This is a genomic window from Brenneria izadpanahii (assembly GCF_017569925.1).
GTDB classification, from domain to species: Bacteria; Pseudomonadota; Gammaproteobacteria; order Enterobacterales; family Enterobacteriaceae; genus Brenneria; species Brenneria izadpanahii.
Genome location: NZ_CP050854.1, coordinates 1 through 57,671 on the forward strand (window position 1 = coordinate 1; position 57,671 = coordinate 57,671).

Annotated in this window: 48 protein-coding genes and 1 pseudogene (1 of these 49 running past the window's edge); 36 read left to right on the forward strand and 13 right to left on the reverse strand. The window is 52.6% G+C overall.

Going from position 1 to position 57,671, the window contains the following annotated elements; all coding sequences use genetic code 11:
* The 4 genes from dnaA to gyrB all read left to right on the forward strand — a co-directional run bounded on the left by dnaA (position 1) and on the right by gyrB (position 6,223).
* Positions 1–1,395 carry a chromosomal replication initiator protein DnaA gene (gene dnaA / locus HC231_RS00005; RefSeq protein WP_208229157.1) on the forward strand — a complete coding sequence of 465 codons (1,395 nt, stop codon included), beginning with the start codon at positions 1–3 and terminating at the stop codon, positions 1,393–1,395.
* A gap of 4 nt (positions 1,396–1,399) precedes the next feature.
* On the forward strand, positions 1,400–2,500 hold the full coding sequence (dnaN, locus tag HC231_RS00010) for a DNA polymerase III subunit beta (protein ID WP_208229158.1): 1,101 nt from the start codon (positions 1,400–1,402) through the stop codon (positions 2,498–2,500).
* 201 nt (positions 2,501–2,701) lie between these two features.
* Positions 2,702–3,787 (forward strand): DNA replication/repair protein RecF, encoded by a 1,086-nt coding sequence (gene recF / locus HC231_RS00015; protein WP_208229159.1) that lies wholly within the window; start codon positions 2,702–2,704, stop codon positions 3,785–3,787.
* A gap of 18 nt (positions 3,788–3,805) precedes the next feature.
* Entirely contained in the window at positions 3,806–6,223 is a 2,418-nt protein-coding gene (gene gyrB / locus HC231_RS00020) for a DNA topoisomerase (ATP-hydrolyzing) subunit B (RefSeq protein WP_208229160.1), read from the forward strand.
* Positions 6,224–6,447: 224 nt separating this feature from the next.
* On the opposite strand, the gene HC231_RS00025 is transcribed toward gyrB, so the two are convergent.
* Positions 6,448–7,644 (reverse strand): MFS transporter, encoded by a 1,197-nt coding sequence (locus tag HC231_RS00025; RefSeq protein ID WP_208229161.1) that lies wholly within the window; start codon positions 7,642–7,644, stop codon positions 6,448–6,450.
* Between the two features lie 241 nt (positions 7,645–7,885).
* Here HC231_RS00025 and HC231_RS00030 point away from each other — a divergent pair, with 241 nt between their 5' ends.
* Positions 7,886–8,251, forward strand: coding sequence for a GFA family protein (locus tag HC231_RS00030; protein ID WP_208229162.1), 366 nt, complete (start codon positions 7,886–7,888; stop codon positions 8,249–8,251).
* A 72-nt stretch (positions 8,252–8,323) separates the two neighbouring features.
* Here HC231_RS00030 and HC231_RS00035 read toward each other — a convergent pair whose 3' ends face one another.
* Together HC231_RS00035 and HC231_RS00040 are read right to left on the reverse strand one after the other, a co-directional pair.
* Positions 8,324–10,309, reverse strand: coding sequence for a methyl-accepting chemotaxis protein (locus tag HC231_RS00035; protein WP_208229163.1), 1,986 nt, complete (start codon positions 10,307–10,309; stop codon positions 8,324–8,326).
* 396 nt (positions 10,310–10,705) lie between these two features.
* Positions 10,706–11,728, reverse strand: coding sequence for a LacI family DNA-binding transcriptional regulator (locus HC231_RS00040; protein WP_208229164.1), 1,023 nt, complete (start codon positions 11,726–11,728; stop codon positions 10,706–10,708).
* Between the two features lie 301 nt (positions 11,729–12,029).
* Between HC231_RS00040 and HC231_RS00045 the strand changes: the two genes are divergently transcribed.
* The 5 genes from HC231_RS00045 (at position 12,030) to yidA (ending at position 16,586) form a co-directional block, all read left to right on the forward strand.
* On the forward strand, positions 12,030–12,335 hold the full coding sequence (locus tag HC231_RS00045) for a PTS sugar transporter subunit IIB (protein WP_208231169.1): 306 nt from the start codon (positions 12,030–12,032) through the stop codon (positions 12,333–12,335).
* Between the two features lie 15 nt (positions 12,336–12,350).
* Positions 12,351–13,667 (forward strand): PTS sugar transporter subunit IIC, encoded by a 1,317-nt coding sequence (locus HC231_RS00050; protein WP_208229165.1) that lies wholly within the window; start codon positions 12,351–12,353, stop codon positions 13,665–13,667.
* Positions 13,657–13,977 (forward strand): PTS lactose/cellobiose transporter subunit IIA, encoded by a 321-nt coding sequence (locus tag HC231_RS00055; protein WP_208229166.1) that lies wholly within the window; start codon positions 13,657–13,659, stop codon positions 13,975–13,977. The genes HC231_RS00050 and HC231_RS00055 overlap by 11 nt, the downstream gene beginning before the upstream one ends.
* 81 nt (positions 13,978–14,058) lie before the next feature.
* Positions 14,059–15,504, forward strand: a complete 1,446-nt coding sequence (locus HC231_RS00060) for a 6-phospho-beta-glucosidase (RefSeq protein ID WP_208229167.1) — start codon at positions 14,059–14,061, stop codon at positions 15,502–15,504.
* A 266-nt stretch (positions 15,505–15,770) separates the two neighbouring features.
* Positions 15,771–16,586: a sugar-phosphatase gene (gene yidA / locus HC231_RS00065; RefSeq protein WP_208229168.1), complete on the forward strand. Its 816-nt coding sequence runs from the start codon at positions 15,771–15,773 to the stop codon at positions 16,584–16,586.
* A gap of 50 nt (positions 16,587–16,636) precedes the next feature.
* Here yidA and HC231_RS24260 read toward each other — a convergent pair whose 3' ends face one another.
* The 3 genes and pseudogenes from HC231_RS24260 to HC231_RS00075 all read right to left on the reverse strand — a co-directional run bounded on the left by HC231_RS24260 (position 16,637) and on the right by HC231_RS00075 (position 18,138).
* Complete coding sequence (locus HC231_RS24260; protein WP_425490569.1) at positions 16,637–16,834, reverse strand: putative T6SS immunity periplasmic lipoprotein; 198 nt, start codon at positions 16,832–16,834, stop codon at positions 16,637–16,639.
* A pseudogene (locus HC231_RS24265) lies at positions 16,823–16,959 on the reverse strand (type IV secretion protein Rhs); the annotation flags it as partial. The gene HC231_RS24260 and the pseudogene HC231_RS24265, both read right to left, overlap by 12 nt.
* Positions 16,960–17,241: 282 nt before the next feature.
* Entirely contained in the window at positions 17,242–18,138 is an 897-nt protein-coding gene (locus tag HC231_RS00075) for a LysR family transcriptional regulator (protein ID WP_208229169.1), read from the reverse strand.
* Between the two features lie 141 nt (positions 18,139–18,279).
* Between HC231_RS00075 and HC231_RS00080 the strand changes: the two genes are divergently transcribed.
* The 7 genes from HC231_RS00080 to HC231_RS00110 are packed head-to-tail and all read left to right on the forward strand — an operon-like array spanning position 18,280 to position 26,381.
* Positions 18,280–19,830, forward strand: a complete 1,551-nt coding sequence (locus tag HC231_RS00080; protein WP_208229170.1) for an ABC transporter substrate-binding protein — start codon at positions 18,280–18,282, stop codon at positions 19,828–19,830.
* A 25-nt stretch (positions 19,831–19,855) separates the two neighbouring features.
* Entirely contained in the window at positions 19,856–20,740 is an 885-nt protein-coding gene (locus HC231_RS00085; protein ID WP_208229171.1) for a dihydrodipicolinate synthase family protein, read from the forward strand.
* 37 nt (positions 20,741–20,777) lie between these two features.
* Positions 20,778–21,731 carry a nucleoside hydrolase gene (locus HC231_RS00090; RefSeq protein WP_208229172.1) on the forward strand — a complete coding sequence of 318 codons (954 nt, stop codon included), beginning with the start codon at positions 20,778–20,780 and terminating at the stop codon, positions 21,729–21,731.
* Position 21,732: 1 nt separating this feature from the next.
* On the forward strand, positions 21,733–22,686 hold the full coding sequence (locus tag HC231_RS00095; RefSeq protein ID WP_208229173.1) for a nucleoside hydrolase: 954 nt from the start codon (positions 21,733–21,735) through the stop codon (positions 22,684–22,686).
* Complete coding sequence (locus tag HC231_RS00100) at positions 22,686–23,660, forward strand: ABC transporter permease (protein ID WP_208229174.1); 975 nt, start codon at positions 22,686–22,688, stop codon at positions 23,658–23,660. The genes HC231_RS00095 and HC231_RS00100 overlap by 1 nt, the downstream gene beginning before the upstream one ends.
* Positions 23,660–24,571 carry an ABC transporter permease gene (locus HC231_RS00105; RefSeq protein WP_208229175.1) on the forward strand — a complete coding sequence of 304 codons (912 nt, stop codon included), beginning with the start codon at positions 23,660–23,662 and terminating at the stop codon, positions 24,569–24,571. Before HC231_RS00100 ends, HC231_RS00105 begins: the two co-directional genes overlap by 1 nt.
* A 10-nt stretch (positions 24,572–24,581) precedes the next feature.
* On the forward strand, positions 24,582–26,381 hold the full coding sequence (locus HC231_RS00110; RefSeq protein WP_208229176.1) for an ABC transporter ATP-binding protein: 1,800 nt from the start codon (positions 24,582–24,584) through the stop codon (positions 26,379–26,381).
* Positions 26,382–26,518: 137 nt separating this feature from the next.
* Here HC231_RS00110 and ssuD read toward each other — a convergent pair whose 3' ends face one another.
* Positions 26,519–27,658 (reverse strand): FMNH2-dependent alkanesulfonate monooxygenase, encoded by a 1,140-nt coding sequence (ssuD, locus tag HC231_RS00115; RefSeq protein WP_208229177.1) that lies wholly within the window; start codon positions 27,656–27,658, stop codon positions 26,519–26,521.
* 47 nt (positions 27,659–27,705) lie between these two features.
* Positions 27,706–28,680, reverse strand: a complete 975-nt coding sequence (locus tag HC231_RS00120; protein ID WP_208231170.1) for a sulfonate ABC transporter substrate-binding protein — start codon at positions 28,678–28,680, stop codon at positions 27,706–27,708.
* 654 nt (positions 28,681–29,334) lie between these two features.
* Here HC231_RS00120 and HC231_RS00125 point away from each other — a divergent pair.
* The 6 genes from HC231_RS00125 to HC231_RS00150 all read left to right on the forward strand — a co-directional run bounded on the left by HC231_RS00125 (position 29,335) and on the right by HC231_RS00150 (position 35,432).
* A complete protein-coding gene (locus tag HC231_RS00125) occupies positions 29,335–30,126 on the forward strand; it encodes a class I fructose-bisphosphate aldolase (protein WP_208229178.1) in 792 nt (263 codons plus the stop codon).
* A gap of 18 nt (positions 30,127–30,144) precedes the next feature.
* On the forward strand, positions 30,145–30,696 hold the full coding sequence (locus HC231_RS00130; RefSeq protein ID WP_208229179.1) for a glycerol-3-phosphate responsive antiterminator: 552 nt from the start codon (positions 30,145–30,147) through the stop codon (positions 30,694–30,696).
* 28 nt (positions 30,697–30,724) lie between these two features.
* Positions 30,725–32,263 (forward strand): FGGY-family carbohydrate kinase, encoded by a 1,539-nt coding sequence (locus HC231_RS00135; protein WP_208229180.1) that lies wholly within the window; start codon positions 30,725–30,727, stop codon positions 32,261–32,263.
* A gap of 15 nt (positions 32,264–32,278) precedes the next feature.
* Positions 32,279–33,040 (forward strand): SDR family NAD(P)-dependent oxidoreductase, encoded by a 762-nt coding sequence (locus tag HC231_RS00140; RefSeq protein ID WP_208229181.1) that lies wholly within the window; start codon positions 32,279–32,281, stop codon positions 33,038–33,040.
* Between the two features lie 17 nt (positions 33,041–33,057).
* Positions 33,058–34,065, forward strand: a complete 1,008-nt coding sequence (locus HC231_RS00145; protein WP_208229182.1) for a 2-hydroxyacid dehydrogenase — start codon at positions 33,058–33,060, stop codon at positions 34,063–34,065.
* A gap of 104 nt (positions 34,066–34,169) precedes the next feature.
* Positions 34,170–35,432 carry a PTS galactitol transporter subunit IIC gene (locus tag HC231_RS00150; protein WP_208229183.1) on the forward strand — a complete coding sequence of 421 codons (1,263 nt, stop codon included), beginning with the start codon at positions 34,170–34,172 and terminating at the stop codon, positions 35,430–35,432.
* 133 nt (positions 35,433–35,565) lie between these two features.
* Here the strand turns inward: HC231_RS00150 and bhsA are convergent, their stop codons facing one another.
* A complete protein-coding gene (bhsA, locus tag HC231_RS00155) occupies positions 35,566–35,823 on the reverse strand; it encodes a multiple stress resistance protein BhsA (RefSeq protein ID WP_208229184.1) in 258 nt (85 codons plus the stop codon).
* Between the two features lie 235 nt (positions 35,824–36,058).
* Here bhsA and HC231_RS00160 point away from each other — a divergent pair, with 235 nt between their 5' ends.
* Positions 36,059–37,345, forward strand: coding sequence for a YidR family protein (locus tag HC231_RS00160; protein ID WP_208229185.1), 1,287 nt, complete (start codon positions 36,059–36,061; stop codon positions 37,343–37,345).
* Positions 37,346–37,392: 47 nt separating this feature from the next.
* Here the strand turns inward: HC231_RS00160 and HC231_RS00165 are convergent, their stop codons facing one another.
* Complete coding sequence (locus HC231_RS00165; RefSeq protein ID WP_208229186.1) at positions 37,393–37,743, reverse strand: YceK/YidQ family lipoprotein; 351 nt, start codon at positions 37,741–37,743, stop codon at positions 37,393–37,395.
* A 554-nt stretch (positions 37,744–38,297) separates the two neighbouring features.
* Here HC231_RS00165 and ibpA point away from each other — a divergent pair.
* The 6 genes from ibpA (at position 38,298) to dcuR (ending at position 46,101) form a co-directional block, all read left to right on the forward strand.
* Positions 38,298–38,711: a small heat shock chaperone IbpA gene (ibpA, locus tag HC231_RS00170; RefSeq protein ID WP_208229187.1), complete on the forward strand. Its 414-nt coding sequence runs from the start codon at positions 38,298–38,300 to the stop codon at positions 38,709–38,711.
* Between the two features lie 130 nt (positions 38,712–38,841).
* Positions 38,842–39,330 carry a small heat shock chaperone IbpB gene (gene ibpB, locus HC231_RS00175; RefSeq protein ID WP_208229188.1) on the forward strand — a complete coding sequence of 163 codons (489 nt, stop codon included), beginning with the start codon at positions 38,842–38,844 and terminating at the stop codon, positions 39,328–39,330.
* A 353-nt stretch (positions 39,331–39,683) separates the two neighbouring features.
* Complete coding sequence (locus HC231_RS00180) at positions 39,684–41,342, forward strand: putative transporter (protein ID WP_208229189.1); 1,659 nt, start codon at positions 39,684–39,686, stop codon at positions 41,340–41,342.
* 700 nt (positions 41,343–42,042) lie between these two features.
* A complete protein-coding gene (locus HC231_RS00185) occupies positions 42,043–43,455 on the forward strand; it encodes an anion permease (RefSeq protein ID WP_208229190.1) in 1,413 nt (470 codons plus the stop codon).
* 314 nt (positions 43,456–43,769) lie between these two features.
* On the forward strand, positions 43,770–45,386 hold the full coding sequence (locus HC231_RS00190) for a sensor histidine kinase (RefSeq protein WP_208229191.1): 1,617 nt from the start codon (positions 43,770–43,772) through the stop codon (positions 45,384–45,386).
* A complete protein-coding gene (gene dcuR / locus HC231_RS00195; RefSeq protein ID WP_208229192.1) occupies positions 45,379–46,101 on the forward strand; it encodes a two-component system response regulator DcuR in 723 nt (240 codons plus the stop codon). Before HC231_RS00190 ends, dcuR begins: the two co-directional genes overlap by 8 nt.
* Positions 46,102–46,160: 59 nt before the next feature.
* Here the strand turns inward: dcuR and glk are convergent, their stop codons facing one another.
* Both glk and HC231_RS00205 read right to left on the reverse strand, forming a co-directional pair.
* Complete coding sequence (gene glk, locus HC231_RS00200) at positions 46,161–47,129, reverse strand: glucokinase (RefSeq protein ID WP_208229193.1); 969 nt, start codon at positions 47,127–47,129, stop codon at positions 46,161–46,163.
* 231 nt (positions 47,130–47,360) lie between these two features.
* Positions 47,361–48,710 carry a 2-hydroxycarboxylate transporter family protein gene (locus HC231_RS00205; protein ID WP_208229194.1) on the reverse strand — a complete coding sequence of 450 codons (1,350 nt, stop codon included), beginning with the start codon at positions 48,708–48,710 and terminating at the stop codon, positions 47,361–47,363.
* A gap of 1,118 nt (positions 48,711–49,828) precedes the next feature.
* Here HC231_RS00205 and dppA point away from each other — a divergent pair.
* The 5 genes from dppA (at position 49,829) to dppF (ending at position 55,537) form a co-directional block, all read left to right on the forward strand.
* The gene (gene dppA, locus HC231_RS00210) at positions 49,829–51,436 is read left to right on the forward strand and encodes a dipeptide ABC transporter periplasmic-binding protein DppA (RefSeq protein WP_208229195.1); all 1,608 of its coding nucleotides are present in this window, start codon (positions 49,829–49,831) and stop codon (positions 51,434–51,436) included.
* A 156-nt stretch (positions 51,437–51,592) separates the two neighbouring features.
* On the forward strand, positions 51,593–52,612 hold the full coding sequence (dppB, locus tag HC231_RS00215) for a dipeptide ABC transporter permease DppB (protein ID WP_208229196.1): 1,020 nt from the start codon (positions 51,593–51,595) through the stop codon (positions 52,610–52,612).
* 12 nt (positions 52,613–52,624) lie between these two features.
* Positions 52,625–53,527 carry a dipeptide ABC transporter permease DppC gene (gene dppC, locus HC231_RS00220; protein WP_208229197.1) on the forward strand — a complete coding sequence of 301 codons (903 nt, stop codon included), beginning with the start codon at positions 52,625–52,627 and terminating at the stop codon, positions 53,525–53,527.
* 13 nt (positions 53,528–53,540) lie between these two features.
* Complete coding sequence (gene dppD / locus HC231_RS00225) at positions 53,541–54,521, forward strand: dipeptide ABC transporter ATP-binding protein (RefSeq protein WP_208229198.1); 981 nt, start codon at positions 53,541–53,543, stop codon at positions 54,519–54,521.
* Positions 54,518–55,537, forward strand: coding sequence for a dipeptide ABC transporter ATP-binding subunit DppF (dppF, locus tag HC231_RS00230; protein ID WP_208229199.1), 1,020 nt, complete (start codon positions 54,518–54,520; stop codon positions 55,535–55,537). The genes dppD and dppF overlap by 4 nt, the downstream gene beginning before the upstream one ends.
* A 10-nt stretch (positions 55,538–55,547) precedes the next feature.
* On the opposite strand, the gene HC231_RS00235 is transcribed toward dppF, so the two are convergent.
* Positions 55,548–56,600, reverse strand: a complete 1,053-nt coding sequence (locus tag HC231_RS00235) for a virulence RhuM family protein/type II toxin-antitoxin system death-on-curing family toxin (protein WP_208229200.1) — start codon at positions 56,598–56,600, stop codon at positions 55,548–55,550.
* 384 nt (positions 56,601–56,984) lie between these two features.
* On the opposite strand from HC231_RS00235, the gene HC231_RS00240 reads away from it, so the two are divergent.
* A protein-coding gene (locus tag HC231_RS00240) for a 5'-nucleotidase, lipoprotein e(P4) family (protein ID WP_208229201.1) crosses the window boundary here: on the forward strand, positions 56,985–57,671 show its 5' portion. It continues 144 nt past the right edge of the window; the window shows 687 of its 831 coding nt (coding positions 1–687); its start codon is at positions 56,985–56,987; its stop codon lies beyond the right edge, outside the window.

The window sequence follows — 57,671 nt, forward strand, 5'->3', positions numbered from 1 at the left end:
GTGTCACTTTCGCTTTGGCAGCAGTGTCTTGCCCGTTTGCAGGATGAGTTACCTGCCACAGAATTCAGTATGTGGATACGCCCATTGCAGGCAGAACTGAGTGATAACACTCTGGCGCTCTACGCCCCTAATCGTTTCGTACTGGATTGGGTTCGTGATAAATATTTAAATAATATCAATGGGTTGCTAAACGATTTTTGCGGAATGGATGCCCCGTTGCTGCGTTTTGAGGTGGGCAGCAAACCATTGGTTCAGACGATAAGCCAGCCGGTTAACCATCATAGCAATGGCAACGTTGCGTCCGCGGTGCAGGTACGTTCAGCGCCGGTGCGCCCAAGCTGGGATAACTCGCCGGCGCAGGCGGAGCACACTTATCGCTCCAACGTAAATCCGAAACACACCTTTGATAACTTCGTTGAAGGTAAATCGAACCAACTGGCGCGCGCCGCCGCCCGTCAGGTGGCCGACAATCCGGGCGGCGCCTATAATCCCCTGTTCCTGTACGGCGGAACCGGACTGGGGAAAACGCACTTATTACACGCGGTCGGCAACGGCATCATTGCCCGTAAAGCCAATGCGAAAGTGGTTTACATGCATTCTGAGCGTTTTGTTCAGGATATGGTAAAAGCGTTGCAAAATAATGCGATTGAAGAATTCAAGCGCTATTACCGTTCAGTTGATGCATTACTGATTGACGATATTCAGTTTTTTGCCAATAAAGAGCGCTCCCAGGAAGAGTTTTTCCACACTTTCAATGCGCTGTTGGAAGGCAATCAGCAGATCATTCTGACGTCGGATCGCTATCCGAAAGAGATCAACGGCGTGGAAGATCGTTTGAAATCGCGTTTCGGCTGGGGGCTGACGGTCGCCATTGAGCCGCCGGAGCTGGAAACGCGTGTGGCTATCCTGATGAAAAAGGCCGACGAGAATGATATCCGTCTGCCGGGGGAAGTGGCTTTCTTTATCGCCAAGCGCCTGCGTTCCAACGTGCGTGAGCTGGAAGGCGCATTAAACCGGGTGATCGCCAATGCCAATTTTACCGGCCGTTCCATCACCATTGATTTTGTACGTGAGGCGCTGCGCGATCTGCTGGCATTGCAGGAAAAACTGGTTACTATCGATAATATCCAGAAGACGGTGGCGGAATACTATAAAATCAAAGTCGCCGATCTATTATCCAAACGTCGTTCCCGCTCGGTGGCTCGTCCGCGCCAGATGGCGATGGCGCTGGCCAAAGAGTTGACTAACCACAGTTTGCCGGAAATCGGCGATGCGTTTGGTGGGCGGGACCATACCACGGTGTTGCATGCCTGTCGTAAAATCGAACAGCTGCGTGAAGAAAGTCACGACATCAAAGAAGATTTTTCCAATTTAATCAGAACATTATCTTCATAATATTATGAAATTCATTGTCGAACGCGAACATCTGTTAAAACCACTGCAACAGGTCAGTAGCCCGTTGGGCGGCCGACCTACATTACCTATTCTGGGCAACCTGCTATTGCAGGTTACCGAAGGGGCGCTATCACTCACCGGCACCGATCTTGAAATGGAGATGGTCGCCAAGGTTGCGTTAACGCAGCCGCATGAACCTGGAGCCACAACGGTCCCGGCCCGTAAACTGTTCGATATCTGCCGTGGTTTGCCGGATGGCGCGGAAATCACCATCATGCTGGATGGCGATCGTATGCTGGTGCGCTCCGGCCGCAGCCGTTTTTCGCTGTCGACCTTGCCCGCCGCTGATTTTCCCAATCTGGATGACTGGCAGAGCGACGTTGAATTCTCGCTGCCTCAGGCAACGCTGAAGCGTTTGATTGAAGCCACGCAGTTTTCGATGGCGCATCAGGACGTTCGTTATTACCTCAACGGCATGCTGTTTGAAACCGAGGGCGAAGAGCTGCGTACGGTGGCGACCGACGGCCACCGCCTGGCGGTATGCGCTATGCCGGTGGGGCAGACGCTGCCGTCGCATTCGGTGATTGTGCCGCGTAAAGGCGTGATGGAACTGGTGCGTTTGCTGGATGGCGGCGATACGCCGCTGCAGCTGCAAATCGGCAGTAACAATATCCGCGCTCACGTCGGCGATTTCATCTTTACCTCCAAGCTGGTTGACGGCCGTTTCCCGGATTATCGCCGCGTATTGCCGAAGAACCCGGACAAAACGCTGGAAGCCAGCTGTGATTTGCTTAAGCAGGCGTTTTCCCGCGCGGCCATTCTGTCGAATGAAAAATTCCGCGGCGTACGTTTACACCTCATTCAGAACCAGTTGAAAATCACCGCCAATAACCCGGAACAGGAAGAGGCGGAAGAAATTCTGGATGTGCAGTACGACGGCACCGAGATGGAGATCGGCTTCAACGTCAGTTATGTGCTGGACGTTCTGAATGCGCTAAAATGCGAGGATGTCCGCTTACTGCTGACTGACTCGGTTTCCAGCGTGCAGATCGAGGATAGCGTTAGCCGGGCCGCCGCCTATGTCGTTATGCCGATGCGTCTCTAGTCTATGTCGGGCGATTTTTTTTGCCGGTCGGGGATGGGGGCGCGTTCACCCACTCCGCCTATGTCGAGAGCGCTTCGGGCGTCCGTTGGCAACGCTCGTTGGGCCTGCCGTCCGTCCAAAATACGTTGTATTTGGGCGGCGCGCTGTCCGCATTCAGTCAGTCTGCGACAATAACGTCTTTAAATTACAAGAAATAGTCGCATGGCTCTGACTCGTCTTCTGATTAAAGATTTCCGCAATATTGAAGCGGCCGATTTGGCGCTGGCGCCCGGCTTTAATTTTTTGGTCGGCGCGAACGGCAGCGGTAAAACCAGCGTACTGGAAGCGATTTACACGCTGGGGCATGGGCGGGCGTTTCGCAGCGTGCAGGCGGCGCGCGTTATCCGTCACGAACAGCCGGAATTTGTTCTGCATGGCCGTATCGATGGTCTTGAACGCGAACGTTCGATCGGGCTGAGTAAGAACCGTCAGGGCGACGGTAAAGTGCGTATCGACGGCAGCGACGGCCATAAAGTGGCCGAATTGGCGCAGCTATTGCCGATTCAGTTGATCACTCCCGAAGGTTTCACTCTGCTGAACGGCGGGCCGAAATACCGTCGCGCCTTTCTCGACTGGGGCTGTTTTCACAACGAACCTGGTTTTTTCTCCGCCTGGAGCAATATGAAACGCCTGCTGCGCCAGCGTAATGCGGCGCTGCGGCAGGTGAGCCAGTATGGGCAGCTTCGGGCCTGGGATCAGGAGTTGGCGCCGCTGGCCGAACGTATCAGTGAATGGCGGGCGCAATACAGCACGGCGATTGTTGAAGATATTTCAATCACCTGTAGCCAATTTTTACCGGAATTTTCCCTCAGCTTCGCTTTCCAGCGCGGCTGGGATAAAGAAAGTGACTATGCCGAACTACTGGAACGGCAGTTTGAACGCGACCGTATGTTGGGTTATACGGCGCTTGGGCCGCATAAAGCCGATTTCCGCATCCGCGCCAGCGGTGTGGCCGTCGAGGATATGCTGTCTCGTGGTCAGCTAAAGCTGCTTATGTGCGCCTTAAGGCTGGCCCAGGGTGAGTTTCTCACCCGTCAGAACGGACTGCGCTGTCTGTATCTGATAGATGATTTTGCTTCCGAACTGGATAGTACCCGCCGCCGTTTGCTGGCTGAACGGTTAAAAGCCACCCATGCGCAGGTTTTTGTCAGCGCTATCGGCGCTGAGCAGATAGCCGACATGATGGGTGAAAATGGCAAGATGTTCCGCGTAGAACAGGGTAAAATAACGGTTCAATCACAGGACTAAAATGAGCGAGAAACGTTGATGTCGAATTCTTATGACTCCTCAAGTATCAAGGTATTGAAAGGGCTGGATGCGGTACGTAAACGCCCAGGTATGTACATCGGTGATACGGATGATGGTACTGGTCTGCATCACATGGTATTCGAGGTTGTGGACAACGCTATCGACGAGGCACTCGCTGGCTATTGTAAAGACATTGTCATCACTATCCACGCTGATAATTCAGTCTCGGTGCAGGATGATGGTCGTGGTATTCCCACCGGTATTCATGAGGAAGAGGGGATATCCGCGGCGGAAGTGATCATGACGGTGCTGCATGCCGGCGGCAAATTTGATGATAACTCGTATAAAGTTTCCGGCGGTCTGCATGGCGTGGGGGTTTCCGTGGTTAACGCCCTGTCGGAAAAACTGGAGTTGGTCATTCGCCGCGAAGGTAAGGTTCATCAGCAAACCTATCGCCACGGCGTGGCGCAGGCGCCGCTGAAAGTCGTGGGGGATACCGATAAGACCGGCACCACCGTGCGCTTCTGGCCGAGCTTAGAGACTTTTACCAACGTGGTGGAATTCGAATATGAGATTCTGGCCAAACGTCTGCGCGAGCTCTCCTTCCTGAACTCGGGCGTTTCTATCCGCCTGATCGACGAGCGCGTAAAAGATAAAGCAGACCATTTTCACTATGAAGGCGGCATCAAGGCGTTCGTTGATTACCTCAACAGAAACAAGACGCCGATTCACCCGACGGTATTCTATTTCTCTACGGTGAAAGACGATATCGGCGTTGAAGTCGCTTTGCAGTGGAACGATGGTTTCCAGGAAAACATTTACTGCTTTACCAACAACATTCCGCAGCGTGACGGCGGTACTCACCTGGCCGGCTTCCGCGCCGCCATGACCCGTACCCTGAACACCTATATGGATAAAGAAGGCTACAGCAAAAAAGCCAAGATCAGCGCCACCGGCGACGATGCGCGTGAAGGTTTGATCGCCGTAGTTTCGGTGAAAGTTCCCGATCCGAAGTTCTCCTCTCAGACCAAAGATAAGCTGGTGTCCTCGGAAGTGAAAACGGCCGTCGAGTCGCTGATGAACGAGAAACTGGTGGATTATCTGATGGAAAATCCGTCGGACGCCAAAATCGTGGTGGGCAAAATCATTGATGCCGCCCGCGCCCGCGAAGCCGCGCGTAAGGCGCGCGATATGACCCGCCGTAAAGGCGCGCTCGATTTGGCCGGCCTGCCGGGCAAGCTGGCGGACTGTCAGGAACGAGATCCGGCATTGTCCGAACTGTACCTGGTGGAAGGGGACTCGGCGGGCGGTTCCGCCAAGCAGGGGCGTAATCGTAAGAATCAGGCGATTCTGCCGCTGAAGGGTAAGATCCTGAACGTCGAGAAAGCGCGCTTCGATAAAATGCTCTCCTCGCAGGAAGTGGCGACGCTGATCACCGCGCTGGGCTGCGGCATCGGCCGCGACGAGTACAACCCGGATAAACTGCGTTATCACAACATCATCATCATGACCGATGCCGATGTCGATGGTTCTCACATCCGTACGCTGTTGTTGACGTTCTTCTACCGTCAGATGCCGGAAATTGTCGAGCGCGGGCACGTGTATATCGCGCAGCCGCCGCTGTACAAAGTGAAGAAAGGCAAACAGGAACAGTACATCAAAGATGATGACGCGATGGATCAGTACCAGATTATGCTGGCTCTGGATGGGGCGACGCTGCACACCAACGCCGCCGCGCCGGCGATGGCGGGCGAGCCGCTGGAGAAACTGGTTGCCGAGCATTATGCGGTACAGAAAACCATCGGCCGTATGGAGCGCCGTTTCCCGCGGGCATTCCTCAACAGCTTAATCTATCAGCCGACGCTGGCTGAAACGGATTTAAGCGACCGGGAGCATGTTCAGCAGTGGATCGAAATGCTGGTTACGCGCCTGAATGAACAGGAACAGCACGGCAGCGCTTACACCTTCGCTATCAACGATAACCAGGAACGGCAGATTTTTGAACCGATTCTGCGTGTGCGGACCCACGGCGTCGATACCGATTATCCGTTGGATTACGGCTTCGTCACCGGCGGCGAATATCGTAAGATCAATCAATTAGGCGAAAAGTTACGTGGTCTGATTGAAGAAGATGCTTACATTGAACGCGGGGAGCGTCGTCAGCCCGTCGCCAGCTTTGAACAAGCGCTGGACTGGTTGGTGAAAGAGTCCCGCCGTGGTCTGGCTATTCAGCGTTACAAAGGTCTGGGCGAAATGAACCCGGAACAGCTGTGGGAAACGACGATGGACCCGACCAGCCGCCGCATGCTGCGCGTGACGGTCAAGGACGCCATCGCCGCCGATGAGCTGTTTACCACGCTGATGGGCGATGCGGTTGAGCCGCGCCGCGCGTTTATCGAAGAGAATGCGTTGAAAGCCGCGAATATCGATATCTAATCGGGTAAATCGTCCGTTTTACCCCACCCTAACCCTCCCCTCGCAGCGGAGGGAATCAGGCCGGCTCGCTTCTGAGCCGGCTTTTTTATGGCAGCCGTCCTGCGTCACTGCGTGGCGTTGAAAACGCTCCCTGCGTTTTTTATGGTCCGCCTGCATGGCGGCAATTCTACCGATCGTCGCAAGCGGCGTTTAAATCGCTGCCGGTATCGCGGCGTGAAGCCCTGCTATGCCGCTACCGCCCGTTGTCTGGCGCTGCGCAATTCCTGGCGCAGCGTGATCAGCGCGGTGATCAGCATAAAAATAACCGCTGACCAGAAGATGGCCTGCGGATAGTTGTGATCCAGCAACCAGCCGAACAGCACCGGGCCAACGGCGCCGCCGATGTTGAAACCGGTGGAGACGATGCCGAAAACCCGCCCTTCGGCGCCGGCGGGCGAGGCCGCGCGCACCAGCATATCGCGCGAAGGCGCAATCATACCGGATAGAAAGCCGGCGGCGGCCAGCAGAGGAACCAAAATGGCGACCGGCAGCGGATAGATGGCGACCAGCGTGATTAATCCCGCGGTTATTGCCAGCGCCGCCGTCGCCACCAGCCCGTGACGCCGGGTTTTATCCGCCAGCGCGCCGCCCGCCAATACGCCGAAGGCGCTGGAAAACAGGAAGGAGGTCAGCACGATATTCGCCTGCGATAACGGCAGCTCATAGCCGGTGACAAACGCGGTAACCGAAAAGTTCTGAATCGACGCCGTGCTCAGGTTTAACAGCAGGAATAACACTAACAGCGCCATGATGGGCAGCGTAAAAAGCGGGACGCGGCGGCGTTTGCCTGACGGCGCGTTCTCCTGCGAGGCCGTCTGAATCCGGGCCGGCTGGTCCCGGCCGGTTAATAGCAGCGGAACCGTCAGCAGTCCTATTGCTCCCGCCACGACAAATGCGCTGTTGGTGCCGGCGAAGGCGGCTACCGCCAGTAAGATCCCCGGCGCGATAGCGGTGCCGAAGAAGCCGGAGAACGTATGAATTGAAAAAGCCCGCCCCATGCGTTTTTCGTCGATTCCGCGCGACAATAACGCGTAATCCGCGGGATGATAGACCGCGTTCGCCACGCCCGCCAGCGCCATCGCCGCCACCAGCCAGAAGTAGCTGTCTGAAAAACTCAGGGAGAGAAAACACAGGCTGCCGAGCGTCAGGCCGGCGGTCAGGGTGCGCCGCGCGCCGATGCGATCGACGACGAAGCCTATCGGCGTTTGCACGCAGGCGGAGACGATGTTGAACACGCTGAGCGCGAAGCCCAGTTCGACGAAGCTGATATTACGCTGTTCAGAGAGCAATGGGATCAGCGCAGGCAGCACCATCATGTGGAAATGGCTCACCAGGTGAGCGGATGAAATCTGGGCCAGCAGGGGCAGCTTTATTCGTTTCATTTTTTGTCGTCAGCAGGCGATAGTGGATTTATGCGTGAAAGACGATGCGGCACGCCGGCGTCGTTTCCTGAGGCAGTAAAGGCATAACATTACCATATTGCTCATATTATTAGCGTCCAATCTTTTATCGGCGGTGGAGATATTCTCTTCAGGCGACGCCGATCACCCGCGAGATGCCTTTTGGCTTAGCGAGATACCTGCTAGGGTGGAGATATTCATCGATGGATAATGGAGGCGCGACATGGCGGGCAAAGACTATCTGGGCGGCTGTCTGTGTGGACATATCCGCTTTAAGGCCGTAGGTAAGCCGGGCAATCCTCATGCCTGCTCTTGCACCTACTGTCAGCAGCATTCGGGGGCGCCTACGCTGTATTGGGTCGAGTTCCCGCAGGCATCCGTTGCGTGGATTGGCGAAGGCGGAGAACCCGCGCGTTATCGCTCGTCCGATTATTCCAGCCGTTCTTTCTGTCCGCGCTGCGGCAGTACGCTGGGCGCTATTGACGACGAGCCGACCGTTGCGTTGGTGATTGGCAGCTTCGATGAAAAAAATGCACCGGAACTGCGTCCGGTTTCCCACTCGTTTGCAGATAAATGCCCACGTTGGTGATGATGCCGCAGGATTTTTCCCGAGCGCTGGAGACAACAAACCGGCGATGCCGGTCTGTTGTCTTATCGGCGATTAGGAAAGTCTGAACACCTGCACCACCTGGGAGAGCCGTTTGGCCTGATCTTCCAGCGAAGCCGCGGCGGCGGACGCTTCCTGTACCAACGCGGCGTTCTGTTGCGTGACGCCATCCATTTCGTGCACCGCCTGCGTAACCTGACTGATGCCGCGCGATTGTTCGTCCGACGCCGAGACGATTTCATCCATAATATCTTTTACCGACGTCACCGCCGTCAGCATATCCTGCATGGTGGCGCCCGCGCTTTGCACCAGCTTGACGCCGTTGTCGACGCGGCCGGCTGATTCGGCGATCAGCGCGGTGATCTCTTTCACCGCATTGCCGCTGCGCTGGGCGAGATTGCGCACTTCATTGGCCACCACCGCAAAACCTCGCCCTTGTTCGCCCGCTCTGGCGGCTTCCACCGCCGCGTTCAGCGCCAGAATATTGGTCTGGAAGGCGATGCTGTTAATAATGCTGGTAATCTCGGCGATCTTCTTAGAACTATCATCAATTTCCCCCATAATACCGACGACCTGACCAACAATCGCATCGCCTTGTTTGGCGATTTGCGCGGCGTTCTGCGCCAGGCGCGTGGCGTTATGGGCATTGTCCGCGTTCTGTTTCACGGTCGCGGTGATTTGTTCCATGCTGGCCGCGGTTTCTTCCAGCGCGGAGGCCTGCTGTTCGGTTCGGGAAGCCAGGTCCGTATTGCCTGCGGAAATTTCGCTGGCGCCGTGGCTGACTGATTCGCTGGTGGTGAGCAACTGCTCCGCGATATCCCTCAACTGCGTCTGCATGGTGCGCATCGCGTAAAAGATACTGCGCTTATCTTTGGCCTGCAGCGGAATGTCTTTGGTTAAATCGCCCTGCGCGACTGCCAGCGCGATATCGGCCGCCTCCGCAGGCTCCCCGCCAACGGTACGCAGTACCTTTCGGGTGAAAATGACGCCCACCACGCCGGAAACCACGATGATGCTCAGTATGGTCAGCAGTATGGCGATGTTGCGCTGTTTCATGCTTTCCGCCATCACGGCGTTGACGGGGATCGCCAGACCCAGCACCCAGGGCGTGCCGGTATTGCCGATGGCGATAGGGGCGTTAATGCTGAATACTTCGGTATTCAGGGTGTCGCTAAAGCGCTCCTGTATACTGATTTTGCCATTCGCAACGCTTTCCAGCAGCGCCTGACTATTCTCGGATCTCTGGCCGATGCGTTTCTGATCCGGATGCGCGATAAAGACGCCGGTATGAGAAAACATCTGCGCGTAAGCGCCTGGATAAGGACTGATGCTATTAACGAACTGTTGCAGGCTGGCTAGCGAGAAATCAGCGGTGACGGATCCATAAAACTTGCCGTTGACCATGATGGGAACGGCGAGCGAGGTAAGTAACGTATCCACGCCGTTATAGCTATAGCTGTAGGGATCCAGAATGACCTCTTTTTGCAGTTGACGCGGCAGAAGATAGTAGTCGCCGCTGCCGGGCGTTTCATAATCGGTCAGGTGGTGCAGCGCAATGTTGCCGGCGGGATCGCGATCGACGTAGCGGACAAAACGCCCGTTGGGATCTTGATCGGGCAGTTCGGCATATTGTTGATCTTTCCCGTCGAAAGCGTTGGGTTCCCAGGCCAGCGACATGGAAAGCAGGTCGGGATGATTTTTCAGCGTGTTTTTCAACATCGCTTCCGCGGTAAGGCGATCGGGATTACCCACTTCCTGTAATGTTTGTACGCTCTGAACCAGATCGCGCGCGGCAGATAATGCATTATTGAATTTATTCTGCACCAAAGAGACATTTGAATACGTCATTTGGGCCAGAAATTTCTGGGCGATATACTTTTGCTGCTGGCTGGATTGCCAGAGCAGTAAACCGACGGTAATAATAAATCCTAATGCGATTGCTGTGATGGTGCTAATTAATACCAGAGCCCGGGTGGAAAGTTTCTTTTTTTTAGAAGAAATTGACTGGGGTGAAGAATAGGAAACCAATTCATTTGACATTGGATCGTCCTCTTTTAATAACCAAAGTGTCTATGTAAGCGCAGCCGGCTATACTTATTTCACTGTCGGATTGCATGAAATATACCCAATAGATTTCGAGGCTTAGAAGACGGCGAATAATAATGCAGCCGACGCCCCTGCCGCTGGAAAGATGAAGGGTATTAATGTGATAAGGATCACTTTGAGTTTATCGACTCAATTATTGTTTCTTTAGTGATTTTCAGTGATCTATTTATTTCGTTACTGCTACAGTTGGTTTTACGCGCCGCGCGTAAGACGTTTTATCGAAATAAAAAAGAGAAGAATAATTAATATATTTCGCGGTTCGGATAATATCGTCGTACTTTAAAACATATTCGAAATGTCATTTTAAAAAAGAATGAGACGGGCCGAAATTCAATCGGAGAACGCGGCCGGGCCTTTTCCTACCGATTCACGGATAATCAATTGGCCTTTAAATTCGGGTAACGACGCGACGGTTTCCCCCTCCAATTTACACAACAGCCTTTCAAGAGCGCATTTTATCATTTCGGCGACCGGAACGTGCACGGTGGTCAAGGCCGGATGAAACCAGGAGGCCATAGGCAGGTCGTCGAAGCCCAGTAAAGAAACATCCTGCGGTATGGATATGCCCCGTTCGCGAAACGCCTTCGCCGCGCCAATAGCCATGTCATCGTTGCTGGCGACCAACGCGCTGAAGGCAACGCCGCGCCGGAGCAGTATCTTCACGGCGTTATAACCGCTTTCGGACGTCCAGTTTCCAGGCGCCGCCAGCGCGGGGTTGAATTCGATCCCCTGGGCCGCCAGAGCCTGACGATAACCCGCGAGACGGCTTTCTCCGGTCGGCGATTCCGCAGAGCCGCTGATAAAGGCGATATTCCGGTGCCCTTGCTCAATCAGGTAATTTACCGCGCTAAAACAGTGTTGTTGATGGTTGGCGCAGACGCTGTTTTCCTCATGATGTTTCAGCTTGCGGTTTACCACCATGATGGGCTGTTCATAACGATCGATAATGGTTTCCAGCGCGGCGATGGAGAGGAAGCGAGGGTAGATGACGATCGCGTCGCAGCGTAAATCCAGCAGGAACCGAATCGCCTGTTCCTCCTCCTCCGCGCCGTGTTTGCCATCGGCCATGATCAACTGCCGCCCGTATTTCTCCGTCAAGGTGGCGGTTTGAAACAGCAGCTCGCTAAAGTAGGGGCCGTTATACAAGGTGTTGGTGACCACCAGACCAATGCTTTGGGATTTGCTGGTGGCAAGGTTGCGCGCCAGCAGGTTCGGCCGGTAGCCCGTTTCCTCTATCGCTTTGAACACCCGGTCTTTAGTGGTTTTGCTGACATAGCTGTTTCCCGTTAGTACGCGTGAGACCGTGGCTTTCGATACGCCCGCTTTTTTCGCCACATCGAGCATGGTTATCATTCTGTTTTCTCAACTTTCCCGTTATTACCCGACATCATTCACGTTGCTGGCGCGCTGGTTTCCGTTACCCGGTCTTATCCGGCGCGCTGCGAATTCGCCGCCGCCGTATGGCGCGCTATTCTGATTATTATAAGGAAATTAGACCATTTTTATCAGCTTTAAACCAGATGCCGCTAATTTTTATTCATGGGAAATTCTATTTATGATCGCGTTCAAAAAATGAGAAAAACAATATGAAACCGGTTGCATATTATTTTTTATGTTGCTTGAATAATAAAAAATACGGACGGTGAGGTGCATGATGAATAAAATTCTACTCTGTTGCGCAGCGGGTATGTCCACCAGCATGCTGGTCCAACGCATGGAAAAAGTGGCGAAGGAGAAAGGCATCGATGTTGAAATAAAAGCCGTTGGTTTTGAAGAGTTTAATGAGGTTGTTTCGCAATATGACTGCTGTCTGCTCGGGCCGCAGATTAAGTATAAGCTGGCGGAGTTTAAAGAAATAGCTGATGAAAAAAACAAGCCTATCGCCGTTATAAATACCATTGATTATGGAATGATGAATGGCGAGAAGGTTCTTAAGGACGCGTTGGCGATGATCCACTAATTATGGGAAATAATAATGGGTACGTTCAGTGAGTCATTATTTAGCGTGATTGAAAACCGCATCAGCCCGGTTGCGGCAAAACTTTCCAATCAGCGTCACGTTGTAGCAATTAAAGATGGTTTTATTGCCACCATGCCATTTTTGATTGTCGGCTCCTTTATGTTGCTATTTGCTCATCCCCCTTTCAGCGCGGACAGCCAGTGGGCGTTCGCCCAGTGGTGGCTAGGGATAGTCGAGCGTCATACCGAGCAGATCATGATGCCCTACAATATGACCATGGGCATCATGGCGCTGTATATCTGTAGCGCGATTGCCTATAACCTGGCACAAAGCTACAAAATGAACGGCTTTATGGCGGCCTGCCTGGCGCTGATGTCGTTCCTGGTGACGGCGGCGCCGCAAAGCGACGGCAGCTTGCCGGTGGGATCGCTGGGGGGCGAGGGGATCTTTACCGCCATTCTGGTTGCGCTCTATGCCACGGAACTGATGCATTTCCTGCAGAAGCATAACATCGGTATCCGGCTGCCGGAGCAGGTGCCGCCGAAGATCCGCCAGTCTTTTGATCTGTTGATTCCGATCCTGGCCATTTTCCTGACGCTGTTTCCGCTCAGCCTGTTTATTCAAAGCCAGTTCGGCATGCTGTTGCCGCAGGCGATTATGGCGATCTTCGCGCCGATTATCTCCGCTTCGGATTCGCTGCCCGCCATTTTGATCGCCGTGCTGTTATGCCATTTGCTGTGGTTTGCCGGGATCCACGGCGCGGTGATCGTCGGGGGGATCTTGCAGGCTTTCTGGCTGACCAATCTGGGTCTTAACCAGCAGGCGCTAAATGCGGGCGCGCCTATCACTCAAATCTTTATCGAACCATTCTGGCAGTTCTTTATCGTGGTGGGGGGCTCCGGTTCGACCATGGGCCTGGTGTTCCTTTATCTGCGCAGCCGTTCGGCTCATCTGCGCTCCATTGGCAAACTGGCCGTCGTTCCCAGTATGTTCAATATCAACGAACCGGTGATTTTTGGCTCTCCGGTGGTCATGAACCCGCTGTTGTTTATTCCGTTCATTACCGCGCCATTGGTCAACGCCGTTATCGCTTACGTCGCCACCAGAACCTCGCTGGTCAACCATGTGGTGTCGCTCGCTCCCTGGACAACGCCGGCGCCGATCGGCGCGGCCTGGTCCACCGGTTGGGATTGGCGGGCCATTGTGCTGGTCGGCGTACTGATTGTGGTGTCGGCGGTGATTTACTATCCGTTCTTCAAGATGTACGAACGCCAGCTTTTAGCGCAGGAAAAAGAGACGATGCAAACCGAGGGGGTTACTGATGGAGCTTGATGAAAACACGGTAATGGCGCTGATTATTCATGCCGGAGAAGCCCGTTCCAGCGCAATGGAAGCCCTGAGAGCCGCAAGAAAATATGACTGGGACCAGGCGGATGCGCTGCTGGCCGACGCCTCTGCCGCCGCGCGTAAGGCGCATCAGATTCAGACCGAACTGATCGGCGCGGATGAAGGGAGCGGAAAAATTCCGGTCAACCTGATTCTGGTCCATGCGCAGGATCATCTGATGAATGCGATGCTGTGCCGCGAACTGGTTGAGGAACTTATTTATCTGCATAAGCGGATTGCCGCGCTTGCGCCTTAAGCCGCTCGCGTATCGCGTTAACGCCAACCGTTTTTACCGGCGAATGCCGGTTTCTTTATCAAAAGCTAAAAAGGGTACGAGATGTCAGTTCAGCAATTACCGAAAGATTTTCTGTGGGGCGGCGCGGTAGCGGCGCATCAGGTTGAAGGTGGTTGGGATCAAGGGGGAAAAGGCGTCAGCATTTGTGACGTGCTTTCCGGCGGCGCGCACGGCGTGGATCGCGTGATAACCGATGGCGTACAGCCGGGCGTCAGCTATCCCAATCATCAGGCGGTGGAGTTTTATTCCCGCTACAAACAGGATATCGCGCTGTTCGCCGAGATGGGGTTTAAATGTTTCCGTACTTCCATCGCCTGGACGCGCATCTTCCCCAATGGCGATGAGCAGGAGCCGAATGAAGCGGGCCTGCAATTTTATGACGACCTGTTCGACGAGCTGCTGAAATACAATATTGAGCCGGTGATTACGCTTTCCCACTTTGAGATGCCCTACCATCTGGTCAAGCAATATGGCGGATGGCTTAACCGCCGGGTGATTGATTTTTTTGTGCGTTACAGCGAAGTGGTAATGAAACGCTATAAGTCCAAGGTGAAATACTGGATGACGTTCAACGAGATCAATAACCAGCGTAACTGGCGGTATCCGCTGTTTGGCTATTGCTGTTCCGGGGTGATTTTCACCAAACACCCGAACCCCGAACAGGCGATGTATCAGACGCTGCACCATCAGTTCGTGGCCAGCGCCAAAGTCGTGAAGCTGGGGCATGCGATCAACCCTGAGTTTAAAATCGGCTGCATGCTGGCGTTGGTGCCGCTTTATCCCTGGTCCTGCAATCCTGATGATGTGATGTTCGCCCAGGAAGCGATGCGCGAACGTCACCTGTTCGGCGATGTGCAGCTGCGCGGCTATTACCCGTCCTATATCCTGAAAGAGTGGGAAAGCAAGGGCTACCAGATTGACAGGCTGCCGGGCGACGAGCACATCCTGAGGGAAGGCTGCGCGGATTATCTCGGCTTCAGCTATTACATGAGCAACGCCGTACAATACGCCGCCAAAGACCAGCCGGGAGGCGATGCTATCGCGGGCTTTAACGGCAGCGTGAAAAACCCGTACATCGGCGCGTCCGAGTGGGGGTGGCAGATTGATCCGGTGGGGCTGCGTTATACGCTGAACAGCTTCTATGAGCGTTATCAAAAGCCGATGTTTATCGTTGAAAACGGTTTCGGCGCGGTCGATACCGTGGAAAGCGACGGACAGATCCATGACGATTACCGTATCGATTATCTGCGTGCGCACATTGAGCAGATGAAAAAAGCCGTATTGGAAGATGGTGTTGAATTAATGGGTTACACCCCCTGGGGCTGCATCGACTGCGTTTCCTTTACCACCGGGCAGTACAGCAAACGCTATGGCTTTATCTATGTCGATAAACATGATGACGGCACCGGCACGCTGCAACGTTCGAAGAAGAAGAGCTTTAACTGGTATCAGCGGGTTATCGCCAGTCAAGGCGCTGATTTGGCGTGAGACGGCTTACTTATCAGCCCGGTGTCGGTTTCCCTGAATGACGCGGCCCTGCCCTTGGGGGCCGCATCCCCGCCGACTGAAATCTCTTGCGTATAAATATGGCCGGATTTTCGGTTTGTTCGCATATGAGCGCGCTCAATAGACGTCAAAATTAGGAAATATCGCTTTCTTATCATTGATGACGAATATTAGCGTGCTTTATTTTGCTGGCTCTTCGTCGCTGAATCGCGTTAGCATAAAAACAGTCATATGCCGCTGGAAAAACTATGTCTATTAAACTGATCGCTATTGATATGGATGGGACGCTGTTGACGCCCCAGAACCAGATTTCGCCTGCCGTGAAAGCCGCTATTGCCGCCGCCAGAGAAAAAGGCGTGCAGGTGGTATTGGCTACCGGCCGCCCGTTTATCGGCGTGGCGCGTTACCTGGCGGAGTTGGATTTACGGCAGGAAGGTTGCTATTGCATCACCAACAACGGCGCGCTGGTGCAACGCGCCAGCGATGGCGAGTGCGTGGCGCAAACCACGCTCAGCTTTGACGATTATCTCTACTTCGAAGCGCTGGCGCGCAAGCTCAATGTGCATTTCCACGCATTGGACTTCAACTTTGTCTACACCGCGAATAAAGATATCAGCGCCTATACCGTTCATGAGTCGAATCTGACCGGCATGCCGTTGAAGTATCGTGCGGTGGAAGAGATGGATCGCAGCCTGACGTTCCCGAAACTGATGATGATTGATGAGCCGCCGGTGCTGGATCGGGCCATCAGCCAGATCCCGCGGGAAGCGCATGAGCATTACACCCTGATGAAGAGCGCCGAGTATTATCTGGAAATTCTGAATAAGCGGGTCAATAAGGGCGAAGGCGTGAAGATGCTGGCCGAACACCTGAAGATTCCCCGTGAAAGCGTAATGGCGATGGGCGATCAGGAAAACGATCTGGCGATGATTAATTACGCCGGGATTGGCGTAGCGATGGGCAATGCCATCGATGAGGTGAAGAAAGCCAGCCAGTTCGTCACCAAAACCAATGCGGAAGACGGCGTGGCTTACGCCATTGAGAAATTTGTTCTCAATGCCTGATGGCGGTTGTTTATAGTAGCCATCAATGATGGCTACTTTTATATATGCCATTAACGATCTTTCTGGATGACATCTACATGTAAGTGGTTATTAATCTTTTTCAACGAGAATTCAGTGATAAATTCACGACTAAAGGGGAAATCTCCAGCCGCAGATTTTTTCTTTGACGTCAGCTTCGCGGAGAAGTGATATTGCTGGCCTTCCGTAAAAACATATCCCTGCGCGGGGACGCACTGATTGGGCGACATGCCAACGTGTTTACCTTGCAAACCAAATGGCAGATAGCTGTCACAATGGATCCATACTTGGCTGTATTGTATACAATAGCGTTTCCAACTATCTGACGGGCCATTGATATCTCGCCTAACGTCATCAAACGTAGTGCGCCTTCTTCTATCTGTTGGTTTTTCTGTTCTTGCGTTAGCATGCGTCAAAATCCTTTTAACCATACCGGGAAATATCACTGGCGAGATTAACTCAATTCAAAAACTTTTTGTAAAGAGAAGGTTAATAATAATTATCATGCTTCAACGCGTGATAATTATTTTAAATTATTCACCTGCTATTTATTAGCGCGAAAACTAATTCCTAAGAAACGCTTTAATGAAAAGCGTAAAAACAAATAACACGCAAAAAAACCGATGGAACGAGTCGATTATTCTAATGACAGGCAGTCGGTTATTTTTTCTTTTATCATCCGGGTGACGTGATTAACTAGCTGGCTTCTGGGAATTTGCGGCGGGTAAACCGCGCAGTACGCCATTTTTATATTGGGAGTAAAAGGCTTAACGATAACCGGGGACGGACTATTTAACGCCGTGATGAAATCCACGACGCCGATACCCACATTTTTTGCCGCCAGCGCGCAGCTGTTAGCCATCGAGGTTTCAATCGGATTGTGCAAATATCCCAGCTCTTTTCTGAGCGATATATCGATTTGCGCCCGTAACGGCGTGGTTCTGCCTGGTAGAATGGCGCGGTAATGGGTTAGGTCGTCAATGGTGATCTGATCCGCTTTCGCCAAAGGATGCGTCATCGACAATACGGCAACAGCGCTAGCGTCGGCCAGCGGTTCGGCTTCCAGACCTTTGTTGCCTACCTGACCAAAAATAAAGCCGACGTCGTACTGGTTCGCCGTGATGGCCTCGGTGATATGGCTGGTGCTTTCGATGTCTAAAAACAATGAGATATCAGGATATTCGGTGATTAAGGCGGGAAGCATTTGCTCCGAACAGAGCAGCGACAGCGCCTGAACCGAGGCAATGCGCAGTACGCTGCCTTTGGCATGACGAATTTCATCGGCAATCAGGGCGATGTGATCCAGCCCCAGATAGAGGCGATCCACCTCCCGGTAAAGCTTCATCGCTTCGGCGCGGGGAATAAGGCCGCGCCCGTCCCGATCGAACAATTTCAGGTTCAGGGCGTATTCAAAATCCCGGATAAGTCGGCTTACCGCTGGTTGGGTAATGTGCATCATGTTGGCCGCCGCCGTGATCCCGCCGGTAAGGATGACTTTGTGAAAAGCTTCAACCTGGCGGGGATTGATTCGCATACTGTTCACTCCGAAACATAATATTTAGTTATCAATTTAACACAAAATGTAATTTTTATTTATCTAATCTAGCGCATAGACTCCAGCAATATAATATTTTATGCACTACATAAATCTGCCATGGAATAGAGGGATTGATGAATGAAACAATCAACGATGGCATTATTTTTCACTTTTTTATTTTCATCTTCGCCTTTGGTTTTTAGTGCTGATCTGAATATTGGTTTGGCTACATCCACAACGTCAATGGATCCTCAGTTTTATGTGGGGGGACAAAATAGCGCAATGGCGCGTAATATTTTTGACAGTTTGGTTTCTCAGGATGAAAAGCAACAAATTTCTCCTGCCTTGGCCGTATCGTGGAAAGTTATTGACGATAAAACCTGGGAATTCTCATTACGGCCAGGCGTAAAGTTTCATGACGGCGGTGATTTTACCGCCAAAGATGTGATTGCCAGCATCAAACGCGTCGCGCTGGCATCAAAAAACAGCCCGAGTTCTTATGCGCCTTACGTCAACGATATTGCTGATATTAAAGAGATCGATCCGTTAACGCTGCGCATCACCACCAAAGAACCGTCGCCTTTGCTGTTGAATAATTTAAGCCGAGTTTCAATTTTACCGGCCCGTCTCGAAACGGTGCCGACGGAAACGCTGAATGCCGGGAAAGACGTAATTGGAACCGGGCCTTTCAAGTTTGTTTCCTGGGTGCCCGACGATCGGGTCGTTCTTGAACGTAATGATAACTACTGGGGGGGAAAAGCCGAGTGGGACAAGGTTACCGTTCGTGTATTTAAAAACAGCAGCGCCCGTGTAGCCGCCATTTTATCCGGTGATGTGGACATGATCGAAAGCGTTCCAACAGCCGACAGCCGTAATATTTTAAAAAATAATCAGTTACACACGATTTCAACACCAGGGAATCGTATTATTTATCTGCATATGGACCAGCAGCGCGACGTATCTCCGTTCGCTAAAGGTCCTGATGGCAAAAATCCATTACTAAAAAAAGAAGTCCGCCAGGCGATGTCTTTAGCGCTTAATCGTCAGGCAATCGTCGATCGTATTATGGACGGGCAGGCCGTACCGGCCTCCCAGCTTGTGCCTAAAGGGTATTTCGGCTATTCCGCCTCCATTCCCGCGCCGGTTTACAACCCGGAGAAAGCCAAACAGGAACTGGCGGCGGCGGGATACCCCGACGGCTTTACGTTGACGTTTCATGCTTCAAACGATCGATATCCCAATGACGCGAAAATCGCGCAGGCTATCGGTCAGATGTTTACCCGCGTCGGGATAAAAACCGACGTTGTAACGATGCCGGGCAGCGTCTATTTCTCGCGTGCGGCCCGTCTCGAATTCAGTTTGATCATGGGCGGCGCGGCCATCGAAACCGGAGAAGCGTCCGGCGTTCTGGGGCCGTTGCTGGAGACCTTCGGTCCCAATGGCGGGCAGGGCAACCGTGGCCGCTATTCCAATCCCGCTTTTGATAAAGCGTTGAACGACGCACGTTCAACCATGGATAGCGCGCGGCGGGAAGCGTTACTGGCCGAAGCGATGAACATCGGTATGAACGATCAGGGCGTGATTCCGGTGATGTTCCTGTCCAACACCTGGGCGATGAAGAAGCAGTACACCTATGTGGGGCGCTCGGATGCCTACACGCTGCCTTACTTCGTCCGTTCGGCGCAGTAGCCCCGCATCACGATAGGAGAACGGTATGAGCGTATTCAGCGGCGTGTTTCCCTACCTGGTTTCGCCCGTTAAACCGGATGGCCAGGTTGATCGCGCGGTATTGGCTCAGCTAACCGAACACCTTATCAATTGCGGCGTACATGGGTTGGTGCCTCTCGGCAGTACGGGGGAATTCGCTTATCTCTCCGCCGCCCAGCGGGAAGATGTGGTCAGAACGGTTATCGACGCCGCCCGCGGCCGCGTGCCCGTTATCGCCGGCGTGGCCTCCACGACGATTCGCGATGCGGTAGAACAGACGCGGCGCTATATCGAACTGGGCGCTGACGGTATCCTTGCCGTGCTGGAAGCCTATTTCCCGCTTAAGGACGACGGCGTCGAGCGCTATTTCCGCGCGATTGCCGAGGCCGCCGGGCAAAAGCCGGTGGTGTTGTATACCAACCCGCAATTCCAGCGTTCCGATCTCAGCCTGCCGGTTATTGAACGGCTGAGCTATGTCGATAACATCCGCTATATCAAAGATGCTTCCACCAATACCGGGCGTTTACTGTCCATTATTGAACGAACCCGCGGGCGAATGGAGGTGTTCTCCGCCTCTGCCCATATTCCCGCCTGCGTGATGCTGATCGGCGGCGTCGGCTGGATGGCCGGCCCGGCCTGTATTGTCCCCAAACAGAGTATTGCCCTGTACGAAGCCGCCCGCTCGGGCGACTGGGTAACGGCAATGGCTCTTCAGCGCCCGCTGTGGCGCATCAATGAAATTTTCGCCCGTTATTCCATTGCCGGCTGTATTAAAGCGGCGCTGCAATTGCAGGGATTCGACGTGGGAGATCCGCTGCCGCCGCAGCCGTCGCTGGATGAACGGGCGCGCCAAGAGATCGCCGAGGTTCTGACGTCCGTCGGCGCTTTATAATATGTAACAACATCTTGAAGAAGGGAACGGTCGCCGGATGAGTGCTGTACCGATTATTATTGATTGCGATCCGGGGATTGATGACGCCATCGCGCTGTTGAGCGCATTTGTCTCGCCTGAGCTGGATATTCTCGGCATTTGTGCGGTTTGCGGCAATCAACCGCTGGAGCGCACGGTTCATAACGCTTTGCAAATCACCGAACTGGGGAGACGTACGGATATTCCCGTCTATGCCGGGTGTCATCGTCCCCTTTTCCGCGATGCGATTCATGGCCAGTTTCATGGGAAAAGCGGATTGGGGAACACGGTCTTACCCGAACCACGGAAACGGGCCGAATCCCAGCATGCGGTGAGCTTTATCATTGAGCAATGCGAACAGGCCGCGGCGGCCGGTAAACCCATCACGCTGTGTACGCTGGGGCCGCTAACCAATCTGGCGACCGCGTTGATTATGAAACCCGCCATCGCCGGCGGCATTGAACGCGTCGTTATGATGGGGGGCGCTTACCGGGAGGCCGGAAACCGCAGTCTGACGTCGGAATTCAATATGCTGGCCGACCCTCATGCGGCGCATGTGGTGTTCTCTTCCTCCATCGCCATTGTCGCGCTGCCGTTGGATGCCACGCACCAGGTGATCCTGACGCCGGAACAGGTTGCGCGCTTTATTGCGCTTTCCGGCCGGATTTCCGCGCCGCTGGGGGAAATGATGGCGTTCTGGGATCGTAACGATATCCGCCGTTACGGTTCGCGCGGCGGGCCGCTGCACGATCCGCTGGTCATCGCCTGGCTACTGGCGCCGCACTGTTTTAACAGCGAAAAAGCGCGGGTCTACATTGAACATGAAAGCGAGCTTTGCATGGGGCAGACCGTGGCTGACTGGTATGGTAAGACCGGTGGGCGGCCTAATGTGGATGTGGTGACGAAAGTTGATGCTGAACGGGTTTTTGCGCTGTTTGCCGAACGCCTGAACCGCTATGAAGTGAAAGCCTGATATGGTTAAAGAACGCATTATTATTGATACCGATCCCGGTGTGGATGACGCCATCGCCATTTGGCTGGCGATGGCGGCGCCGGAATTGGACATTCTGGGCATCACGGTGGTGGCGGGCAATGTGCCGCTTGAGGATACGCTGGCCAACGCCTGCAAGGTGGTCGGGTTGACCGGCAGAACGGATGTGCCGGTTTACGCCGGCGCGACAGGGCCGCTGGTGCGCGAGCAGGTCTATGGTAAGTACGCGCATATCGGGGCGTTTTCTCATGATCTGGTGCCGGATTCGTCTTTCCGCGCGGAGCAGGAGCATGCGGTTGATTTTCTGGTGCGCGTGGCGCGCCAGGCCGCGGCGGACAACAATCCGATAACCCTGTGCGCGCTGGGGCCGTTGACCAACCTGGCGTTGGCGCTGCGTCATCATCCTGATGTCGCCCGCGGCATCAAACGGATTGTCACCATGAGCTGCGCTTTTAGCGCGTTGGGCAATCGTGTTCCCTGGGCGGATTTTAACGTTTACGCCGATCCCCATGCGGCGGCGATCGTTTTTTCTTCCGGCGTTCCTGTCGTGATCATGCCGCTGGATATGACGTTTCAGGTGCTTATTCAGAAACAACAGATTGATGACCTGGAACGCCGCGCCGGCGCGCCTGGTGCGGCGCTGGCGGCGTTATTACGCCGCTTCGACCGTAACGAAGTCGCCCGTTTCGGCCGCGAAGGCGGGCCGATTCATGACGCCACCGTGGTAGCATGGTTACTCAACCCCGCGTTGTTCAGCGGCGTATCGGCCAGAGTAGAGGTGGAAGTCGTTGGCCGCACGGCCGGCTATGCGTTTGCCGATTTTTATAACAAGCTCGGCCGGCCCGCCAATGCGCTGGTGATGCGGGATACGGATGAGCAGGGCGTTCTGGCCCTGCTTGCGGACTATCTGAACCGCTATGGTTCTGAGGACAGTTGATGATTGCCTACCTGCTAAGCCGTATCGGACAGACGCTGTTGACGTTGGTCGTCATGTCGGTACTGGTATTTGTGGGGGTGTATCTGGTTGGCAATCCGGTGGACATGCTGCTGGGGGCGACGGCGACGCCGGCGGAAAGACTGGCGGTAATTCAGTCGTTCGGTTTGGATAAACCGGTCTGGGAACAGTATGGATTATTCGTACTGAACGCCTTGCAGGGCGATATGGGAAACTCCTTTATTTTTAACCAGCCGGCGCTGACGCTGATTTTTCAGCGCATGCCCGCCACGTTGGAGTTGGCGATGACGGCGTTCGTTATCGCTTTGATTCTCGGCATACCGCTCGGCATTTACGCCGGCCTGCGGCCGGACAGCGCCGTATCGAAATCGATTATGACGTTTTCCATCTTCGGCTTTAGTTTGCCGACCTTCTGGATTGGCCTGGTCATGATCATGCTGTTCAGCGTCAAGCTGGGGCTACTGCCCGCATCGGGGCGCGGACAAACCAGCGATTTATTCGGCATTCCCTTTAGCTTCTTAACCAAAGACGGCCTTGAACACCTGCTCTTGCCCGCGTTCAACCTGGCGCTGTTTAAAACCTCATTGATTATTCGCTTGATGCGGGCGGGCGTGATCGAATGTCTGCAACAGGACTATGTGCAGTTTGCCCGCGCCAAAGGGCTATCGGAAACCCGTATTGTGCTGGTGCACGTGCTGCGCAACACCCTGATCCCGCTGATTACCGTCATCGGTCTGGAGTTGGGCTCGCTTATCGCGTTTGCGGTGGTCACGGAAACCATTTACGCCTGGCCCGGCATGGGTAAGCTGATTATCGATTCGATAGCCGTGCTGGATAGGCCGGTGATCTTGTCTTATCTGATGATTACCGTGGTGATGTTCAGCGTCATTAATCTGCTTGTCGACCTGCTGTATGTGCTGGTCGATCCGCGCGTCCGGCTGGGAGGAAATAACTGATGCCCGCCAATACGGTACATCAGCGCGCGGCGGGGCGGGAGCAAAGCCGTTCGGCCTTTACGCTGGTTCTGCTTGCGCTGTTCAAAAACCGGCTGGCGTTGTGCGGACTGATTACGCTGGCGCTTTTTATTGTGCTGGCGCCCCTTGCTCCGCTGGTTTCGCCGCAAAACCCCTACGATCTGATGCAGCTCGATATCATGGACGGACGCCTGCCGCCGGGATCCGATAGCCTCAGCGGCATAACCTATTGGCTGGGCACCGACGATCAGGGGCGCGACCTGTTCAGCGCCATTCTCTACGGCACGCGAATCAGTTTGGCGGTCGGGTTTTCCAGCGCGGTATTGGCGCTGCTGATCGGCGCCTCGTTGGGACTGATTAGCGCCTATGCCGGCGGCAAAACGGACGCGGTGATCATGCGTATCGTCGATATTCAGCTCAGTTTCCCGCCGATCCTGATTGCGCTGATTTTGCTGGCGGTGCTGGGGCAGGGCGTCGATAAAATTATTCTGGCGCTGGTGGTGACCCAGTGGGCTTACTATGCGCGCACCATTCGGGGCTCGGCGCTGGTCGAACGACGCCGAAGCTACGTGGATGCCGCGCGCAGCATGGCCTTATCCAATCGGCGCATCCTGTTTCGACATATTTTGCCGAACTGTCTGGCGCCCCTGATTGTGGTGGCGACGATGCGCATCGCCTACGCCATCATGCTGGAGGCGACGCTCTCTTTTCTCGGAATCGGACTGCCGGTGACCGAGCCGTCGCTGGGTTTATTGATTGCAAACGGTTTTGAATACCTGATGTCGGGCGACTACTGGATCAGTTTCTTCCCAGGGCTGACGCTGCTGCTGCTCATTGTGGCGATCAATCTGGTTGGGGATGCGCTGCGCGATATCCTCAATCCAAGGCATTAAGGGGGAAAACATGACGTCGCCGGTTATGTCGGTATCGCATCTCACCACGGCTTTTCAGGTGAACGGCGAGTGGATGAATGTCGTGCGCGATCTGTCTTTCGCCATCGGTGAAAAAGAAACCGTCGCGGTAGTGGGCGAATCCGGTTCGGGCAAGAGCGTGATGGCGAAATCCATCATGCGGCTATTGCCCGCCGGGCAAAGCCAGGTCAGCGGGGAGATTCATTTCGGCGGCGTCGAACTGCTCTCCCTATCGCCCAGAGAGATGCGGGATGTGCGCGGCAACCGCATCGGGATGATTTTTCAGGAACCGATGACCAGCCTCAATCCGGTATTGCCGATCGGCTATCAGATTACCGAGGTGCTGCGTCAACACCGGGGAATGGATAAGGCGCAGGCGCGGGCGGAGGCGGTGCGCCTGCTGGAAAGAGTGCGCATTCCCGGCGCCAAATCGCGCTTGCATGAGTATCCGCAAAGTTTTTCCGGCGGGATGCGCCAGCGGGTGGTGATCGCCATCGCGCTGGCGTGCAATCCACGGCTATTGATTGCCGATGAACCGACCACGGCGCTGGATGTCACCATTCAGGCGCAGATATTGGCGTTGATTAAAACCCTTCAGGAAGAGGAAGGGATGTCGGTATTGTTTATTACCCATGATATGGGCGTGGTGGCCGAAGTCTCTGACCGCACGTTAGTCATGCATCAGGGCGAAATGGTTGAAAACGCCGCCACCAGAGAAATTTTTCATCATCCCCAACATCCTTACACCCGCATGTTGCTGTCCGCCGTACCCAAATTGGGCTCTATGGCGGGAACCGATTGGCCGCAGCGTTTTCCGCTGGTGGATCGTCAGACGGGCGAAAGCCTGCCGATACCGGAAACGGTCAGTACGGTTCGCGGCGACCAACCGGTACTGGCGGTGAAAAATCTGGTGACCCGCTTTGATATCCGATCCGGTTTTTTCCGGCGGCTGTCCGGGCGGGTGCATGCGGTGGAAAACGTCTCTTTCGATCTGTGGCCCGGCGAAACCTTGTCTTTGGTGGGCGAGTCGGGCTGCGGAAAATCCACCACCGGGCGCTCAATCATCCGTCTGACCGAAGCGAACAGCGGAGAGATTCTGGTTCAGGGGCGGGATATCCTCACGGCGGATAAAAATGACCTGTCCGAGCGCCGGCGGTTAATTCAGATGGTGTTTCAAGACCCTTACGAAAGCCTGAATCCGAGAATACGGGTGGGCGACGCCATTGCCGAACCGATGCTGGCTCATGGTCTGGCCGGCGCCAAACAGGTTCATGCCCGCGTCAGGGAACTGCTGGAACAGGTCGGTTTACCGGGCTGGATGGCCGAACGTTTCCCCCATCAGTTTTCCGGCGGACAACGGCAGCGCGTATGCATCGCCAGAGCGCTGGCGCTGGAACCGAAAATCATCATCGCCGACGAGTCGGTTTCGGCGCTGGATGTATCCGTCAAGGCGCAGGTCATCAATCTGATGATGGATTTACAACAGAAATTGGGGCTTTCTTTCCTGTTTATTTCCCATGACATGGCGGTCGTTGAGCGCATCAGCCACCGGGTCGCGGTGATGTATCTGGGGGAGATCGTCGAGATTGGGCCGCGTTCCGCCATCTTTGATAATCCGCAGCATGATTATACCCGCCGCCTGATTGCGGCGGTGCCGGTGCCCGATCCGGATACCAGACCGGTTCGCGCCCTCTATAGCGATGAACTGCAAAGCCCGGTGAGGCCGCCGGACTATATCTGTCCTGAACGCAGTTATCGGGAAGTCTCTCTCGGCCATTTCGTGCAGATCTAGGCGCGCGGCGTCTGATGCGGGGATCGGCGGCCGCACGTCATCCTATGGTGCGGCCGCCGTAGCGTTTGGCAATAGAATCCGCGGCTACCGGCGATCAGTAATATTATCGCCAAGTGCGAAAAGGACGTCGAACCGCCTCAGCTTTGCGACGCTTTCTGCGGGATATAAGTGTTGGCGACCACCTCGCCCTGGGAGCCGACCGCGCGCAGCGGCGCGGGGTGCGCCAGATCGAGATGCGGAAACAGCAGTTCGCCGACCCGATAGGCCTCTTCCAGATGCGGATAACCCGAAAGAATAAAGGTATCGATGCCGAGATCGGCATACTCCTGAATACGCGCGGCGACCGTTGGCCCGTCGCCCACCAGCGCCGTACCGGCTCCGCCGCGTACCAACCCGACCCCGGCCCACAGATTGGGGCTGATTTCCAGATGGTCCTTTTTCCCGCCGTGCAGCGCAGCCATACGCTGCTGTCCGACCGAATCGAAGCGGGCAAGGGCGGCCTGCGCGGCGGCGATGGTGTCGTCATCCAGATGCGCGATCAGCCGATCGGCGGCCTGCCAGGCTTCTTCCGTGGTTTCGCGCACGATAACATGCAGCCGGATGCCGAACCGCACCTGGCGGCCTTTGGCCTGCGCTTTGACCCGCACCTCTTCCAGCTTTTCTTTTACCTGTGCGGGCGGCTCGCCCCAGGTCAGATAAAGATCGACCTGATCGGCCGCCAAATCTTGCGCCGCCGCGGAGGAGCCGCCGAAATAAAGCGGCGGACGCGGCTGCTGCACCGGCGGATACAGCAGCTTGGCGTCTTTTACCTTAAGGTGCTTGCCTTCAAAGTCGACCGTTTCGCCTTCCAGCAGCCTGCGCCAGATGTGGGTAAATTCGGCGGACGCCTCATAACGCTCGTCATGGCTGAGAAACAGCCCTTCCGCGGCCAGTTCTTCGGGATCGCCGCCGGTGACCAGATTGAAAAGCGCGCGGCCGTTTGACAGCCGATCCAGCGTGGCGGCCTGACGCGCGGCGATGGTCGGCGAGATGACGCCGGGGCGCAGCGCCACTAAAAATTTCAGCCGCTGCGTCACCGGGATTAATGAGGCGGCGACCAGCCAGGAGTCCTCGCAGGAACGTCCGGTCGGCAGCAGCACGCCGCCAAATCCCTGCCGTTCAGCGGCCTGCGCCACCTGTTGCAAATAGCTGTGATCCACATGGCGCGCGCCCTCTGAACTGCCGAGATAGCGACCGTCGCCGTGGGTGGGTAAAAACCAGAATACGTTAAGACTCATCGTGTTATCTCCTGTAGATCGATCTCTCCGGGCTATCCGGCATCATGTCATTGGGCCTGGGGCCGCCAGACGCGCTGGGAAACATCAACTTTTACCGGCACCAGCCGATTTTCATAAAACAGGTCGGCGGTATATTGCTGCGCTTCGATCGTTGGCTGTTCCAGCGGTTTGATTGTCGTCGGCGGGCGATGGTCCAGCGCGGCGGCAATCACCTGTTCCGGCAGACCAATCGCGTTCGCCAACAGCGTGATGCTTTGCGCGCGCTCGCTTAGCGTCAGCGCATCTGCCTGGGTTAATACATCCAGCACCTGGCGGATAAAGGCGCCATGCGCTTCGGTATATGGACGGGCGGCCAGATAGAAAGAGCCTGTCTGGTTCAGACCGTCGCCATCGGCCAGCACTCTGACGCCGCCCTGCAATAAAGCGGCGGAGTAATAGGGATCCCAGATGGTCCAGGCGTCGACGTTGCCTTGTTGAAACGCCGCGCGGGCGTCGGCGGGAGTCAGATAGACAGGCTGAATATCCGAGAAAGACAAGCCCGCTTTTTGTAGCGACCTCAGCAGCAAATTGTGCGAGCTGGAGCCTTTCTGAAACGCGACTTTACGGCCTTTTAGATCGGCGACGGTTTTGATGGGGCTATCTTCGGCCACCAGAATCACTTCGGCTTTGGGTTTTGGCGGCTCAACGCCGACGTACAGTAAATCGGCCCCGGCGGCCTGAGCGAAAATGGGCGGAATATCGCCGGTACTGCCCAGATCGATACTGCCGACGTTAAGCGCTTCCAGCATTTGCGGACCGGCCGGAAATTCAATCCAGCTGATCTTGGTTTGAGGGAACCGTTTCTCCAGCAGCTGATGGGATTTAGCCAGCACCAGGCTGACCGAGCCTTTCTGATAGCCAATCCGGAACTGCTCCGGCGCGGCTTCCTGCGCATGAGCGGCGCCAGTCAGCAGCGAGCTAAAGACGGCCGCCGCCGCCAGCCAGCGGCGCAACGGGCTTTGACGTCGCCGTGATATGCCCATGCTTAACGCTTGCGTTGAATCCTTCATCATGTATATCACCTGTAGATAGAGCGCTTATAACCAAAAGTTAAAATAAAGTGATAATTTGCAACATTGGGGTGATAAACATAACAGGCGTTATGCGGATTTTTTAAATCTCAATTTCTGGTTTTGATAGCTAAAAAGGGGAAAAGAAATGGATGCCGGCTTCTCTTTCTTTCCCGATGATCGGTTATTTTGACGCTCACCCTGGCTGCTTGACTTCAGTAAGCTACAGCGGAGTAATGAGAGACGAGACAATCTGTCTCTCGCCGCCGATTGTTCAAATTTCTTTCCGGCGAATCTTTATTTTTTTGCCGCTCTGAAGCCGCGTCAAATCTATGGATATATATTTTTAATGTGACTGGTATCCCAAAAAGCTATAAACAGTTAGACAACTGTTAAAAATACGTGCTAGTTATAAAACAAGCCGCAGATACACTATTAAAACATTATCCGGTGATAATCTTTTAATAGTTTCGGAATGGCGAAAGCCGGAAAAACTACATAAAACAGCGTTTTGTTGGTTGTGTTATTAAACAAACCGTTGTTAATAGGGTCAGTGAACTGAAAGCCCTCAGAGATTTAAACAATCTCTGAGGGCTTTTTTTATTTTTTAAATAAGGAGTTGGAGTCATGTCAAAAAAACGTCGGTTATCCAGAGTTTTTGCTCAAGATGGTAAATCTGTTACGTTGGCACTGGATGGGTACTATTTTTCCACCAAAACAGCAGGCGTTGACGATACGCTAAAAAGCCTGCCCGTATTGATTGAAAAAGGGCTGGATTGTGTTTTGGTCACCTACGGTATGGCAAAAAATTATGAAGCGGAATTAATGAATATTCCAATTGTGCTGCGGGTAGACAGCACCGTAAATATTTTTGATAACACCGTTCCTGACACAAAAGGGGTTTTTTCTGTTGAAGATGCATTAAAAATCGGGGCCGATGGCGTGGTGTGCATGACATTCCCCGGCGCGTTTAATGAAGAGAAAACTCACGATTTGGCCATGAAACTGGCACAGGCCGCCGATGCCTGGAATTTACCGCTAATTGTTGAATCGTTGCCTTACGGCTACCCGGTTACCAATAGCGAATCCAACAGCCCTGACGTGATTGCCGCCGCTGCCCGCATTGCCGTGGAATTAGGGGCCGATGTCATCAAAACCCGCTTTTCAGGAAGCGCCGCAGACCGCTTGATTGTTGAGGCGGCCGGTGTTCCCGTGCTGGCGTTAGGCGGCCCGAAAACCGATATTCTAAGTTATTTTGAATTCGTACAGCACTGTATGAACATGGGGGCGAAAGGTGTCGCCGTAGGCAGAAATATTACTCAAGACCCCAAACCCGCCCACGTTGTAGCAGGTCTACACGCCATCATTCATGAAAATGCAACACCGGAAGATGCGTATGGCCTCTATATGAAAAAATAGAAATCTGGACAACTCTCTATGATGTTAAATAACACCGTCATACCCTCGGTCAGACGCTATAAAAATTTTGAGAAAGCGCTTTCCTGTGAATCAGAATATATTTTATTGTCGGAAGCCGATATAGGTAACTTACAGTCCCTGGTAGGGAAATGTCATAAAAGAAATAAAAAGGTTCTGATTCATTTAGAACTTTTGGGCGGGTTCAAACCCGATCCGTGCGGCCTCTCCGTATTAAAAAAGATCTACAAGGTGGACGGTGTTATTTCCTCTAATTTTACTGCGTTACGATATGCAAAAAAGGAGGGGTTAATCACTATCTATAGAATATTGCTCATTGACTCCAGAGCGTTAGACCAATCCATCGACATCGTAAAAAATAATTCAATCGATGTTGTTGAATTGCTGCCGGCGGAGTATGCGTGCTTATGTTTCGATTTGCTAAAAAATAACTTTAAAAATCTTAATGTAAAGTTCATCGCCGGTGGTTTTGTAAAAAGAAAATATTTAGTCGATAGGATCTTTTACACCGGGTTTGACGGTATTACCACCAGTGAACCCAGCTTATGGTAAATAATCATTATAAAAATCCGAGGCGGTCATGAAAAATAAATATGTCATGGGTATTGATAATGGCGGCACCGTAACAAAAGCAGCTATTTATGATATGCAAGGCCATGCGCTTGCCATTGCGTCCAATGCCACCCGAATGTTAACGCCCAAACCGTTTTACACCGAACGGGATATTAAAGAGCTGTGGGAATCAAATATTAAAGTCATCAAAAAAGCGGTTATTGATGCCGGGATTGATGCCGTCGATATCGTGGGAATATCCGTAACCGGGCACGGTAATGGCTTGTATCTGGTCGATGAAGCGGGGAATCCCGTCAGAAACGGAATTATCTCCACCGATTACCGGGCAAAAGACTATGTTGAAAAATGGTACCGGACGGACGAGTTTGAAAGGGACATTCTTCCCAAGACCATGCAGTCAATCTGGGCCGGGCAACCCGTTGCGCTGCTGGCATGGTTGAACGATCGCGAACCGCAAGCCATAACAAAGACAAAATATATCTTTATGGTGAAAGATCTGATTCGTTACTACCTTACCGGGGAAGCCTATCTGGAGTTGACCGACATCTCCGGCACCAATCTGATCAGCGTACGTGACCGAGATTATGATGACGAACTGCTGGACTTCTGGGGGATCCGCGCCTGGAAAGACAAGCTGCCGCCTATCCGGCTTTCGACGGAATGCTGCGGGCGGATTACCCGGCAAGTCGCCGAACTGACCGGATTAGCGGCGGGAACGCCGGTATCCGGCGGCGTGTTTGATATATCGGCGTCATCCATTGCGTCAGGCATCAACGAGATCAATAAACTGGCGATCGTCACCGGCACGTGGAGCATTAATGAGTATGTCACGGATGAACCGGTAGTTGATAAAAACCTATTTATGACCTCCATTTACCCTCTGGAGGACAAGTGGCTGATAACGGAGGCCAGCCCTACCTCGGCCAGTAATCTGGAATGGTTTATCAACAATTTTATGGCCAGCGATAAACATCTGGAGCAGGAAAAAGGCAAATCTATTTATGCCTTATGCAACGATCTGGTCGCATCGACCAATCCGCAAGAGAGTCATTTACTGTTTTTCCCCTTTGTTTTCGGTTCAAACACCATACCTGACGCCACCGCCGGATTTATTGGCGTAAATAGTTTTCATAAAAAAGAGCACTTCCTGCGGGCGATTTACGAAGGCGTCGCATTCAGCCACCTGTATCACACCGAACGGTTAAGAGCCATCAATCCCCAGCTCAGCGATGTCGTCCGGGTCGCCGGCGGTATCGCCAATTCAGATATCTGGCTACAGATCTTTTCAGATATATTCCAGTGCTCATTAGAAATCGTGGACGTAAAGGAACACGGTACGTTAGGCGCCGCCATGACGGCTACGGTGATGTGCGGGTACTACCAGGATATTTTTGCGGCATCGAATAATATGGTTAATGTGTCGAAAACTATTCGGCCGAATAAAGATAACCAGGAAATTTATCAGAAAAAGTATCAACTCTATAAAACGATTCTGAAAGACATGCAGCTGCCGTGGCAATCCTGCAGTCGCTATGTCATAGAATAATTTCGGAGCAATAATATGGATCTTAATCTGAAAAACAAGAACGCCATTATTACGGGCGGAGCTACTGGATTAGGTCGCGAATTCGTTCTCTCGCTGGCTAAAGAGGGGGTGAATATCGGTTTTACCTATCTTAGTGAAAAAGAAAATCCTGACGCATTGATTCAGGAAGTAAACAATATTTCCAACGTTAATATTATTGGCATAAAAACAAACCTGGCGGATGATAAAGAGATCGCCGGATTATTTGAAAAAAGTGTCGCCACACTGGGGAATATCGATATTTTGATTAACAACGCCGGCATCTGGCTTTCCGGTTATGTGAATGACATAACGCTGGAAGATTGGGATCTGGTAATGAACGTGAATTTAAAATCCGTGTTCTATCTCAGCCAGCTTTTTGTGAATCACTGTATTCATGAAAATAAAGCGGGATCCATCTTAAATGTCACCTCGCAGGCCGCTTTTCATGGTTCGACCACCGGTCATGCCCACTATGCGGCCAGTAAAGCAGGCCTGGTCGCCTTTTCTATTTCCCTGGCCAGGGAAGTCGCCAAGCAAAAGATTAATGTAAACAACATTGCCATCGGCATTATGGATACCCCCATGATCCGAAAAAATCTTACAGAAAATCCAGACTACTACGTGAACAGGATCCCCATTGGCCGTGTGGCGTCGCCGCATGAAATTTCTGAGATCGGGGTATTTCTGGTTTCTCCGAAAGCAAGCTATATGACCGGGGCGACCGTCGATGTGACCGGCGGGATGCTGATGCGCTAACCATGAGGAGGAGTAAAATGAAGTGTCTTGCTATTGCGGATCTTTTTATCAATAAAGCCACTATGGATTCAGGACTGCAAAAACTTAAGGATAACGGTATTGAAGTCATTGTCAGGGAATGGAAGCACGAATCAATTGAAAAGCTTCAACTGGATAATTTGCAGATTGAACAACAAGGCGCCGAGGCCGTGCAATTGCCCGCAGCCTTGCTGGAAGGTATTGAAGATATTGATGTGATCATTACGCAGTTCGCGCCCGTCAATATCTCGGTAATGGAAAAGGCCGGGAAACTAAAATATATCGGCGTATTAAGAGGCGGAATTGAAAATATCAATACCGGTTACGCTCGTCAAAAAGGCATCGCCGTATTAAATACCCCTGGGCGTAATGCGAGAAGCGTAGCGGAGTTTACAATAGGCATGATGTTGGCGGAGACCAGAAACATAGCCAGGGCGCATGATGCGTTAAAAGGTAAATATTGGCGAAAAGACTTTCCCAATCAGGCATGTATTCCGGAGTTGGGCGGGAAAACCATCGGGTTGGTCGGATTCGGTCATATTGCTCAACTGGTGGCGAAATTCCTCAGCGCCTTCGACGTGAACATCATTTTCTTTGATAAATATGTCGAACATCACGCGCGCTATAAAAAGATAAATGACCTGGATGAACTGGTAAAAGAAGCCGACATTATTTCTGTTCATGCGCGTCTGACGGAAGAGACGCAAAATTTGATAAATTCCCATCATTTCAGGCTAATGAAGAAAAACGCCGTCATTATCAACACGGCGCGTTCAGGGCTGATTAATGAACGGGATCTGCTGCAGGCATTGCAGGAAAAGCGCATTATGGGGGCGGCGATCGATACCTTCGATAATGAGCCATTACAAGATAATAGCGCGTTTTATGCACTGGACAATGTGACTATTACTCCCCATATGGCGGGCAGCACGATTGATGCCTTCAGCAATACGCCGAAACTTTTCGCCGATATCCTGCTGGAGAAATTAGATAAAGGTAAGGAATGAAGATTAAGTTTTAAAATCAACGAATTTATCAATCATCTATTACATAAAATTGGCGCTTATTATGTGCCTTTTATGCCGTGTTCCTTTTCTCGTAAGGGCGTACTATGGATATTATAAATAGTATTATCGGTCTTGGCGCATCAGTAATGATGCCCATTATATTCTTCATCATCGCATTATGCTTCGGTGTGAAAATAGGCTCTGCTTTTAAGGCCGGTATGCTTGTCGGCATCGGTTTTGAAGCCGTCGGTCTGGTAATTAATCTATTATTGACGAATCTGGGGCCAGCCTCTCAGGCTATGGTGGAGCGGATAGGGTTGTCATTGACCGTTGTCGATACCGGCTGGCCGACCGCATCGACAATAGGATGGGGCTCCCCTATCATGTTGCCTGTGGTGGTGGGATTCATCGTCATTAATCTGGTCATGCTGCTTTTAAAACTGACGAAAACGGTGAATATCGATATCTTTAATTACTGGATATTCCTGATAGTCGGCTCCGTAGTTTATGCGGGAACCCACAATTATTGGTTATCGGTAGGCTTCACTTTCGTTATTTTTATCTTGACGCTGATAGCGGCGGATTTTACCGCGCCTTACATCCAGCGCAATTACAACCTGAAAGGCATTTCATTCCCCCATTTAACCTGTATTGTTTATGTCCCTTTCGGTATCGTGACCAATTTTTTATTGGAAAAGACGCCGTTAATTAAAAAGATAAATCTAGAGCCGGAGCATATTAATAAAAAGTTCGGCGTATTCGGAGAACCGCTGACGCTGGGATTCATATTGGGGCTGGCGCTTGCGTTTTTAGCGGGATACCGCATCGCCGATGCGGTATCGCTGGCGATAAAAGTCTCGGCCGCTATGCTGCTACTGCCGAAAATGATTGAGATTCTGATCCAGGGCTTGCTCATTGTGCGTGATGCGGCTGAGGATAAGCTAAAAAAGAAGTATCCCGATCGGGACTTCTATATTGGTATGGATACCGCGCTGCTGATCGGCGAGCCTTCGGTTCTGGCGACGGGGTTGCTGTTGATCCCGATGGCGGTGGTTCTGTCGGTCATTCTGCCGGGCAACCGGGTACTTCCCTTCGTCGATCTGGCTTCCCTGATGTTCCTGATGGCGATGATTACCCCTTTCTGCAAACGCAATATGTTCCGAATGTTTATTTCCGGCACCTTAGTGCTGGTCTCTATTCTTTATGTCGGCACCGATATTTCCACCGAATACACCCAGGCGGCCGTTAATTCAAATATTCCAATTCCTGAGGGGATGTCTGAGATCACCAACATCGTTGGCGGCGCAACGACGCCGATCGGATGGCTGGCGGTAAAACTTGGAGAGTTCTTCAGTAGCGGCGCCTAACAGACGCGGTAAAAGATGAAACGGAGGAGAACGTCCGCATTGCCCTTTTTCTTCGTTTATAAAAAAACCGGATTGTCCTGATGATGGGACAATCCGGGGGAAGGCAGGTGAAATGGTGTGATAACCGACGGTATTAGTTATAAAGTTCCGCAGTACCACGCATCTGGTCATTACCGGTTGCTGAAGTGATGGTGAAGGCTTTAGCGCCGGCCTTATCGGCTTTTTCAGCCAACTGGGCTTTCAACGTGTCCAGATCAAATGCCGTAGCGGAAACTACTCCCACTTTTTCCATGCTCTGAGCTTGCTGGGCAGAGACATACTCAGCGGCGGAAGCGCCGAAAGAGACGGTAGCGAGTACAACGGCAGCAGCGATCGTTTTTACGTTTTTCATAATGTCTTATCCTATTCTGCATGATGGAATGAAAGGTCATCGCCTTTCGATAACAAAAAGGTTACGCCGATGTTTATCTGCTGGAAATCTAATGTTTTTGATGGCTGTGTTCAAATTTTTTGAATTAAAAATGGTGTAATTGTTCTTATTTTTTAAATGTAAAACAAACGCTTATACATAAAACTGAAATATATTTACAATCTATTGAAGTTTATTATTTTTACGGGGTGATATTTTGCATGAAGAACTACAGTTAACTTTTAATGCTATTGGTCATCAAATTACCAATATTAATATCTGGTCATGTGATGGGAACTGGATAGTTTATGATGTTCGCCCTCACGGAAGTTCGTTCACTGGGTTGACTATTGCGCGAGTGAATATTCACACCGGGAAAAACGAGGTTGTTTATCAGGCTGGCGACGGCGCGCATGTGGGCGTCGTAACCTGCAGTCCGGTCGAGCCGTTACGCTATGTGTTTATCCACGGACCGGAACATCCCGATCGCCATTGGCAGTATGATTTTCATCACCGCCGGGGAACGATCGTCAACGACAGCCGGCGCGACAAGGCGATAACCCTGGATGCGCTCTCGATTACGCCGCCTTACCGGGCGGGGGCGCTGCGCGGAGGAACGCACGTTCATGTCTTCAGCCCGGACGCCAGCCGCCTGAGTTTTACCTATAACGACCATGTGCTGCATGAGTATGATGCCGCGTTGGATTTACGTAATGTCGGCGTTGCCGTGCCGCTGCATCCGGTATCGGTCGAGAAACGGCATCCGCGCGAGTATGACGGCAGCCACTATTGCGTGCTGGTCAGCCGCACCACGCCGCATCCCCGGCCCGGCAGCGATGACATCAACCGCGCATATGAAGAGGGCTGGGTCGGTTCGAAAGGCTATCGTCGGCCTGATGGTTCGCGGCAACGCTGGGCGCTGGCTTTTATTGGCGATACGCTTTCGGTTAGCGGGGAAAAAGTGCCTGAAGTTTTCCTGGCCGATTTACCGGCGCAACTGGCCGGTTACGCCAAAGAGGGCGATGCGCCGTTGGCGGGCACGCCGACGACAATGCCCGCGCCGCCTGTGGGCGTACGGCAGCGTCGGTTGACGTTTACCCATCGCCGCCGCTGTCCCGGCCTGGTGAATCAGCCTCGTCACTGGCTGCGAACATCGCCGGACGGCAGCGAGATTGCCTTTTTGATGAAGGATGATGACGGGGTCGTGCAACTGTGGACGGTTTCGCCTAACGGCGGCGAGCCTCGTCAGGTGACGCGCACGGTATCCGGCGTTCAGTCGGCCTTTAACTGGCATCCGCGCGATCGCAGATTGGCGTTTGTCTGTGATAACAGCATCATGCTGTGTGATGCCGACAGCGGAAAGTTGGTTCGTCTGACCGCCCGCACGGAAAACGCGCCCAGCGCGGACGCCGTCGTGTTTTCACCGGACGGACGGCATATCGCTTATATGCGTGAAATCGGCGGGTTTAATCAGATATTTATCGTGGCGGCTACGCCATTCTGAAAGCGCCGGCAAGATCTTCGGCAAAGTAAAGAATGGCGAATATCGGTTTAAAGCTGATTGTCCGGCGCGGCGGCGGCCGTCTGTGAACTGGCGGTGCGGTTCTGCTGTTCGCTGTGTAAGATTCGGTCGTGCATGGTGGTTTTATCACCGCCCGCACGGTAATAGTCATAAGGCAGCAACAGGGTATCCGCTACGGCGGAGAATGGCAGATCGAGTATGACCAACGGCATCATCGCCCAACTGGTATCGTCATCGCGCAATATATCCATACTGGCCCGCGTTCCGGGATAGTACCCCTGATCGTTCCCGGTATGCGTCATGACGCTGGAACAACCGCTGGCTACCATTGCCCCGCTGCCGATGATGAAAGAAAATAAAGCACTTTTCAGCATAGTCATATTATCGTCCATTAGGAGTAGGGAGGGCTTATCTGCCCTGACTCTCTATACCCTTCGTCTTTTAAGTCGCCGGCGCGTTGGCGGCGTTCATTATCCGGCCCTTTCCTGAACCTCGCCCATAAAGAGCCAACGCTTTGCGCCGTTCAAAACGACAACGTTTTGTCCTGCAACTCGAAATCTATTGGGTATATAACTTATTACCTGAAACTACAGCTTTATTTGCTGGTCTCTATCCTCTGAATCCTGCGCGAATACATCGGAATCCGTTTGGCGGCGCCTTGAAATCCATGGCGTATCGCAGCCAGATAAGCGTGATCTTCGGCTACGCCTCGGCATCAATGGTTTAAGTGTATGTGATAACAGGACTCTTATCGGTGAATTTTGCATGAAAAGCGATAATTTTTTCTATTAGTCTATTGAAAGTCTGAGATCGGTCACCACTTTAATGACAAGTTCGGAGAGAAAGATATGCCGTAAGGGTATCTGTCCGAACGGTGAGCCTGTCCTTAGGGAAGGCTGATATAAATCCTCGCTGAATTTTTAGGAGGCTGTTTATGCGTAACCCAGACTTTTCGCCGCTTTACCGTTCCGCTATCGGTTTTGATCGCCTGTTCAATCTATTGGAAGCCGGCCAAACCCAGAGTAACGGCGGCTACCCTCCCTACAATGTCGAATTAGTCGACGAGAATCAATACCGCATCGCCATCGCCGTCGCCGGTTTCGCCGAGCAGGAACTGGAGATCACCGCGCACGATAACTTATTGACCGTGAAAGGGGCGCATGCCGGTGAACCTGCGGCCCGTAACTATTTATACCAGGGGATCGCCGAGCGTAATTTTGAGCGCAAATTCCAGCTGGCCGAACACATACAGGTCAAAGGCGCCAATCTGGAAAACGGTTTGCTGTATATCGATCTGGAACGCATTGTGCCGGAAACGATGAAACCGCGCCGGATCGAAATTAAATAAGCGGCATGCGCGTCTGCGGTCATATCGTAACGAATTAATGTAATAACTATCGTCTGCCGAATGGGGACGAACCCAGCGGCGTCGCCGCGGCTGGGAGAGATTGTCTCGCTTCATAGAAGGAGTAATGAGTATGCGTAACTATGATTTATCACCCTTATTGCGTCAGTGGATCGGTTTTGACAAATTAGCCAGTTCGATGCAGGGGAACCAGGAACCTATTGAATTTCCTCCCTATAACATTGAGAAAAAAGACGATAACCATTATCGCATCACGCTGGCTCTGGCGGGTTTCCGGCAAAGCGATCTGGATATTGAAGTGGAAGGCCCGCGCCTGACGGTGAAGGGCAGCCCGGCGCAGCCGGAAGAGAAAGTGGAGTATTTGCACCAGGGGTTGGTGTTTAAACCTTTTTCTCTGAGCTTTACGCTGGCCGAGCATCTGCATGTTTCCAATGCGAAGTTTGAAAACGGGCTGCTGCATATCGATATGGTCCGCGAAATACCGGAAGCATTGCAGCCGCAGCGTATCGCCATCGGCGGCGGCCGTCCGGTATTGACCAAGTCATCCGGCGATGAGGCGGCTCAAATATCTGATAAGGCGGATCAGCCCACTGCCGAGTAACGGTTAGCCTCTTTCCTTTTATCGCTATGTTGTTTGTGATGCCCGTTGCTTAGCCGAGCGGCGGGCGTTTTTTTACTCGTCTCATTCCGGCGATCCGCTCTGCCGGCCAAGGCTCCGCGCTATTCGAAAACGGGGGCCACGCCGCCTTTATCTATCCGCTCCCTGCTGGTTAAGTGGGGGATACGTTCATGAGATTCCCGGCGTTTTTTTCTTCTGGATACTTTTTGTGCTGCCCGCCACGTTTCCCTTTCGGCCATTCTGCCAGAATTAATCACAATAAATATCGATGGTTAACTGAGCTGCTTATGTTTTTCTTCAAATGAAATGCGTTTGCACAAGGAAGGACACAAGGTATGAGTGATATCGCGCTGACCGTTAGTATGCTGGCTCTGGTGGCGGTTGTGGGGCTGTGGATCGGTAACTGGCGGATTTACGGCGTGGGTTTGGGAATCGGCGGCGTTTTGTTCGGCGGGATTATCGTCGGGCATTTCGCCCAGAGTTACCAGTTCGTGCTGAATGACGACATGCTGCATTTTATTCAGGAGTTCGGGTTGATCCTGTTTGTTTATAGCATCGGCATTCAGGTTGGGCCGGGATTTTTCTCTTCATTGCGCGTTTCTGGTCTGCGCCTCAACGGTTTCGCTATTCTGACGGTATTTCTCGGCTGTGCCGTGACCGTCATCATCCATAAAATCTTTAATGTCCCTCTGCCCATCATTCTGGGGATCTTTTCCGGCGCGGTTACCAACACCCCCTCTCTCGGCGCCGGGCAGCAAATACTGACCGATCTCGGCTCCGATAGCGCGCTGGTTAATCAGATGGGGATGGGGTACGCAATGGCTTACCCGTTGGGGATCTGCGGTATTCTGCTGGTAATGTGGTTCATGCGCGTCTTGTTTCGCGTGGCGGTCGATGCGGAAGCCAAGCAGTTTGATAATAATAATGGCATGCACCATGAACAACTGCACACCATAAACGTGTCCGTAACGAACGCCAACCTGCAGGGATTGGCGATCCAGGACGTGCCGATTCTGAATCGCGACGCCATCGTGTGTTCCCGCCTGAAACGCGGCGATGAATTGATGGTGCCTTCTCCGGCCACCGTTATTCAGTTGGGCGACTATTTGCATCTGGTGGGAACGAAAACCGATCTGGAACAGGCGCGGCTGGTGATCGGTCATGAAGTGGATACCGCGCTGTCAACCCGCGGCACGGAGTTGCATGTGGAACGGGTGGTGGTGACCAATGAAAAAGTATTGGGACGCAAGATCCGCGAATTAAATCTGAAGCAAAACTACGATGTGGTGATTTCCCGCCTTAACCGCGCCGGCGTTGAACTGATCGCCGGCAACAATGCGAGCCTGCAATTCGGCGATATTCTCAATCTGGTCGGGCGGAAAAGCGCGATTGACGCCGTTGCCGATATTGTGGGAAATGCGCAACAGAAGCTCCAGCAGGTGCAAATGTTGCCGGTATTTATCGGCATCGGCCTCGGCGTTGTGCTGGGTTCCATCCCGATATTTATTCCCGGTTTCCCGGCGGCTTTGCGGTTGGGACTGGCGGGAGGGCCGCTGGTGGTTGCTTTGATTCTGGGACGTATCGGCGGCATCGGTAAGCTATATTGGTTTATGCCTCCCAGCGCCAACCTGGCTTTGCGCGAGTTGGGCATCGTGCTGTTTTTGTCGGTTGTCGGGCTGAAGTCGGGCGATGGCTTCATCGATACCCTGCTGCACGGGGACGGCATCTGGTGGATTGGCTATGGAGCGCTGATTACCATTTTCCCTTTGCTGATTGTCGGGATTATGGCGCGCGTTATCAGCAAAATGAATTATCTGACGCTGTGCGGCATGTTGTCCGGGTCAATGACCGATCCCCCGGCGCTGGCGTTCGCCAATGGGTTGCATCCCACCAGCGGGGCGGCCGCGTTGTCTTATGCCACGGTGTACCCGCTGGCCATGTTTCTGCGCATTATGTCGCCGCAAATCCTGGCGATCTTATTTTGGGCGGTATAATATCCGTTTGCCAGGAATAATGTTTTCACGGCGACGGAAATACACCGAAAGAGAGAAATCCTCTGCTAGGACTATTTATTTAACGGCAATGGACCGCTGAAAAATAAATAATCGTCACCCGCTATTTAATTAATCGTGATATCGATAATCCATATGAAATATATGGATTATCTGCTCGTTATTTTTCACGTTGCCGGCCTTTACTCATCCCATTGAGTAAGCGCCTGAAAATTAAGGAGAGATGCCCGGTCTCTCGCCGAAGGACGCCCGTTGTTAGAGAGCCAACGCTTTGCGTTGCTCAAAACGATGAGGCTTTGTCCTGTACTTTGAAATTTATTAGCTATATTTTTTTATAAATTTATAATTAGGTTAACATAATGTTTGTTAGTTGTTATTTATTGGTCGCTTCTTGAAATTATTACCCTGATTATTAAGTTAATAAATATATTTAGTAAGTAAAGTAATCTCTATTTGTAACGATATTACATTATTATGATTCTATTGGTTATCAGAATTTAATGGGCGAGAAATCACCCTTAGCCATTACTTTCTCGCTCTTTTAAGCTGATGTTTCCTGTTGCGATAGTTAATTCCGTATTAGCAGGCAGGGTGATGAAGGAAGAATAAGAAATACCAACTCCTCCGCACGGGACATCCGTTATTAGTTAACGAATTCCGTATTAATGAAGAGTGGTATTTTATGTCTGCAAATAATAGCAGGTTGTTAAAGCTTTTAATTATAGTTTGTCTCGCCGTTGGATTATGGTTACTTCCGGTACCCTCCGGAGTTAGTCCCGACGCCTGGCATTTAATGGCGATTTTTATTGCAACGGTGGTGGGATTGATTCTCTCGCCTTATCCGTTGGGCGCGATGGCGATGTTCAGTCTGACATCGGTCGCGATATTGGGTCTGTTATCCATTAAAGATGTTCTGGCGGGGTTCAGCGATCCCACCATCTGGATGATAGCCTGCGCATTCTTTATTTCCCGCGGCTTTATTAAAACCGGCTTCGGCAGGCGCATCGGTTTGCTGTTTATCAGCAAGCTGGGCAATAGCTCGCTGGGGCTGGCTTACGGACTGGTCTTCACCGATCTGCTGTTTGCCCCGGCGATGCCTTCCACATCTGCGCGCTGCGGCGGGATTATCACTCCGCTGTTCCGTTCTATCTCCGAGGCTTATGACTCGACGCCGGAAAAGGGAACGCAACGGCGCATCGGCGCCTTTCTGGTACAGTCCATCTTCCAGTGCAATGCGGTGACGTCCGCCATGTTTATGACCTCCATGGCCGGTAACCCGATGGTGGCTAAACTGGCTTCACAGTTCGGTATTCATATAAGCTGGACTGACTGGGCGCTGGCAACGCTGCTGCCCGGTTTCCTCTCGCTGGCCTTGATTCCCTATCTGGTTTACCGCTTCTATCCGCCGGAACTGAAAAAAACCACGGAAATGCGTGCGATCGCGCTAGAACGCCTGCGTGAAATGGGGCCGATGAGCCGCAACGAATGGGTCGTTCTGGGCGTGTTCCTGGGGCTGGTTACGTTTTGGGTGCTTGGCGCGACGCTGAAGATTGACGCCACCCTGACGGCGCTGGCCGGCCTGTGCGTACTGCTGCTGAGCCGGGCGCTGACCTGGGACGATGTCGTCAGTGAAAAGGAGGCCTGGCACACCGTGGTGTGGTTCGCCGTTCTGATGACGTTGGCCGGCCAGCTCAATAAGATGGGACTGATCGCCTGGCTGGGCGGCCTGGCGGGAAATGCCGTAAGCGGTATGCATTGGTTGCCGATGCTGGGTCTGCTATTGCTGGTTTACTACTATAGCCACTATCTGATGGCGAGCGCGATTGCCCATATCAGCGCCATGTACGCGATTTTCGTTTCGATTGCGCTGGCGGCAGGGGCGCCGCCGATGCTGACGGTGCTGGTCTTCGGTATTTTCAGTAACCTGTTTATGTCCACAACCCATTACTCTAGCGGTCCGGCGCCGATTCTGTTTGGCTGCGGTTATATGCCGTTAAGCACCTGGTGGAAAATCGGCTTTTTCGTCAGTCTGGTGATCATCCCTATTTGGCTGGTTGTCGGCGGCATGTGGTGGAAAGCGCTCGGTTACTGGTAAGGCAGGATCTCTCCTGAGATGTTTCAAGTTGCAGCGGCGTGGGCCCGTTGATGGGCAGCCGCTGCAAACTGCAAACAACGTTCAATTTTCGCCTGACCGATTGATTTTCCAATGGTTTTTCCGGCCCGGTTTGCGGGGGATTGGTTCCATGATTGCCTGGCGGTATCGTGAAATCTATCGGGTTACCTCTTTGTTTCTATGCTGATTTAATCTGAAATGGCGCGCTCTGCGGCGAATTCCGCGTTCGCTGACACGCGAAACCTGGTGAAAAAGTATAAGATAACGATGTAATAATAGTTATTCCGGAGAGCGACATGAATAAGAAAAGAGCACCGTTGAAGTTAGGTACTTCGGTGTTTCTGATGGTCTCGGCGGTGATTGGCGCAGTGCTGTTGGTTGTGTATGCCTTGCTGTTTTTCCGTATTAACCAGCTCTCGGAGGATCATTTACGGGAAAAAGCCTTCGCTATCGCCCGCACCTTTGCCGCTTCGCCCGTGGTCATTGATGAACTGAACGGAATTGGTAATCCAGGCTCCATACAGGAGGCGGCAGAGGTTATCCTCCGGCGTAATCAGTTGCTCTTCATTACCGTTACCGATATGCATACTATTCGTCATACGCACCCTGAGCCGGAAAGGATCGGCGAATACTTTGCCGGCCGGGATATCTATCCCGCCTTACTGGGGATGGAGAATTCATCAATCAATCGAGGTACGCTTGATCCCGCGCTGCGGGTGTTTACGCCCGTTTTTGATCATAATAATCAGCAGGTCGGGGTTGTGGCCGTGGGTATCGCGCTGACCAGCGTGCAGAAGGTTATCCGCGAGAACCGCTGGATGATCCCCTGGGCTATCCTGGCCGGGGCGCTGGTTGGCTGGTTGGGAACCTTGGTTTTGGTGAAAATACTCAAGCGCATCATGCTGGGTTTTGAACCGTTTGAGATCTCCAATCTGTTTGAACAGCGCAATGCGATGTTGAAACAGATTAAGGAAGGCGTGATTGCGGTCGATACTCAGACTAACATCACGGTGATTAACGATGAGGCGATAAGGCTATTTCGGCAAGGAGGCAGCCAGTCGGTGGACAAAACGGCCGAGAGTATTAGAGAGCAGTGGCTGGAGCATCTGCATCTGAAGCCGGTGCTGGAGAATGGTATCCCGCGGCGCGATGAGGAAATCAACGTTAACGGTCATCTGCTGCTGACCAATACCGTACCGGTGTTTGTTAAAGGCGATATGATCGGCGCTATCGCCACATTCCGTGATAAAACGGAAATCAGCCAGTTATTACAGCGTCTGTCCGGGATGTCCTACTATGCGGACGCCTTACGGGCGCAATCGCATGAGTTTATGAACAAGCTGCATGTGATTCTGGGGATGCTGCATTTGAAATATTATTCTCAACTGGAGAATTATATTTTGAAAACAGCCAATAACTATCAGGCGGAAATCGGTTCGATTATCCGTAAGGTAAAATCCCCGGTGATTGCCGGTTTCTTGTTGGGCAAAATTAACCGCGCCCGCGATCTCGGCATCACGCTGTCAATTAGCGAAGATAGTTTGCTGCCCGATACGGATGACGTGGATGCGACCAATGAGTTGATTACCGTACTGGGCAATCTGATTGAAAATGCGATGGATGCCATCGACGGGCAGGAAAACTGTGAGATCAGCGTGAGTTTTCACCATCAGGATGGACGCTTGCACCTCACCGTTGGCGACGATGGTCCCGGCATTTTACCGGAGAATCAGGAACACATTTATGAACAGGGTTTTTCCACGAAAGGCAGTGGCCGGGGCATCGGCCTGTATCTGACTAAACAGAGTTTGGAAAAGATAGGCGGAAACATCGATTTTGAGTCGGAACCTGAGGTTTATACCCAGTTTTTCGTTAATATACCTTATCAAGCAAGGCCGTTAGACCATGATTAATGTACTGATTGTTGATGACGATGCCATGGTTGCAGAACTGAACAAATCTTATCTGAATCAGGTTTCCGGATTTAGCTGTTATGCAACGGTACCCACGTTGCAGCAGGCGAGAAACTTACTGATGCAGCCGGATTCAGGCATCGATCTGGTACTGTTGGATATCTATATGCAGCAGGACAACGGGCTGGATTTGTTGCCGACCATTCGGGAGTTCAGTGAAAAGACGGATGTGATCATTATTTCATCCGCCAGCGACGTGTCTTCCATCAAGAAAGCGCTGCACTACGGCGTGGTGGATTATCTGATTAAACCTTTCCAATTTTCCCGTTTTGAACAGGCATTGACGGCTTATCGCGAAGAAGCCAATTTGCTCAAGCACCGTGAGTTTGTGGCGCAGTCCGATATTGATAGCCTGATCCGCCGTACCAGCGGTAACTCAGCCAGCGAGCGCAAGAAGTTGCCGAAAGGATTGACCAGCTTAACGCTACGCACCGTATGTGAATGGATTGAAGGGAATCAGGGAACCGAGTTCTCAACGGAAATGCTGGCCAATGCTATCGGCATCTCCCGCGTATCGTGCCGTAAGTATCTCATTTACCTGGCGGATACCGGCATCCTGGCTACCAACATTCTCTATGGCTCCACCGGCAGACCGGTGTATCTCTACCGGCTGTTGCCGGAAAAGCAGGACGCATTACGCCAGTACTGCGAGTAGTGACGGTTTTCGCCGCTGATTCAGGGCCGGCTTACGGCCCTGTCGTCATGCGTATAGCCTTATAGCGTATAGCCGCTTGCCTGACGCAGCCAGGCGCCGGCGCCAAGCAGGCCGGGGTGCGGGTGGGTAATCAGGTAAACCGGAATATCGGCCAGGTAATCTTTAAACCGCCCTTTATCCTCAAAAGCGGTGCGAAAGCCGGAGCTGAGGAAGAAATCCAGAAAGCGCGGAACAATGCCGCCAGCGATGTATACGCCGCCAAACGTTCCCAGGGTTAACGCCAGATTGCCGCCAAAGCGCCCCAGCAGAACGCAGAACAGCGACAACGCCCGCCGGCAGTCTACGCAGTGGTTTTTCAGCGCCTTAGTGGAAATATCTTTTGGCGTCAGCGGCGCCGGCGTCCTGTTATCGGCAATGACAATCGCCCGGTACAGATTGACGAGACCCGAGCCGGACAGGAGGCGTTCCGCCGAGACATGGCCGAATTCGTCGCGCAGTATTTTGAGAATTAATGACTCTTCCTCGCTATTTGGCGCGAAATCGACATGGCCGCCTTCACCGGGCAAGCTAACCCATTTACCCGCCACCGGAACGAGGTGCGCCACCCCTAATCCGGTGCCTGCGCCATAAATCGCTATGGGTTTTCCGGCCACCGCCTGGTTGCCGCCGAACTGGAGCACGTCATCCGGGCTGAGCGCGGGGATCGCCATACTGACGGCGGTGAAATCGTTGATAATGTCCAAACGGTCAAAATTCAGATTCCGCGTTTGCTCCGCAATGGAAAAGGCCCAGTGATGGTTGGTCATGGCTACCCAGTCGCCGACGATGGGACAGGCAATCGCGATACAACCTTGTTTAATCGTCAGTGAAGCGTGTTCCGCCAGAAACAGCCGAATAACCGCTTCCAGGCTGTCATGCTCGGACACGGCATAATTCTTATTGCATGAAATTTCACCGTTTTCCAATGCACAAAGCGCGAGACGCGCGTTGGTCCCTCCGACATCGCCCACCAGGGCATACTGATACATAACGTCTTATCTCCGATCAGATTTGAAAAATGTTATCTTTTATTTTTTCAGCAATAGAACGCTCGCCATGGTCATCCGATCTGCCTGGCTGGCGAGGCCTCTCCTGCGTGTTGAAACGTATTTGGGTATATATAAACAGAAATAAGGGGGGAAGGTCACGGTTTGGGCGGAAAAAATAAATAGGCCAGCCGATAACGCCGGCTGGCCTATTGCAGATAATGAGCGGTTAAATTAGACGATCCAGCCCAGCAACAGGGTGGCGCCGATCACGGTGGAAGCGCCGCCGATACGGGTGGCGATCTGAGCGAAAGGCATCAGCGACATGCGGTTGGACGCAGACAGGATGGCAACGTCGCCTGTGCCGCCCAGCCCGCTATGGCAAGTGGTGACGATGGAGGCTTCTATCGGATACATGTTCAGATAAGGCGCGATGAAAAAGCTGACCAGCGCCATGGAAAGCACCACTGAACCGCAGACGATGACATAACCGATAGAGAAGACCGACACCACGCTTTCCAGCGGGATATAGAGCATGCCCAATCCAATCATCAGCGGCCACACCAGCGAGCTGGAAACAAACTTATAAACGCTATGTGCGCCGGTTTCCATTGTGGCGGGAATGACGCGGCTATATTTGCAGAATACGGCGATCAATATCATCAATACCGGCCCAGGGATATGAACCAGTTTTTCAAACAAACCGCCGACGATGAAAAACGCGCAGATCATCAGCAAACCGCCGCCCATCAGATGAAAGTCAACCGCTTTCGGCGCTTCGGTTACGGAGAAGATGGCGTTGTCTTCCTCGCTGCGCACCAGACGGCCTTCGCCATTCAGATCTTTTCGGCGCATACCCAGGCGGGACAGGATGCCTGCGCAGAAGATGGCGAAGATGTTGCCGACGACGGCGGCCGGCGCCAGTTGCGCGACGTAAACATCCGGCGTTTCTCCTAAAATCGCCGAGTAGGCGAGCGATAAAGGCAGAATGCCTTCGCCGATGCCGCCGCCGATAATCGGAACGATGATGAAAAAGAAGGTGTGGTAGAAGCTATAGCCACAGAGTTTGCCAACCAGCAGCCCGGTGCCCAGCGCGGTTGCCGTACCCACCACCAGCGGCACAAACATACGGACCATGCCTTGAATCAGGATTTTCCGGTTCATGCCCAATATGCTGCCGACCACCAGACAGGCGATAACGAAATATAGAAAATTCGCCTCTTTCATCAGCAGATGAACCGTATTCATCGTGTTATCATTAAATAAATGAAAATACACCAGAATAGAAGGCACCATCAGACAAAGAATTGCCGGGCCGCCGATATCTTTAAATACGGGAATTTTATGCCCGATATGCGCCAATAAAAAACCCATACTCATAATGACCGCGAAGCCGCCGATCATATTTTTGGGTAAATATCCTGCGTAGGCTGCAATAAAAACAATAGCAGCGATAGCAATAAAAAGCGGGACAGGGACGGCCCCGATTTTCTTGTTGAAAATAGTATCTACAAGTGAGAGGGATGTGGGTGTATCTATGGCAAGATCGTTCTCACAGAGAATATCAGTGTCAGTTTTTTTCATTGTATTCACCCTGCTATGACAGTACGGTACAGGAGAGTCCTGCGTTCATTTTCAGATAAAAGTAAGAAATCCATTTTTTTGTTTTTCATCAATGCGTAACGAAAAACTAAGAATGGTGGAGGTTTTATTTAACGAGTATTTTTATTAATCCGTAATCTAGCATGGGTTAATGTTAAAAATAATATGTGATTTCATTATTTGTGAACTTATTAGCAAGTTCCTTTTAAATAACTTATATCATTTTTTTGTAATTAAATTAATTTAAGAATGGCTATTATATAGTGTTTATAAGAATTAAGGTGGGGACATCGTTAATGTAATATAAACATATCACGTTATTAAAATAAGTAAATAATCAAATCAAAAACTAATAAAAGCGTTTTTTACCGACAAAAATCCATTCTTAATAGCTTCCAACATAGAAAAGATGGCCGGAAACCAGATATTCCCTATCAACATGTCTCTGACCGCTTGAGCAGCGGAACGGATATGCGCGTTTTCTTCAGCAACATCCCGACGCTTTAGCCGGTGGGCAAATCGGCTGCGGCCACCCCCTTCCACATTATCGTTTCATAGCGCAACAAAGTTTTTTTATGACGCGTAGATAGTATGTTCAAAACTTCTATCTTTCATTTAGATATCACTTTAGCTTATATAGTTGCAGGATTTTCACCTGCCGATAACGTTTTTCACAATGAATAGTGCTCATATCTTGGACATATAGAAGAATATTCTCATAGTTTTTTTGATGGTGGTAATTTCTTTATTTTTGTATTTTTATAGTTTTTTACACTGGTTTTTAATTATTTTATAAAAAATAATAACTGTTATTTGCGATTTTTTCGTGTTTTGAACCAATGAGAAATGGCCCGGCTGTTTGTAAATCCCTACAGCTTGTATTGACGCAACTGTAATCTGTTGACAGATTTAAGACGTCATAAAGGGAAGAAAACAGTGAATGCCTGAATGATTCCTCGTATTCATTGGCCGTAGGCTGTCTCGCCGCTTTCTCCGTTATTTTAATTTTGCGCCTTCGGGCAAGGTTCGGACCATTACACTTAAAAATAGCGGCCCGGCCTAATGAACAACACAACATCATCCACAATGGAGCACAAATAATGGGAAATTCCTTGGCTAAATCAAGGGCTTTGAAACTCGGGCTTGGCTTGCTGGCCATGTCTGTCGCCGCCGGACTACAGGCTAAAACGCTGGTCTATTGTTCCGAAGGCTCCCCGGAAGGGTTTAACCCGCAACTGTTCACCTCCGGAACAACGTTTGATGCCAGCTCTATTCCTATCTACAACCGTTTGATCGAATTCAAAAGCGGGACAACCGATATAGAACCCGGTCTGGCTGAGAAATGGGATATCAGTGAAGATGGTAAAATCTATACTTTCCATCTGCGCAAAGGCGTGAAGTGGCAGGACAACAAAGATTTCAAACCGTCGCGTGATTTCAATGCCGATGACGTATTGTTCTCTTTCCTGCGTCAACAGGATGCCAATCATCCCTATCATAAAGTGTCCGGCGGCGGCTATGAGTACTACCAGGGCATGGGGATGCCGGATTTGATCAGCAAGATTGAAAAAGTGGACGATTACACGATCCGCTTTGAGTTGACCCGGGCGGAAGCGCCTTTCCTGGCTGATCTGGCGATGGATTTCGCTTCCATTATGTCGGCGGAGTATGGCGATAAGATGCTGAAAGCCGGTACGCCGGAGAAGATCGACCTGAATCCGGTTGGCACCGGGCCGTTCAAATTGCAGCAATATCAGAAAGATTCTCGCATTCTGTATACCGCGTTTCCCGGTTTCTGGGGTAAAAAACCGGGCATCGATCGTCTGGTGTTCTCCATCACGCCGGATGCTTCCGTGCGTTACGCCAAATTGCAGAAAGACGAATGTCAGATTATGCCGTACCCCAATCCGGCCGATTTGGCGCGTATGAAAGAAGACAAAAACATTACGCTGCTGGAAAAACCGGGCCTTAACGTCGGTTACCTGGCGTTCAACGTGCAGAAAAAGCCGCTGGATGATGTGAAAGTGCGTCAGGCGCTGACTTATGCGGTGAACAAAAGCGCCATTATCGATGCGGTCTATCAGGGCGCGGGACAACCCGCTAAAAACCTGATCCCGCCGACCATGTGGGGCTATAACGACGACGTACAGGACTACAGCTACGATCCGGAAAAAGCCAAGGCGCTGTTAAAAGAAGCGGGCGTGGCGGACGGTTTCACCATCGACCTGTGGGCGATGCCGGTACAGCGGCCTTATAACCCGAATGCGCGCCGTATGGCCGAAATGATCCAGTCGGATTGGGCTAAAATCGGGGTACAGGCCAAGATCGTCACCTATGAATGGGGCGAATATCTTAAGCGGGCCAAAGACGGCGAGCACCAGACCGTATTGATGGGATGGACCGGCGACAACGGCGATCCGGATAACTTCTTCGCCACGCTGTTTAGCTGTGATGCGGCGAAACGAGGATCGAACTACTCCAAGTGGTGCTACAAGCCGTTTGAAGATCTGATCCAGCCTGCTCGCACTACCTCCGATCATGAAAAGCGGATCGAGCTGTATAAACAGTCACAGGTCGTTATGCACGATCAGGCGCCGGCGCTGATTGTGGCGCACTCCACCGTGTATGAGCCAATTCGTAAAAATGTGAAGGGTTATGTTATCGAACCCCGTGGCGTACACAGTTTCAACAACGTGTCGTTGGATTAATTCAACACGTCTTCACGGGCAATCCCTGAGCCTTGCCTCCGCCACGTCGCTGACGATGTGGCGGCGGTGGGGCTTTATTGCCCGTTAAATTTCAAATGTGAGCATATAAGTCCGATAGCCTAAGAGCAATCGGACGCTTAAAAGAGAGTTCGGGATATGTTGCAGTTCATACTCCGGCGTTTGGGGCTGGTTATCCCAACGTTTATCGGTATTACTCTACTGACTTTTGCTTTTGTGCACATGATCCCGGGTGACCCGGTTATGATCATGGCCGGGGAACGCGGAATTTCTGCTGAGCGTCATGCTCAGCTTATGGCTGAAATGGGGCTGGACAAGCCGCTGTGGCAACAATACGTCAATTATATCGGCGGTGTATTACATGGCGATTTAGGCGTTTCTCTCAAAAGTCGCATTCCAGTTTGGGAAGAATTTGTCCCGCGCTTTAAAGCGACGCTGGAATTAGGTATCTGCGCGATGATTTTCGCCATCAGCGTGGGTATTCCCGTCGGCGTTCTGGCGGCGGTAAAACGCGGTTCTATCTTCGATCACGCTTCCATCAGTCTGGCATTGGCGGGTTACTCCATGCCTATTTTCTGGTGGGGGATGATGCTGATCATGCTGGTGTCGGTTCACTTCAACCTGACGCCGGTATCCGGGCGCATCAGCGATACGGTCTTCCTTGACGAAAGCATGCCGCTGACGGGATTCATGCTGATTGATACCTTCTTTTGGGGCGAACCGGGCGACTTCGTGGATGCGCTGGAGCATATGATTCTGCCCGCCGTGGTGCTGGGCACCATCCCGTTGGCGGTTATTGTGCGTATGACGCGTTCCGCCATGCTGGAGGTATTGGGCGAAGATTACATTCGCACCGCCCGCGCCAAGGGGTTGAGCCGTCTGCGGGTGATTGTGGTGCATGCGTTGCGCAATGCCATGCTGCCGGTGGTGACGGTTATCGGGTTACAGGTCGGCACGATGCTGGCCGGCGCGATTCTGACTGAAACGATCTTCTCCTGGCCGGGACTGGGACGCTGGTTGATCGATGCCTTACAGCGTCGTGATTATCCGGTCGTACAGGGGGGCGTGCTGCTGGTGGCGACCATGATCATTCTGGTTAACCTGCTGGTCGATGTGCTCTACGGCGTGGTCAATCCACGTATCCGTCATAAGAAATAAGGGGAGGCTGAGATGACACAACTGACTGAGCCTGTTGTAAATAGCGCGCCGAAGCCGATGACCCCGTTCCAGGAATTTTGGCACTATTTCAAACGTAATAAAGGGGCGGTGATCGGCATGATTTATGTCGTGCTGATGCTGGTCATTGCGATTGGCGCGAATGTACTGGCGCCGCATCTGCCGTCCGAGCAGTTCCGCGATTCGTTGCTCCATCCGCCGGTCTGGCAGGATGGCGGAAGCTGGCGGTTTATTCTGGGTACGGATGACGTCGGCCGCGATATTTTATCCCGGCTGATGTACGGCGCGCGTCTGTCGCTGCTGGTCGGCTGTCTGGTGGTCGTCCTGTCGCTGATTCTGGGGGTGATCTTCGGCCTGCTGGCCGGCTACTTCGGCGGCGTGGTCGACGCCATTATCATGCGCGTCGTCGATATCATGCTGGCGTTGCCCAGCCTGCTGTTGGCGCTGGTGCTGGTGGCGGTTTTCGGGCCGTCGATTGTCAACGCCTCGCTGGCGCTGACGTTTGTGGCGTTGCCGCACTACGTGCGTTTGACCCGCGCGGCGGTGATGGTTGAAGTGAGCCGCGACTACGTAACGGCTTCGCGCGTGGCGGGCGCGGGGTCGATGCGCCAGATGTTCGTCAATATTTTACCAAACTGTCTGGCGCCGCTGATCGTGCAGGCATCGCTGGGCTTTTCCAATGCCATTCTTGATATGGCTGCTTTGGGTTTCCTCGGTATGGGCGCGCAGCCGCCTACGCCCGAGTGGGGCACTATGCTTTCCGACGTTTTGCAGTTTGCGCAAAGCGCCTGGTGGGTGGTGACATTCCCCGGCGTGGCGATCTTACTGACGGTATTGGCGTTTAACCTGATGGGGGACGGCTTGCGTGATGCTCTCGACCCCAAACTCAAGCAGTAACAGAGGTAGAGAGATGGCGTTACTCAATATAGAGAAACTGTCCGTTCATTTTGGCGATGAGGGCGTGCCGTTTCGTGCGGTCGATCGCATCAGTTACCAGGTTGAACAAGGGCAGGTAGTTGGCATTGTCGGCGAGTCGGGTTCCGGTAAATCGGTCAGTTCGCTGGCGATTATGGGGCTAATCGATTATCCCGGCAAGGTGATGGCCGACAAGCTGGAATTTGACCAGCGCGATTTGACGCAGATATCCGAGAAAGAGCGGCGTCAACTGGTCGGGGCGGAAGTGGCGATGATTTTTCAGGATCCGATGACCAGCCTGAACCCTTGCTACACCGTGGGTTTTCAAATTATGGAAGCCATCAAGGTTCACCAGGGCGGCAACCGCAAAACCCGCCGTCAGCGCGCGATTGATTTGCTGACGCTGGTCGGCATTCCCGATCCCGGATCAAGGCTGGATGTCTATCCGCACCAGCTTTCCGGCGGGATGAGCCAGCGCGTGATGATCGCCATGGCTATCGCCTGCCGGCCCAAACTGCTGATTGCGGACGAACCGACCACGGCGCTGGATGTCACCATTCAGGCGCAGATAATCGAGCTGCTGCTTGAATTGCAGCAGCGCGAGAACATGGCGCTGATTCTGATCACGCACGACCTGGCGCTGGTGGCTGAAGCGGCGCATCACATTATCGTGATGTATGCCGGGCAGGTGGTGGAATCCGGCAAGGCGGCGGATATTTTCACCGCGCCCCGGCACCCGTATACGCAGGCGCTGTTGCGCGCCTTACCGGAATTTTCGACGGACAAATCGCGTCTGGAATCGTTGCCGGGCGTGGTTCCCGGCAAATATGACCGCCCGAACGGCTGTTTGTTGAACCCGCGCTGTCCCTATGCGAACGATCGTTGCCGGCGCGAAGAGCCTGAGCTGCGGAGTATTCCGGGACGTCAGGTGAAATGTCACACACCGCTGGATGATGCGGGGAGGCCAAGCGTATGAACCCGAATAACGTCACATCGCAGCCGTATTTACTGCATGCGATTGACCTGAAAAAACACTACCCGGTGAAGAAAGGGTTATTTGCGCCGGAGAGAATGGTCAAAGCGCTGGATGGCGTCTCTTTTACGCTGGAGCGCGGAAAAACGCTGGCGGTGGTCGGTGAATCCGGCTGCGGCAAGTCGACGCTGGGCCGCCTGCTGACCATGATCGAAATACCGTCGGCGGGCGAGCTTTACTATCAGGGGCAGGATCTGCTGAAGCCGGATCAGACGGCGGAGAAGCTGCGCCGCCAGAAGATCCAGATCGTATTCCAGAATCCTTACGGATCGCTGAACCCGCGTAAAAAGGTCGGTCAGATCCTGGAAGAACCGCTGCTGATCAACACTGAGCTGTCGAAAGCCGAGCGCCGCGAAAAGGCGCTGGCCATGATGGCGAAGGTGGGGCTGAAAACCGAGCATTACGAGCGCTATCCGCATATGTTCTCCGGCGGTCAGCGGCAGCGTATCGCCATTGCCCGCGGTCTGATGCTGGACCCGGACGTGGTGATTGCCGATGAGCCGGTTTCCGCGCTGGATGTCTCGGTGCGGGCGCAGGTGCTGAACCTGATGATGGATTTACAGCAGGATATGGGGCTGTCTTACGTGTTCATCTCCCATGATCTGTCGGTGGTCGAGCATATTGCCGACGAGGTGATGGTGATGTATCTGGGACGCTGTGTGGAGAAGGGCAGCAAAGAGGCCATCTTCAGTAATCCGCGTCATCCGTATACCCAGGCGCTGCTGTCCGCGACGCCCCGACTTAATCCGGATTTACGGCGCGAACGCATCAAGCTGGTCGGCGAGTTGCCCAGCCCGTTGAATCCGCCGCCGGGCTGTGCATTCAACGCCCGCTGTCAGCGCTGTTTTAGCACCTGCACCCAGTTCCAGCCGCAGTTGAAAGACTATGGCGGGCAGCAGGTCGCCTGCTTCGCCGTCGATCAGGAAGAGCAGGGCGATCGGCCCGCGCAATCCAACTGATTCGCCGTCTTTAACCCGCGTCCTTCCCATTGGGCGCGGGTTTTATCTCCTTATTTGACCCTGTACCCCCGCGTATCACGTTTTTTTCCATGCGATTCAGCATGTTCATGATTAACCGGATCAACGTCTCTTTCTGTTTGGGAGCGGATTCGGCCACCAGCAAGGTTAGCGCCGCCAATCCCGTATCATTGATCACCGGTATCCCCATGCTGTTGAACAAACGGCTGTTGCGGTGCAGAAAATCAACGAATAGGAAAGCCCCTGAGCGTTTATTACCGTCCGAGAACGGATGGTCTTTGACCACAAAATAGAGTAAATGGGCGGCCTTGCTTTCGACGGTCGGGTAGGCGGGCGCGCCAAAAACGGTTTGATTAAGGTTGCCAAAAATACCGTCCAATCCTTCCGCTCTGGGGTTGGCAAACAAGGCGGTGGCTTCTCCTCTCTCGATGAGCTGTTGTTTCAACTGGTTTAATGCCAGCATGGCATCGGCAGGCGGCGGCAGTATTCCACCGGACTGTCCGGCAGGTTCCTCTAGCAGCCCCTCATCGTAGCGTTGCAACCAGAGAAATGTCTGGGTATAACGGCTGATGATTTCCACCAGCCCTCGACTTGTGTCCACAGCGCCGGCGTCCAGGTTTTTTGATGCGGCCTGAATCAGAGCCAGAGCCTGTTCCAACTCCGCGGCATTTTGTTCGAATCGCGAACGGTTGATGCTGTAGCCTTGAACCAGAAATTCTTTTAAACGCTGGGTGGCCCAACGACGAAATTGGATACCTTGCGGAGATTTAATGCGATAGCCGACAGAGATCACCACTTCCAGATCATAAAGGGTGATGGGTTTGTCTGAATTAGCAATATGCATTTTTTGCATATTGCGTTGCTCAGCCACTTCACCCTCAGTAAGCGCATTGCGGATATGGCGTGAAATCACCGACTGATCCCGACCGAATAGGGTCGTCATTTGAGACTGTGTTAACCAGACGGTGTCATTTTCAAAACGAACCTGCACATGATGCTGCCCATCATCCGTTTGATATATCTCGATTTGTGTTTTTTCCTTCATATATGAATCCCTTCCGTGCAGGTTGATTAGCGGCATCAACGATAACACCTGGCGTGGTGGAATTAACGCCCAGCGAGAGGCGGATTATGATTTTCCAGCGCCGCTTCGCAGACTGTCTTTGTACTTACATGATCGCGCGTTAAATATTGCGAAGCGGCCATGCGGGTTGCCATATTGATTAAACGTGTCTAGGCTACTTTTCTTGATGACGCGCGGCGTATCCGATATTCGCTGGCGTAGATTAAAACCAACGCATGAACCATATGTCGCATGCGGAAATGCCGGAATACCGTTCATAGCCTTCGCAAAACCCGTCTTTCAGACGCCCGCACACTGCTGCGTCAGGTTTTCATTTCAGAATAATAAACAAAGAGTTATCCCCATATGGCAAAAGCACGTCCCGAAAAGATTTCCCTCGGCGCCGCGGTCGGTATCGCATTGCTCGCTCTGATTGGCTGCGTTCAGCATCCACAAGACGATCAACAGCCGCAGCGGCAGTTGTCGAACCAAATGGTGCTGGCGCTGAACTGGTTTCAGCAATCCGGCGAATATCAGGCACTGGCTCATCAGGCATTCAATAGCGCTCAATACGCGTTCGATCGCGCTAAGCCGGCCGCAGGCAAGAAAAAAGCCGTGGTGGTCGATTTAGATGAAACCATGCTGGATAACAGCGCCTATGAAGGCTGGCAGGTGCGGCAAAGCAAACCGTTCGACGGCGAGTCCTGGGCCGAATGGTCGCGGGCCGGGCAGGCGCTGGCAGTGCCGGGCGCGGTACGATTCGCCAACTACGTCAACAGTCACGGCGGCACCATGTTTTATGTCTCTAACCGCAAACAATCGGAATATGACGCCACCGTCGACAATATGCGGAAACTTGGTTTTACCGGGATGTCGGCAAAAACCGTTCTGCTTGCCCAGGATAACTCAAACAAACAGGCGCGTTTTGACGGCATTAAAAATGCCGGTTACGACATCGTCGTTTACGCGGGCGATAACCTGAACGACTTCGGCGCAGCCACGTATCATAAAGATAATGCGCAGCGGCGGTCATTCGTCAGCGCGAATAGGGAC

What these genes read in the sequence shown, in the direction of transcription:
- dnaN (WP_208229158.1), top strand. Translation starts at nt 1,400, where the DNA reads ATGAAATTCATTGTCGAACGCGAACATCTGTTAAAACCACTGCAACAG.
- recF (WP_208229159.1), top strand. Translation starts at nt 2,702, where the DNA reads ATGGCTCTGACTCGTCTTCTGATTAAAGATTTCCGCAATATTGAAGCG.
- gyrB (WP_208229160.1), top strand. Translation starts at nt 3,806, where the DNA reads ATGTCGAATTCTTATGACTCCTCAAGTATCAAGGTATTGAAAGGGCTG.
- HC231_RS00025 (WP_208229161.1), bottom strand. Translation starts at nt 7,644, where the DNA reads ATGAAACGAATAAAGCTGCCCCTGCTGGCCCAGATTTCATCCGCTCAC.
- HC231_RS00030 (WP_208229162.1), top strand. Translation starts at nt 7,886, where the DNA reads ATGGCGGGCAAAGACTATCTGGGCGGCTGTCTGTGTGGACATATCCGC.
- HC231_RS00035 (WP_208229163.1), bottom strand. Translation starts at nt 10,309, where the DNA reads ATGTCAAATGAATTGGTTTCCTATTCTTCACCCCAGTCAATTTCTTCT.
- HC231_RS00040 (WP_208229164.1), bottom strand. Translation starts at nt 11,728, where the DNA reads ATGATAACCATGCTCGATGTGGCGAAAAAAGCGGGCGTATCGAAAGCC.
- HC231_RS00045 (WP_208231169.1), top strand. Translation starts at nt 12,030, where the DNA reads ATGAATAAAATTCTACTCTGTTGCGCAGCGGGTATGTCCACCAGCATG.
- HC231_RS00050 (WP_208229165.1), top strand. Translation starts at nt 12,351, where the DNA reads ATGGGTACGTTCAGTGAGTCATTATTTAGCGTGATTGAAAACCGCATC.
- HC231_RS00055 (WP_208229166.1), top strand. Translation starts at nt 13,657, where the DNA reads ATGGAGCTTGATGAAAACACGGTAATGGCGCTGATTATTCATGCCGGA.
- HC231_RS00060 (WP_208229167.1), top strand. Translation starts at nt 14,059, where the DNA reads ATGTCAGTTCAGCAATTACCGAAAGATTTTCTGTGGGGCGGCGCGGTA.
- yidA (WP_208229168.1), top strand. Translation starts at nt 15,771, where the DNA reads ATGTCTATTAAACTGATCGCTATTGATATGGATGGGACGCTGTTGACG.
- HC231_RS24260 (WP_425490569.1), bottom strand. Translation starts at nt 16,834, where the DNA reads ATGTCGCCCAATCAGTGCGTCCCCGCGCAGGGATATGTTTTTACGGAA.
- HC231_RS00075 (WP_208229169.1), bottom strand. Translation starts at nt 18,138, where the DNA reads ATGCGAATCAATCCCCGCCAGGTTGAAGCTTTTCACAAAGTCATCCTT.
- HC231_RS00080 (WP_208229170.1), top strand. Translation starts at nt 18,280, where the DNA reads ATGAAACAATCAACGATGGCATTATTTTTCACTTTTTTATTTTCATCT.
- HC231_RS00085 (WP_208229171.1), top strand. Translation starts at nt 19,856, where the DNA reads ATGAGCGTATTCAGCGGCGTGTTTCCCTACCTGGTTTCGCCCGTTAAA.
- HC231_RS00090 (WP_208229172.1), top strand. Translation starts at nt 20,778, where the DNA reads ATGAGTGCTGTACCGATTATTATTGATTGCGATCCGGGGATTGATGAC.
- HC231_RS00095 (WP_208229173.1), top strand. Translation starts at nt 21,733, where the DNA reads ATGGTTAAAGAACGCATTATTATTGATACCGATCCCGGTGTGGATGAC.
- HC231_RS00100 (WP_208229174.1), top strand. Translation starts at nt 22,686, where the DNA reads ATGATTGCCTACCTGCTAAGCCGTATCGGACAGACGCTGTTGACGTTG.
- HC231_RS00105 (WP_208229175.1), top strand. Translation starts at nt 23,660, where the DNA reads ATGCCCGCCAATACGGTACATCAGCGCGCGGCGGGGCGGGAGCAAAGC.
- HC231_RS00110 (WP_208229176.1), top strand. Translation starts at nt 24,582, where the DNA reads ATGACGTCGCCGGTTATGTCGGTATCGCATCTCACCACGGCTTTTCAG.
- ssuD (WP_208229177.1), bottom strand. Translation starts at nt 27,658, where the DNA reads ATGAGTCTTAACGTATTCTGGTTTTTACCCACCCACGGCGACGGTCGC.
- HC231_RS00120 (WP_208231170.1), bottom strand. Translation starts at nt 28,680, where the DNA reads ATGGGCATATCACGGCGACGTCAAAGCCCGTTGCGCCGCTGGCTGGCG.
- HC231_RS00125 (WP_208229178.1), top strand. Translation starts at nt 29,335, where the DNA reads ATGTCAAAAAAACGTCGGTTATCCAGAGTTTTTGCTCAAGATGGTAAA.
- HC231_RS00130 (WP_208229179.1), top strand. Translation starts at nt 30,145, where the DNA reads ATGATGTTAAATAACACCGTCATACCCTCGGTCAGACGCTATAAAAAT.
- HC231_RS00135 (WP_208229180.1), top strand. Translation starts at nt 30,725, where the DNA reads ATGAAAAATAAATATGTCATGGGTATTGATAATGGCGGCACCGTAACA.
- HC231_RS00140 (WP_208229181.1), top strand. Translation starts at nt 32,279, where the DNA reads ATGGATCTTAATCTGAAAAACAAGAACGCCATTATTACGGGCGGAGCT.
- HC231_RS00145 (WP_208229182.1), top strand. Translation starts at nt 33,058, where the DNA reads ATGAAGTGTCTTGCTATTGCGGATCTTTTTATCAATAAAGCCACTATG.
- HC231_RS00150 (WP_208229183.1), top strand. Translation starts at nt 34,170, where the DNA reads ATGGATATTATAAATAGTATTATCGGTCTTGGCGCATCAGTAATGATG.
- bhsA (WP_208229184.1), bottom strand. Translation starts at nt 35,823, where the DNA reads ATGAAAAACGTAAAAACGATCGCTGCTGCCGTTGTACTCGCTACCGTC.
- HC231_RS00165 (WP_208229186.1), bottom strand. Translation starts at nt 37,743, where the DNA reads ATGACTATGCTGAAAAGTGCTTTATTTTCTTTCATCATCGGCAGCGGG.
- ibpA (WP_208229187.1), top strand. Translation starts at nt 38,298, where the DNA reads ATGCGTAACCCAGACTTTTCGCCGCTTTACCGTTCCGCTATCGGTTTT.
- ibpB (WP_208229188.1), top strand. Translation starts at nt 38,842, where the DNA reads ATGCGTAACTATGATTTATCACCCTTATTGCGTCAGTGGATCGGTTTT.
- HC231_RS00180 (WP_208229189.1), top strand. Translation starts at nt 39,684, where the DNA reads ATGAGTGATATCGCGCTGACCGTTAGTATGCTGGCTCTGGTGGCGGTT.
- HC231_RS00185 (WP_208229190.1), top strand. Translation starts at nt 42,043, where the DNA reads ATGTCTGCAAATAATAGCAGGTTGTTAAAGCTTTTAATTATAGTTTGT.
- HC231_RS00190 (WP_208229191.1), top strand. Translation starts at nt 43,770, where the DNA reads ATGAATAAGAAAAGAGCACCGTTGAAGTTAGGTACTTCGGTGTTTCTG.
- dcuR (WP_208229192.1), top strand. Translation starts at nt 45,379, where the DNA reads ATGATTAATGTACTGATTGTTGATGACGATGCCATGGTTGCAGAACTG.
- glk (WP_208229193.1), bottom strand. Translation starts at nt 47,129, where the DNA reads ATGTATCAGTATGCCCTGGTGGGCGATGTCGGAGGGACCAACGCGCGT.
- HC231_RS00205 (WP_208229194.1), bottom strand. Translation starts at nt 48,710, where the DNA reads ATGAAAAAAACTGACACTGATATTCTCTGTGAGAACGATCTTGCCATA.
- dppA (WP_208229195.1), top strand. Translation starts at nt 49,829, where the DNA reads ATGGGAAATTCCTTGGCTAAATCAAGGGCTTTGAAACTCGGGCTTGGC.
- dppB (WP_208229196.1), top strand. Translation starts at nt 51,593, where the DNA reads ATGTTGCAGTTCATACTCCGGCGTTTGGGGCTGGTTATCCCAACGTTT.
- dppC (WP_208229197.1), top strand. Translation starts at nt 52,625, where the DNA reads ATGACACAACTGACTGAGCCTGTTGTAAATAGCGCGCCGAAGCCGATG.
- dppD (WP_208229198.1), top strand. Translation starts at nt 53,541, where the DNA reads ATGGCGTTACTCAATATAGAGAAACTGTCCGTTCATTTTGGCGATGAG.
- dppF (WP_208229199.1), top strand. Translation starts at nt 54,518, where the DNA reads ATGAACCCGAATAACGTCACATCGCAGCCGTATTTACTGCATGCGATT.
- HC231_RS00235 (WP_208229200.1), bottom strand. Translation starts at nt 56,600, where the DNA reads ATGAAGGAAAAAACACAAATCGAGATATATCAAACGGATGATGGGCAG.